The sequence below is a fragment of the Rhizobium sp. Root1220 genome (assembly GCF_001426265.1).
GTDB lineage: Bacteria > Pseudomonadota > Alphaproteobacteria > Rhizobiales > Rhizobiaceae > Rhizobium.
The window spans coordinates 1-55950 of sequence record NZ_LMDG01000008.1; the positions used below are offsets into that span (position 1 = coordinate 1).

The following is a 55950-nucleotide window of genomic DNA, read 5'->3' on the forward strand; positions in this document are numbered from 1 at the left end:
AAAGGCATTACGATATCTCGGCGGGCGGTTCGTGTCACGGACGCTAATTTCTAAGGGGACAGATGAGATTCTCACCACCAATAGTTTTTCAACAGTATCGGCGCGAAGCGATCATATCGGTCGACAGCTACTCGACGCCCGCTCCATACAGAACTCGTTGTTCCATTGCTTTAATGCCGGGCATCTTGTGGCTACCTGCAGCGTCTCGGTGGCCGAAGATATCGCATCATCGATCTTCCGGTCTATTTCGTTTGCTTGTTCGAAGGTATCCTGGCGGCGTAGGTTGACCATTTTCCATCTCGTGACAATCCTCCTTTCCGAGGCTTGGCAAGGCGGCGGGACGAAATGTCCATTGGCCGCCGAACCATCGCCAATCTAGGCAGCGGCCTGTGAGCGCCGTGCAAACCAGGTCTTCATGTCAAGCTTGCCGAGCTTGGCCGCACCGAGTGGAACCAAGGATTGGTCGTCGACGAGCGAGCCGAAATACCGGGCCTGCTTGTCGACCACTACGTTCCGGGCGTCGTGAGTGGCGGCAAGATACTCCTTCACGAAGTCGCTCATCGGCCTCTTGTCAGGACCAGCGATTTCAACCGTTTGATTTGTCACGGGCGCGGTGGCAGCCTCGGCGACGAAGCCTACGACATCGTCGGCCGCGATAGGCTGGAATGCTCCCGATGACGCGTGGACAGTCTTGTCCACCGTTGCGCTGTCGGCGATGCCACTCAGGAACTCCATGAACTGCGTCGACCTGACGATCGTATAGGGAACACCGCCTTTTTTGACGATGCTCTCCTGCACAACTTTTCCTCGGAAGTAGCCGTTGTCAGGCGATCGCTCGATGCCAACGATGGAAAGCGCGACGTGATGGCGAACACTCGCCGCCTTCTCTGCCTTGATCAGATTGGATGTGGATTGCTCGAAGAACGTCAGGACGTCCGCTGGAGCGAATGAAGGAGAGTTGGCCAGGTCAATCACCACTTCTGCACCAGTAAGTGCGTCTGACAATCCTTCGCCCGTCAGGGTATTTACCCCAGTGGAAGGTGATGACTGTAGCACGTCATGCCCCCTGTTTCTCAGGATGGCAGCAACTTTCGTTCCGATGAGGCCAGAGCCTCCGATAATAACGATTTTCATGGTCTTTACCCTTCAGCTTGGAGATCCACATGGATCGCCCCAGGTTTCGACGACGAGACAGCGGCACCCTATTTGTCAGGCGTTACCATCTCCGTTTCGTTCGTGTCGAGAACGAAGACAGCAAGGATCTTCGCGGGTTCGCTGTCACTGGCATTCGCACTGACGCGGTGGTGGTCGCCGGGCACTTCGATCCAGTTCTCACCGGTCTTGTAGACCTTGACTTCTCCGTCATTGATCTGGCTCTTGATGCTGCCTTCGATCACGGTCGCATAGATAAACGCACTCTTGGGGTGCGTGTGGGAGGGGTTGTGCCCTCCTGGGCCGTATTCGACCAATACACCGCGCATGCTTTTCCCGGGAACGTTCGGAAGCACATGGTCGAATACCACCTTGACCTTGGCATTGTACGGTTTATCCGCAGCCGTAGCGGGAAGCGCCATAATCGCAGCGCATAGCAACCCAGTCGCCAGCGTTCGCATGGGATCTCTCCTTTCTTGATGTGATTGGATACGCTCCGTATTGTATGCGATGTGCGCTGAATGGTATAGGTCATCCGAAGGTTAGGGGATGGGGCGGCCGGCTTGCACTACCGCTTTTGGCGCAAAGCAGGCGTGGGCAAAGGCTTCTGACTCGCGCCGACAATATTCATTGGCTCAGATTTCAGAATCTCCGCGGCAACTGTCAGGGATCGAGATCCTCTGACTGGACCAATTCGTAAATCTCGACCGCCTCGGCGCGCCCCTTCACTTTCACTGGACCGATCGCGCGGAAAGCAAAGAGGTCCCGGACCATGCTATGGATTGCGGCGCTCGCAAGGATCGAAGTCCCGAACTCCCTATTTAGTCCTTCCAGCCTGGATGCGACGTTGATCGTATCGCCCATGGCTGTGTACTGCTGGCGCGAGATCGCACCGAAACTCCCGACGACCGCTTGCCCACTGTGCAGACCGAAGCGGGTTATGAGTTCGGGCTGGCCGTTGCTGCGATTTTTGACATTCAATTCGTCGAAGGCAGCCTTCATGGCAAGAGTACAGCGACAGCCGTGTTCGACGTGACTGGCGTCCTGAATGGGAGCGTTCCACATGACGAAAGCGGAATCGCCAAGATACTGGACGACTGTTCCCCCGTGACGTTCGGCAATCTGGTTCAACAACTCGAAGTAGATCGATAGAATGTCTACCACGTCTTCCGGCGTATGCAGTTCCGAGATCGTGGTGAAATCACGTATATCGGTGAACAGGACTGTGACCTCCTGCCTTGTTGCCTTTGTAGGCGAGCCATCCGGATTGACAATACGCCGAACGACCTCCCGAGGAACGTAAAGAGCAAACTGGGCGATGGCCCGCCGCGAGGCAGCCAGTGCGCTCGCCAATGTGTTGATCTCACTGATCCAGGAGTGGGATGTGCGCGTTCCGGCGAAGTCGAGATCGCCGATTCTTCGCGCTTCATCGGCAAGCTGGAACAGGGAGCGACCGATCAGGCGCGAGAGGAGGATAGAGGCACCAATCCCTCCAATCACGAACGTTGCGGCAATCAGGAGGTTGCGAACGAGCTGTCTGTTGGCCTGGCGCACGAGGTCCTCGAGCGGCACAATGACGGCAACGGAGCTGCCTTTGAACAATCCGGAGAAAGTCACTGGTGCTATCTGCGCAAGGTAGGCCTCGCCATCCAGATCGAAACGGGCTACCTCGCCGTTCGCATAGCGTGGACTCTGGCGCAGTCGCATCACCGTCTCCACGCTCCCGTCCAGGCCATTCGTTAGTCGTCCATCCGTCCCGTCTTCCGACCAACTGCCGAGGATTTTGCTCATTATGGCCGGGTCGGAATGTGCGACGAGCTTGTCGTGGTCGTCGATGACATAGCTGCGGGCGCGCGGTGAAATCTCCCGTGCATCGAGCAGGTTGCTGACGGTTTGGAGGTGAATGTTGATGCCAACCACGATCTGACGGTTGCCCTTCATGGGAATGGCCATCGTCAGGGTTGGAACCCCCAGCGTTCCGGTGACGTAGGGGCCGATGGAAATCGGATGGCCATATTGAGCTACCGACCGATACCATGGACGGGCACGCGGATCGAAGGTCGTATATTCGAACGTGTGTTCGTTGATGAGACCCCCATTTGCATCGAGAAACCTGATCGTCGAGATGACATCGGCCTTGTCCCGCCAGGCGATGGTCCTGACCGCAAAAGCGGCCCCATCGGGTGCTGCAAGGGCGGTGCGGACGGTCCGATTTGCCGCGCTTATCACTTGAACGTAGGAGCCGTCCGGATACCCGCCATAGATGCTCGTTGCATTTGGGACGTTTCTGAGGACGTCGACAAAGAACGCCTGCTTCGCACTGAGATCATCCGGTGGCAGCGAGATCAATTGTGGCAGCGAGGACGCGACGGCAATGGCTTCGTATCCGCCTTCCAGGGCATTTCTGTATCCTTCGACGAGACGCAGGCTCATTTGCCTCATCTGCTTTTCGCCTGCTAGAACTGCGGCCGAGCGACCTTGGCTGAAAGCCAGCCAGATGAGAGGCGAGGAGGTGCAAAGGAGCAACAACGCGACCAGAACGCTGAGATGCAATCTTAGGGGTTTCGACCAGCGCACGTGATATCCAGTTATGCCGGTACATCGGCGCGTTGCGGGGCGTTAATCTGGTCGCAAGCTGCGACAACCCATCGCTGATTGTACTCTGTGTACTCCCATTGTGAAGTGCCCTCAAACCGTCATTTCACGGTTGATGGCGACGTTGCAAACTGAGTTCAGAATAGGCGGCCGACAAATCGCTCGTTCTCCCATGTCCTAAGAAAAGTCACCTCCCGTGCTATCCAACCGACACTGTTGCTTCCCCACTCGCACACGCGGCTGGCATACTCACCCATCAGCCAAAAGTGGCGGACGATCACGAACCGAATAGCTGCTTCGAAGTCGTCAGAAGTTATCGGTCGGATTGATTTGTATCCATCAACGAAAGCAGCCCACATAGAGGTCAACGATCGGCCGAAAGAGACTTTTGCCCACAAAAAGACGGCCAAGTCATATGCAAGGTATCCCGGACCTCCGTCATCGAAGTCGAAAAACACCGCTTCTCCAGCCTCGTTGATACGTGAATTGAAGCCGTGGCAGTCCCCGTGGCAATACGTCCATGTCAGGTTTCTGAATGCCTTGATGGCCGTCGCCGTCCGCTCGGCAATTTGTTCAAGGTCGCTGAGGACATGCGTTTCTCCCACAATTCCGCTAGCGCGAATTCGAGCAAGAGGCCGATGCAGTAAATGTTCCAGATCAAGCCGGTACAGTGCACCGTTAGCCGGAAATGTCTCAGCCGCGTTGTGCAGTAGAGCAAGGGTCTTGCCGTTGGCCCATGCATCACCAGCGTCAGTTGCAAGCGGTTCTCGGCCATCGACCGCCTGAAAAAGTACACCATCGCGCCCACCCTCTGGCGCGCGCCCTCTGAGGAAGAACGTGCCATCGCGTGTCGGAATGGGCGCGGCGACCGGAACTCCCAATTTGGAGAGGTGCCTCAAGAATGCAGTTTCGCTCCTGACGTTGGCTGGTCCACGCGCGCGGTGGTGCGAGAGCCGAAACACATATCGCTCGCCGCTGGTCACGCTGGCTAGGTAGACGTCATTAAAGCCGCGTTGAAGCAATTGGCAAGAAACCGACGCCCCTAACGCGTAGTACCTATCGATGAAGCGTTCGATCGCCACAATCTGAGAGGTCGAGTATAGCGGATCAAAATCTAGCATGGCCGGTGTTCCATAGGTAAAAGCAACCTGGCTTTGTAAACTGCTGAGTTCTACAATGATCGTGACGGAGGCGGAAGCTTCCGCACCACCGTCGGCCTTCCGGCAGTCCGCCCAGTCGACTCCCCGCTTCGCGCCAAAAGCAGTCATTGACATCACGTTTGGTGCCACCAACTTTCCTTCGAAAGTATGGAGGAGCTTGTGCCAAGGTTTGTCGCGATAGGATACGGAGACGAAGCGGGTTACGAACGGACGGATAAGCTGATCCGCGCCGATGCTCACGCTCATGATGCAAAACTTCAACAAGCCGGGGTCGAGATGGGAATGGCCGGGCGGGCCGTTCAGGTTAGAAACCATGAGACCAAGGAAGTGACTGTCTCCGAGGGCCCATTCATGAGGTCGGAACTGCCTGTCGCGGGTTTCGCCCTCATCGAGGCGGCTGACCTGGCGGAGGCGATAGAGATCGTTTCGAAGACACCATGTGCTGTGGCCTACGGTGTCGTCGAGGTCTGGCCGCTAGAGCAACGCCTAGGAAGCTAGCGATGGGCTGACTGCCGGAACGTTTCGTCGGCTCGTGCCGAAAGCGGCAATCTTCAATCGAAAGTCGCAATGGCCGCCCGCACAATGCCGTGACTGGGCCATCGGTCTCCGAAATGGTCTATAACGCCACGTAGCATGCCAATTGGAGACATGGATCAGGTGAAAAGCCTCAGTTCGCCCATCGCACGCGCGGCTACCACAGCGCTTGAACGGCGACGATGACAAGAAAAGCGACCATCACAATAGAAGCCATCCGCAAGGCAGTGCGATTGGCCTGAGCGAGTACCCGTGGCTTGGGGTCTCGCTTGGGATTGAATTTCTGGCGAGGCTTCTGAGTTGCTCCTGCCTGGGACGATTTGTTTCCTGCTGCCATGGCTGTTTCGCTCAAGTTGGTGGATATCGAGAATGCCAATTCTATCATAAAAGCTCTGTCACGCTTAGTGCGCGATACTGCCCTTGCGATTGACGAAGGTTCGGGTGCAGTCGACCTATTCATTATTCGCGCGAGCCGTCATCCGCGTATGCCGCCATAAGCAAGACTACCTTCTGCATGACGCGGAGAGCGAACGTTCGGAAGGCTATGCATCCTTTCGGGGCAACCGGCGTTTATCGAAATGGGCACGCGAGGAGAAAATCCATGACGAGGACCAGAACAAAAGGCTTCACCAGTCCAGCACAGCTTCGGGAATATCTGGCTGACGCCGAGATTGACGCTCCCGAGGAGGCGATTGATGAACCAGCCGATCACGATCCCGAAGCGAATGTGAAAGAGTTGGCTTGGCTCCGCAAAGAAGTGGCGGATCTTCGGGAACGGCTTGCCACCGTTCGCGAAGATCCGCTTCATAGTGATGGAGCGGCAAAGTTGGAAATCCATAGCTGGCTGGGACTAGCCGCAGCTGGCGCGGCCGCGTTTATTTTGGGGAGTTTCGCCCAGCATGTCTGGGCGGGAGCCCCACCTGCTGCGATTTCTTTGAAGAGGCGCACAAACAGACGCCTTTTATAGGAGGAACGCCGTGGTGGCCGATGGCCGCCAACGCTGACATTCGTCAGCTTCCGGTACGTCGATACGTTCGATCCTCAGAATGCCGGACCATCCCGCAGGGTGAAAGCTTTGCTTTGACGTGAAGCCTGAAGTTGCTTTGACCGCACCGGAGCCACTGTCTCACCCGTTTCCAATGATCTTGCCCGCCATCTCAATCACGACGCCCTTGTTCCAGTTAGCGGTGCCACATTTGGGTGGTGGATCTCCAATCAGTGCAAGTGCTCGGCATTTCAGCATAGAGGCAATCGAGTGTAGTTGGCCCGGGGTCAACTGCTTCTTCTGCAAGGATGCTCCACCTGTGCCGCCAGAAGGCCACGTGGAAAGTGCGGCAAGCACTGGTGCGGTCGAACTTAGGATCTTCGGGTTAGTCGGGTCAGCGGGCGAGCCATTCCCGATGATTTTGTTCGCGAGAACTACGATATTTCTGGCCGCCGTGGCATCGTCCGCCGTCGGCCTTCCTTGATCCGAGGCTTCAATTGTCACGGGTATGGCCAGGCAAACAATTCCTTGTGCCAGATCCCCGTTCGGACTGACGACGTTGGGGTCCAATATTTCTTTCGTAACGTTGATTTCGCACTCTGCCGCAATTGCAATGTTGCTAGCGACGAAAAAGGGCGCTCCGATGCTGAGCGCTACAATGAGCAAATTTCGCATCTCTATTTCCCCCTCGATAGGATACATTAGTAAGATGACATATAGCGCCTGCAGTGTCACGTATCGAGGTTACGCCGTGCAATGAAATGCTTCGGTTTGATGTTGCGTGAGGGCGTTAGAGAGGAGGGGGCGTAGGATAGCTGGCCCTCTGGCCCTTGCCGGTCTTCTTATTAGGCGTAGAGAACCCGAGTTTCTCGCTTTCTGACGTCGCGACCGGCAGGTGACGAGCAATAGATTCAGAGAGGTGTGGCATGGTCGTCAGCTCGATGAAGGGGAAGGCAAAGCCTTCCCCTCGATTCAATTCGAACTTCATCGGCTGCCTGGAAGCCACTGACCCCGGCGAATGTCATCGATGGACTGTTCCTGTGACATTGGACGCTCGCCTTCTGAAACGTCTCGCTGATGCCCGGTAGGAAGGACATCGTCCAGGACGTCATCGGGAAGTTCTTCGGTCAGCTCGTATGCGCGCACTCGCGCCGAGGTCGCTTCTGTACTGCGCATATAGCGGCCGCCCGTCGCAGCGCCTGCTGCCGCATCAGCCTGGAAGACGTCGTTTTTGGTCTCTGCCGCCTGCTGATCGCGGCCAGCGGTCCAGCCATCCGTCCGCCAGGTGTCCGCACGTTCGTCCATGTCGATCGACCCTTCGTCGTCGAGGATGTCATGGGCCGTGTCGTAGTTGTTCGAGTCGACGGAGACGGAGACAAGAAAGCCGCCACGGCGAAGGCCTTCGGCGTAGACATCGCGGTCTTCGTCAGGAAAGAACCAGTCTCCGAGCTTCGACCAGAAGCCGGATCCTTCGGCGGCCGCAACCGCGCTTTCGCTATCGGCTTCATAGCCAGGCATGAGGCGGACGCCGGTGACACCTGCCGCTTTCAGTTTGTCCACCGCCGCCTCAGCGTCTCCGCGATTGTCGAAGAACGCAGTCAGCGTGCTCGCGCGCCTTCCTGCGATGTTAAACGCGCCGTCGTTAAGATGATTGGTCATGGATTTTTCCTCCGTAAATCGTGTGAACAACGAACGGCCGGAGGAGTTGATTGTTCCTGTTACACCTAAGTCTTCATGTTGAGGCACGGAACCGGGTCCTCACACTGACCGTTGTCTGGACGCGTCATGCGCCGGCACCCCTCGCAACGCCGCGCCTCAGTCTGGCAAAGCTCATTCCCGCCCGAACTGGTCAACGAGCGCCTTTCGAAGTGATCCTGCGTCCGTACGTGGAGGAGGGCGGAACGTAGCTCGCGGAGAGGGCCGTCTTTGCTTCACGAGCGTCACGTTCCGCATTGAAGATCCCGTCGCGATTTCGTAGGTCACAGCGCGTTTCTTTTCGCGTTGGGCACGTGCCCTGGAGTGCCTCATCATGGTTGTGCCTCCGACCATCAAGAGGAGCCGGCTTTCAATCCAACGGATAGCCATGGATTTCGACGATACAGCGCCATCGCACGATCATGCAGGCAGGTGGAAATCCCGAAGAAAGGCCTTATCCCCTAACGCATTGCCGTTACGGTCAAAACTGAGTAAATCGGCTCGGTGAGCGAAAGGCCCATCCAAGGCCGACAAGAGAGATTTGTGCCTATGCCCGATGGTGTTTCATCCGATATCTATGCGATCGCCGACATCCATGGACGTGCCGACCTTTTAGAAGCCTTGCTCGGCCACATAGAAGTCGCATCACAGGAAAGCGCATCGAAGCCGATTGTCGTTTTTCTCGGCGATCTTGTAGATCGAGGACCTCATAGTCCTCGGGTGCTGGATTTAGTCGCGGCAACCCTTGAGCGCTACCCGGGTTCGAGGCTGGTTCTAGGAAACCACGATTTCTATCTGCGCGCCTTGCTTCGTGGTGATCTTGAGTCTCAAGACGCCACGAATTGGATGGATTGGGGAGGGGTAGCAACCGTAACGGCCTATTCCAAAGTTCCGTTGCCAAACTTGACGGAAATAGCCGCGGACATCCGAATCGCTTACCCGAAACATCACGAATTGCTTGAAGGCGCGTTGACCTACCTTGAGATCGGAAGGTTCTGCTTCGTCCATGCTGGAATCCGCCCCGGGATTTCGCTTGCCACGCAGACGGACTACGATCTGAGGTGGATACGAGCGGGCTTCTTGGACCATTTCGATGCGTTCGATCATATCGTCGTGCATGGCCATACGATTACCAACTCGCTCCTGCCGGAAGTCTACGACAATCGCATCGCCCTCGATACCGCAGCATACCGGACGGGACGGTTGAGCGCTGCCGTAATCAAGCAGGATAGCCTTTCTCATTTTGTATACACGCGCGTGTCCGAAACCAGCGATATCGACATCGAACGATGGCAGCCGTGGCATTCTGCTCCGAAGCCGATTTACGTCGGTTGTGATGGATAAGCGATTTACATCCGGCGGTGTACTACGGTCGCGCTGCAAGAGGACGGACTGCTTTCAGGAAGTTCAGGGTTTGGTGCGGATGACCGGAATGAGGGCGCAAAGGGGCTCAATCGAACCGCTAAATCGGAACTTCCCCCAACAACACCGTCCCGCCCATAGCCAAAAAGCTTACCCTTTCCGCCAACGCAGATCGTCACCGTCGGCGAGCAAAGCAGTAAATTCGAACGAAGCTTTCGGAACGAAAGACCGGTTCCGGGCTGTTGATTTTTCGGGCAGAACGGCGGGAATCCTGGCACAAGGCAGTCATTCTCGCCATCACCAAACGGCAGCTTGGGTCGATAGCCGACACCGACGGACCACTGCTTCGCGTTCACAAATGTCACCTTGGGTCGTTTTGAGCTTTGTTGGTAAGCCACACCGTCGGCGCTCCCAGCACGCCTCCTGTGCGCATCGCCGACCTTAGCTCCTCGAGCTTGCCAAACGCTTGGGCTGCCTCAAGCGTGGCAAACTCATGGGTGACGGTAACATCGTTGGGATTATCGGCGGCTTGATACACCGCCTCCGCCATTACCGCGTTTGCCTTTTGAACGGGTGCAAAGGCGTCATAAACCCTGCGCCAAGTCGCGTAGTCAGAAACCTCGTGCCTTACGAACAATGTCGGCATTTCACTCTCCCCTTTGCAATTTTTCGTTGGGACGTTTTGGCTTGCCAGCTTATCACCAAAACGACATTCAAGCTTTGGTAAATGTCCGACATGCGCGCCTGCTCGCAGTTCGGCGGAAAATCGTTCGATTCCGCTTGTCGCCATTTGCGGTCATCGCCGCTACGCGATAGGCAACTTAATTCGACAATTTGGCGGGTGAGGCGGCGGGTCGCTAGAGGATGAAGAGGTGTTGCCCGACCGGGAGATGGAGAGAGTATGGTCGATAAGAGACTGTTGTTTGAGGGCTTCCACGAGCACCGGACGAAGTACATCACCGCGTCCGGCGGCGATGATATGCAGTGCAAGAACGGATGACATGTCTCGTTCCTCAGTTATAGGAGCGACATGGTCGTCCCGGAGGGCTGTATAAGCCACCCGATTCATGCGCGCAGCCTATAGTAGCGACGCGCAGCCAATCGCGGAATTTGGTTAGGGTTAAACTGACGACTGGTTAGGCGAAAGCAGTCATCAGCAAGAGACCGCTTTGCGCCCCAACACCCGCCATTGCAGAACTCGCAAACGTTTCAATTCTGAAAGACGAATCGAGAGGAACGGCATGAGAATTCTTAAGGCTGCAACGTTTTTCGGTCCTTTCGTTCCGAACTCGTGTCTCGAAGGCCTTACACAGAACCGCGTCAAAGACCTCAAGGGCTATCTGTCATGCGAGGAGGGCGACATGAGCTGCCCGGTACCTTCCAAATAAGTAGCGCCGCTATATTCTCGCGTCCTTCCGGTCGGCCGCCGTCATGGCAGGCTTTCGCTAGAAGCGGATATCCACCGATCTATGCGCATTTGATTTGAACATGTCCTAGCCGGAGAGACAACGACGGCTGGCAGACCCGATTTTGTACATGAAGTCGACAGGATTGCTGTTTTCGATATGGACGGTACGCTGGTTCCTGAGCAGCCGGCTCTCGTCATCGTTCCGCTCGATCTGACAATCAAGGAGGCTGTCACCAAAAATCCGACGGTCGCGAGCAAGCCCGCGATTGGGCTTTTCTCAAGGGGGGAAACTGCATGCACTTGGTTCTATTGGCGACCAAGGGATGCAATCGTCGAAGGGAAAAGCTTTCATCAATACGTCGGGTCACAATGTGACCATATTCGAGTAGGGATGGGATTGGTCTCGTCATTAGTAACACCGCGACTAAGCGAACGCAGATAGGACGAGTGTTCCATCCAACAGCGGACGCGGCGAAGCGCGCTGCCCTAGACGGGATCCTTTGGGCGGGCAAGCAGCTCTGAATGGCGCTGCCAAGACCAAGAGTTTGCAGGATTGATTACAAATCTCTGGGAATCAGACTACAATTCCGATTGGCAGCAATACGATTTCTTCGAAGAGATCGTCGTAGAATGCGCACTGGTGTGGTGGCCGGGATAAGGTCGAACCACGCCAAGGCTATTCTCATATTGGCGTTTGGTAAGCCTATGAATAGCCTTGGCTACGAAGCCATCCAGCAGTCAGATTTTGAGGGTACTGAAATTGCGATCTAACTGTCATAGCGGAAAACCCTTCAATGTCGCCTCGGACGCACCGCTGACGATGATGGTGGCGCAGGTGACCGGGCTGAAGCCTGGCGATTTCGTCCATACGCTCGGGGATACGCATATCTACCATAATCATTTCGAGCAGGCGAAGCTCCAGTTGACGCGCAGGCCGAAGCCGCTGCCGTTCATGCGCATCAATGAAGGATATCTTCGGCTTCAAGTTCGAGGGTTTCGAGTTGATCGGCTATGAGGCGGACGCAAGCATCAAGGCGCCGATCGCTGTCTGATCAGGGAAAACCATGTCCGATGTAAGCAAGACGATCGTTGTCGCCGTCGCTGAGAACGGCATCATCGGGCATCACGGCGGCATGCCCTGGCGTCTGTCGACAGATCTCAGGCGGTTCAAGGCACTGACACTGGGCAAGCCCGTCATCATGGGTCGAAAGACCTATGATTCCATCGGCAAGCCGTTGCCCGGACGGCCGAATGTCGTGATCTCCCGTCGCGCGGCGATCGATCATCCAGACGTTCACATGGCCAGGTCGTTGACCGATGCGGTCGCTATCGCCGAGGATTTGGCGGGCCGCCTCGGCCAGTCCGAAATCTGCATTGTCGGCGGCGGGCAGATTTACAAGCAAGCCATCGATATTGCTGATCGTTTGTACATCACTCATGTCGAAACGAGCTTGAACGGCGACACATCATTTCCGTTGATCGATCCATTGCTCTGGCGGCCGGGCGAGGCCGTTGATGTTCCGGCCGGTGAGCGCGACAACTACCCGACGCGCTTCGTGGTATACGAACGGCGCTGAAGGCTGAAAAACTCACTATTTTCCAATAAATATCGCCAACTTCCTGATGCTGCGTTGAAAGCGGATGCGGTGATACCTATAACGGTCACGATCGCAGCATCCACCGCCCCCGTGGGTCGAGCGATCGGGAGTTTAACGAACAACGAGGTTTTGATGCCCTGGAGCAATCAGAATGGCGGCGGCGGCCCTTGGGGCGGCGGCGGCGGTAATAATCAGGGACCATGGGGGCAAGGGCCGAACCGCCCGCGCGGCGGTGGCGGAGGCAAGGGCGGACCGCCTGACCTGGAAGATATCATCCGGCGGGGGCAGGATCGGCTGCGAAGCTTTGTTCCCGGTGGGTTCAACGGCGGCGTGTTCCTTATTCTTGGTGCCGTTCTGCTGGTCTTCTGGCTCTTCCAGTGCATTTACACCATTCAGCCGGACGAGCGCGGTGTGGAGCTTCGCTTCGGCAGACCGCGCGAGCAGGTCTCGATGCCGGGGCTGCATTTCCATTTCTGGCCGATGGACACGGTCGAAATCGTGAAGGTGACCGAGCAGCAGCAGAACATAGGCGGCCGCGCGACGGCGAGTTCGTCGGCGGGCCTCATGCTTTCCGGCGACCAGAACATCGTCAACGTGCAGTTCTCGGTGCTTTTCACCGTCAGCGATCCCAGGGCCTTCCTGTTCAATCTTGAGAACCCGGCCGAAACACTGCAGCAGGTGTCCGAGAGCGCGATGCGCGAAGTCGTCGGACGCCGTCCTGCGCAGGATATTTTCCGCGATGCGCGCGCGCAGATCGGCACTGAGGTTCGGGCCATCATTCAAGGCACGATGGACCGCTATGGTGCGGGCATCTCTATCAATGCACTGACGATCGAGGATGTCGCGCCGCCGCGTGAAGTGGCCGACGCTTTCGAGGAAGTCCAGCGCGCGGATCAGGACAAGCAGCGTCTTGTCGAGGAGGCCAATCAGTACGCCAACCAGAAGCTCGGTGGGGCGCGTGGTGACGCGGCACAGATCCGTGAAGCCGCGGCCGCATACAAGGACCGCGTCGTGAAGGAAGCGGAAGGCGAGGCGCAGCGCTTCGTGTCGGTCTACGACGAATATTCCAAGGCGCCAGATGTGACGCGCAAGCGTCTCTTCCTCGAGACGATGGAGTCGGTCCTGAAGGGATCCAACAAGGTGATCATCGACGAAAAGCAAGGCCAGGGTGTTGTGCCGTATCTGCCGCTCAACGAACTTGCCCGGCCCCCGGCCCAGCCGCAGGTCACCCAGCAGCAGGAGGCCAAGTGATGACGAACAGGATTCCTGCAATACTCATCGGTCTCGCGGTCTTACTGCTGATTGTCTATTCGTCGGTCTTCGTGGTCAACGCGCGTGAGCAGGCGGTCGTTGTCCGTTTCGGTCAGATCCAGGCGGTTCGGACGGAGCCAGGCATATACTTCAAGCTTCCTTTCGCCTTCATGGATGCCGATCGCGTCCAGTATGTCCAGAAGCAGGAACTACGCTTCGATCTCGACAATATCCGCGTGCAGGTTTCCGGCGGTGCGTTCTACGATGTGGATGCGTTCGTGATCTACAAGATCACCGATGCACAGCGTTTCCGCGAAACCGTGTCCGGTGACCGCGAGGCAGCCGAGGCCCGGCTACGCACCCGTCTCGATTCATCACTGCGTCGCGTCTACGGTCTGAGGGGATTCGATGCCGCTCTTTCCAACGAGCGCGCCTCGATGATGACGGAGGTTCGCGACGACCTGCATCGCGATGCCGAAAATCTCGGTATCGATATCGAGGACGTTCGCATTCGCCGGACGGACCTGACGCAGGACGTCTCGCAACAGACTTATAACCGCATGCGAGCCGAACGCCTTGCCGAGGCGGAACTGCTTCGCGCAGAAGGTACCGAGCAGGGGCAGCGGCGCCGGGCGATCGCCGACCGCCAGGTGGTCGAGATCGTTGCCGACGCCCAGCGCGAATCGGAAATCCTGCGTGGTCAGGGCGAAGGGGAACGCAACCGGGTTTTCGCGCAGGCGTTTACACGGGATCCGAGCTTCTTCGAGTTCTATCGCTCTATGGCGGCGTATCAGCAGGCTCTGGGTTCTTCCGGAACAACACTGGTCCTTTCGCCCAATTCGGAGTTCTTCCGTTATTTCGACAGCGCGACAGGCCGGGCGGATGCCGTAACGCCGCCTGCTGCACCGCCTGCGGTGCCTGCCGCGCCTTCGAACTGACAGTGTCTCGTTGTTAAGCCCTTGGAAGGCCGGCCGCTTGGCCGGCCTTTCTTCTTATGGGAGTTCGTCTTTTGGCACCTGCCACCCGCCGCCACAAGGTGCGCAGGACAGCGCATCGGGCAAGGAGGGAGATTGCGCGGGATTTCGCGAAAAGGTGATTTCGCCCTCCATCATTCCGCCGTATGCTGGTGCTCAGAGTGCGCTTTTACCCACATGAGGATGCTTGATGGCCCCGACGAAACGCCCGACCTTCAGACGATCGCTCGCTCTCCTGGCCGGCAGTGCATTCCTGGCGTCCGTCAGTTTCACCGAGGTCGTCCAAGCGCAAGGCGCGGCCCCGACCGCCGGTCCGGCATCTGTTGCCGATCTGGCGGAGGGGCTTCTCGATGCCGTCGTCAATATCTCGACATCGCAGAATGTGAAGAACGATGAAGGGGCTGGTCCGGCGCCGCGCGCACCAGATGGTTCGCCGTTCCAGGAATTCTTCAACGATTTTTTCAACAAGCAGAAGGGCAACAAGGGCGGCAACCACAATGTCAATTCGCTCGGCTCCGGTTTCGTCATCGATCCGCAGGGCTACATCGTCACGAATAACCATGTGATCGAGGGCGCTGACGACATCGAGGTGAACTTCGCCGATGGCAGCAAGCTCAAGGCCAAGCTCATCGGCACCGATACGAAGACCGATCTGTCGGTGCTCAAGGTCGAGCCGAAAGCACCGCTGAAGTTCGTAAAGTTCGGTCAGTCCAGCGGCATGCGCATCGGTGACTGGGTGATGGCAATCGGCAATCCGTTCGGTTTCGGCGGATCCGTGACCGTCGGTATCATTTCCGGCCGCGGCCGCAACATCAATGCCGGCCCTTACGACAATTTCATCCAGACTGACGCCGCGATCAACAAGGGGAATTCCGGCGGGCCGCTCTTCAATATGAAGGGCGAAGTGATCGGGATCAACACGGCGATCATATCGCCAAGCGGTGGCTCGATCGGCATCGGCTTCTCGGTACCTTCGGAACTGGCTTCAGGCGTTGTCGAACAGCTTCGCGAGTTCGGCGAGACGCGGCGCGGCTGGCTCGGTGTGCGTATCCAGCCCGTCACCGACGACGTGGCCGACAGTCTCGGCCTCGCCAACGCCAAAGGTGCACTGGTCGCCGGCGTCATCAAGGGTGGACCGGTGGACGACGGTTCGATCAAGGCCGGTGATGTGATCCTGAAGTTCGACGGCAAGGCCGTCAACGAAATGCGCGATCTGCCGCGCGTCGTGGCGGAAAGCCCCGTCGGCAAGGAGGTCGATGTCGTTGTCCTCCGCGACGGCAAGGAGCAGACCGTCAAGGTCAAGCTCGGGCGTCTGGAAGATAGCGATCAGGCCGCATCGAACGATGCCGCTCCAGACAACTCGCAGGGCGGCGTGATCAATCCCGATCCTGATGAGAACCAGGATATGGACGAGCCGGATAGCGACCAGAGCCAACCGTTACCGGACGGCAAGGGTGCGCCAGCTCCGGTGGCGCCTGACGCTCAGGCTGCCAAGGACGTGCTCGGGCTTTCGCTTTCGGCGCTGAGTGCGGAAACCCGCAAGACCTTCGGTATCGCGGAAAGCGTCGACGGCGTTCTCGTTGCCGAGGTTGCGCCGGGATCGCTCGCAGCCGAGAAGGGATTGAAGCCAGGCGACGTGATCGTCGAGGTGGCTCAGGAGTTCATGAAGTCGCCGGAGGCGGTGGCCGAAAAGGTTCAATCGCTGAAGCAGGAAGGTCGGCGCAATGCGCAGATGATGATCGCCTCGGGGAACGGTGATCTGCGCTTCGTTGCGGTTCCGATGGAATGAGCTGGAGACCGAGCCGAATGGCTCGGCTCATTCTACGGCGTGACAAAATCCGTCTTCCGGTAGCCCTGGATATAGAGCAGGGCGGTCAGGTCGGCGTGGTTGATCTGCATCCTGGCCTCTGCCGCGACCGCGGGCTTTGCGTGGAGAGCCACGCCGGAGCCGGCGACATGCAGCATGCCGAGGTCATTGGCTCCATCGCCCACCGCCATGGCGTCGTCGGGCAATATGCCCAGCTTTTGTGAGATATCGTTCAGCGCATCCACCTTCGCTTGCTTGCCCAGGATAGGCTCGGCGACAAAGCCGGTGAGGATGCCATTTTCCTCCAGCAGGATGTTCGCACGATTCTCGTCGAAGCCAAGTGTCTTCGCGATGCGGCTAGTAAAGACAGTGAAGCCTCCCGAGACAAGCGCGGCATAGTGGCCCTTCGACTTCATGGTAGCGATCAATTGCAGACCGCCTGGCGTCAAGGTGATGCGCTTGGCGATCACCTCGTCGACGACGGCGATCGGCAGACCCTTTAGCAGTGCGACCCGCTCGCGCAGCGCCGGTTCGAACGCGATTTCGCCATTCATTGCTCGCGCGGTAATCGTCGCGACCTTTTCTTTCAGGCCGACTTCGGCAGCGAGTTCGTCGATGCATTCCTGCCCGATCATGGTCGAATCCATGTCGGCGATCAGCAGCTTCTTTCGACGCGTTTCCGCTTCCTGGACGACGAGGTCTATTGCCGCATTGCCAATCACCGCCAGAATGCCTGATTTCGCCACCAGTGCATCGGTGCCGTCACGAAAGGCGATATCGCAAGCAATGCCATCGGCAAGCCAGTAGAGACCCGAGGCATTAACGGCTTTGGCAGCCTGCTCGGCGATCGCCGGCGTTAGAACGGGATTTGACGGACTGGCAACAAGCGTGGCAACGAGGGCCATGATGGAAAACCTTCTGAACGCAGTGAATGCGATCCTGATAACCGGGCCGACCGCAAGCGGCAAGTCCGCACTGGCGGTCGCATTGGCGAAACAACATGACGGCGTTGTCGTCAACGCCGACAGCATGCAGGTGTACGACACGTTGAGGGTGCTCACGGCGCGGCCCTCGCAGGAGGACATGCAGGGTGTGCCTCATCATCTCTACGGTCATGTTCCCGCCGGCAGCCCGTATTCGACAGGTGCCTGGCTGCGCGACGTTTCGGCGCTGCTGTCGCGAATTCGCAGCGATGGGCGAGTGCCCGTCTTCGTCGGTGGGACGGGTCTCTATTTCAAAGCGTTGACAGGCGGTCTCTCGGATATGCCGGCAATTCCGGACGAGGTGCGCAGCGGTCTGCGCGGGAGGCTGGCCGAAGAGGGGCCGGAGCCGCTCCACGCGCTGCTGACGGAAATCGATCCGGTGGTGGCCGCAGGGCTGGGCAGTCAGGACGGGCAGCGTGTCGTGCGAGCTCTAGAGGTGCTGCAAGCGACGGGCCAGTCGATCGCCAGCTTTCAGGGGCAGGCAGGACCGGTCATCGTCAATCCGGATACGGCGCGCAAGATTGTTGTCCTGCCGGAACGTGCGCTGCTGCACGAGCGCATCAATGGTCGGTTCGAGACGATGCTGAAGCAGGGCGCTGAAGATGAGGTAGAGGCGCTGCTTGCGCTGGCGCTGCCGTCCGAGATGCCCGTGATGAAAGCTATCGGCGTCTCGCAGATCGCCGCCATGCTGAAGGGCGAGATGACCCGCGGTGAGGTTATCGAAAAAGGAGCGGCGGCGACGCGACAATATGCAAAGCGGCAGATGACCTGGTTCCGCAACCAGATGGATGACAGCTGGGAGCGGCACTCGCCATACTGATGGTGGCCATCAATCCTTCTTGTAGAGGCTGCTCAGCGGCTTCTTCATGATGCTGTCGCGCAGCGACATTCCGGGTTCGCGGCGGGCGCCTGCGGCGGTGTCTGGCGCTTCGGTCGGTGCATTGCTGCGCATTTCACGTCTCAGTGCCTCAAGGCGGCTATCGATGGAGGCGTCCGATGCCGCAGATTGCTCGCGTGGCACGGTCAATCGGGGCAGCATGTCTTGGCGGTAGGGTTCGACCGGAGCGAGCGGTGGTGTCGCGGATACCGGGATTGGTGCCGATAACGGTATTTCGAAGTCGTTATCGTCTTCGGTTTCGTCGTCGAACGAACCGATGGGCATGGCGGTCGAATAGCTCTGCTGGAAGGCAGAGATATCGGGGCCGCTCACGGCGCGCATTCTGCTCACGATCTTGCGCAGGTCGACATTGTCCGGATCCTCCTCGCTCACCTTCACCGTAGCGCCGTTGGCTTTCGGCAGCAGGCGCTCATCGACCCGCGAGAATCTCATGCGCATCGGTACGCTGATGGCTTCGCCGAATGCGATGGCCTCACCATTGCCGATCGAAGAGATGAAGCTGGTCGTCGAGATGGAAGAGTTGGGAATTGCAGAGCGGATGATTTCCTGGTCGCGGTCGTTGGAGAGCCGCATGGCAAAGAACGTCGAGCACTGCGACAGAATTGTCTGGTCCAGTTCGCCCGGGCGCTGAGTGATGATCCCGAGCGAAACACCGTATTTGCGGCCTTCCTTCGCGATGCGTGCGATCGCTTGCCGGGTCGGGAAAAAGCCCAGGGACGGGTCGGAAGGAATGTAGCGATGTGCTTCCTCGCAAACGACCAGCATGTGAATGGCGCCCTCGCTCCACAAAGCGATTTCGAACGCCATGCGGCAGAGAACGGAGGCGACCGAATTCACGACCTCGGAGGGGATGCCGGACAGCTGGAACGTGCAGATTGGCCTGCTGTCGCCGGGAATACGGAAGATTTCCGCCACAGTCTCCATGATCGTATCGCTGATCGTGTTGTTGGAGAACATGAAATGGTAGCGTGGATCATTTATGGCGGCCATGACCCGCATCTTGAGCGAGCGCAACAGCGGCTTTTCATTGCGACCGTCCAGCCGGCCTATGCGCTCGTCGATCAGGGCGAGCAGGTCCGCCATGCGGTAGGGCACAGGGGTATCCGCGGTGATCGAACTCTTTTCGCTCGTGCGCCGGACGATGGAGTTGTCGCTGCCCCGGAAAGCACGCTTTGCTTCGGGAAGCAGATCGCGAAGGATGTCAACCTCTTCCGGCACAGGTGTTCGGCCCCGGAAAACGACCTCTGCAAACTCCTCCAGCCGCATCAGCCAGAAGGGCAGGTCCAGTGTATCGGTATCGATCACGACCGAGTGCTTCGGGAAGGCGGCGGCAAATTCGTTGTGTGGATCGAGGATGAGAACGCGGAGCTTGGGATCCGCCTCGATCGCTTTATGGAGTAGTAGAGAGACGGCCGTTGATTTGCCCACGCCGGTTGAGCCGACGATCGCGAAATGTTTCGACAGCATCGACGGGATGTGGATCGCGGCGTCGATGCTTTCATCCTGAGTGAGCTTGCCGATGGATGCCGTTGTTCCGCTGCCGGCGTCATAGATCCGCATGAGGTCGGTTGAACGAATGCGATGCGCGATGGCTCCGAGATAGGGGTAGCGCGATATGCCGGTCGAGAATTCCTCGCGGTCGTTGTCATCGACGCGGACCTCACCCAGCAGTTCGGTCTCGATCCTGAAAGAGTTGTCTTCGCCTTCACCCCAGGTGTGGCTGCCGGTGTTCATTGCGTAGACCAGCGCCACCACTCGATTGCGCCCGACGCTGATCGAAATCAGCTTTCCGACCGACCAGAGTTCAGCTGCTTCGGTACCGCCGGCTTCGGCGACAGCAGCTATCGTCGCGCGAGAACCGCTACATGCAACAACGCGACCGAGGAATCGGTTTCCAAGCAACTGGTCATCGCGGCGATCATGCTCGCCTGCCTTGCCTGACGTCTGCAAGTCCTTGTTCAGCAAAGGGCTACTCCCTGCGGTGAAACAAAAGGATACAAGCGAACGCTTAACAAAGCCTTTTGCGTTCAAGCCCGGAAGCGAGCAGGTCCGGCCGGCCATCCGGCGGGAATTTTTATTGCGAACCGCGTTGACGTTGCGAAATTTTCTGTCTATCAATTCGCCCCATGAAACTAGCAGCAGCTCTTATTGTGGTGGGACAGCGCATGGGCAGGATGGTGTAACCATCCGGCGATAGCCACCCATGCGCTAGATGACAGGCTCCAAAGGGGCCTTTTTTTATGCCCGAAATTCGGGCTTCCCCGCTACGGAACTTCAAATCCCAGCAGTCAAAACGGAACAAAAACATGATGGGCACGGACAAGCAAACGGACGATAATCGGATGACAGGCGCGGAGATCGTTCTCCGTGCACTGAAGGACAATGACGTCGAGCACCTCTTCGGCTATCCGGGCGGCGCCGTGTTGCCGATCTACGACGAGATCTTCCAGCAGGACGACATCAAGCACATCCTCGTTCGCCATGAACAGGGTGCCGGCCACGCGGCCGAGGGCTATGCTCGTTCGACCGGCAAAGTCGGCGTCATGCTGGTCACGTCAGGTCCGGGGGCGACGAATGCCGTCACACCGCTGCAAGACGCCTTGATGGATTCGATACCGCTTGTCTGCCTGACCGGCCAGGTTCCTACCTCGCTGATCGGCTCCGACGGCTTCCAGGAAGCCGACACGGTCGGCATCACTCGGCCCTGCACCAAGCACAACTGGTTAGTCAAGGACGTCAACGAACTGGCGGCGATCATTCACGAGGCATTCCGCATTGCCCGGTCTGGCCGTCCGGGGCCGGTGCTGGTCGATATCCCCAAGGATGTCCAGTTCGCCACCGGGACCTACACGCCGCCGGCCGCCCACGCGATCCAGAAGAGTTACCAGCCGAAGGTTCAGGGCGACTTGAACCAGATACACGCGGCGATCGAGCTGATGGCGAATGCCCGCCGTCCCGTGATCTATTCAGGCGGCGGCGTGATCAACTCCGGCCCCGAGGCTTCCCGACTGCTGCGCGAGCTGGTCGAGCTGACGGACTTCCCGATCACTTCGACGCTGATGGGTCTCGGCGCCTATCCGGCATCCGGCAAGAACTGGCTGAAGATGCTCGGCATGCACGGCTCTTACGAAGCCAACATGGCGATGCATGATTGCGACGTCATGGTCTGCATCGGCGCCCGCTTCGACGACCGCATTACCGGACGTCTCAACGCCTTCTCGCCAAACTCGAAGAAGATCCATATCGATATCGATCCGTCTTCGATCAACAAGAACGTGCGCGTCGATGTTCCGATCCGTGGCGATGTCGGCAATGTCCTGGAAGACATGGTTCGTCTGTGGCGGGCTCTGCCGAAAAAGCCGGAGAAGAGCCAGATCGCCGAGTGGTGGTCGGACATCGCTCGCTGGCGGGCGCGCAACTCGTTTGCCTACACCATGAGCAAAGACGTCATCATGCCGCAATACGCGCTGGAGCGTCTCTATGAGCTGACGAAGGATCGCGATACCTACATCACCACTGAAGTCGGGCAGCACCAGATGTGGGCGGCGCAGTTCTACGGCATGGAGCAACCGAACCGCTGGATGACCTCGGGCGGTCTCGGCACCATGGGTTACGGCCTGCCGGCGGCGCTCGGCGTGCAGATCGCCCATCCGGAAAGCCTGGTCATCGACATTGCCGGCGACGCCTCGATCCAGATGTGTATCCAGGAAATGTCGGCGGCGATCCAGCACGACGCCCCGATCAAGATCTTCATCATGAACAACCAGTACATGGGCATGGTGCGCCAATGGCAGCAGTTGTTGCACGGCAACCGCCTGTCGAATTCCTATACGGAAGCGATGCCCGATTTCGTCAAGCTGGCGGAAGCCTATGGCGCCGTTGGCCTGCGTTGCGAAAAGCCAGCCGATCTCGACGCCACCATCCAGGAGATGATCGACGTCAAGAAGCCGGTCATCTTCGATTGCCGCGTCGCCAATCTCGCCAACTGCTTCCCGATGATCCCATCGGGCAAGGCTCATAACGAGATGTTGCTGCCGGATGAAGCAACCGATGAAGCCGTTGCCAACGCGATCGACGCCAAGGGCCGTGCGCTCGTTTGATACCAAGGTAGAGGAACCCAACACATGAACGCACACCTACAGCCAACGGGCTCTGCCTATTTCATTTCGCCGGAAACGGCGGCAGTCGAGAACCACACGCTTTCGGTACTCGTCGACAACGAACCGGGCGTGCTTGCCCGCGTCATCGGCCTGTTTTCCGGTCGCGGCTACAACATCGAAAGCCTGACCGTCTCGGAGACCGAACATCAGGCGCATCTGTCGCGCATCACCATCGTGACGCGCGGCACGCCGCAAGTGCTGGAGCAGATCAAGGCGCAGCTCGAGCGCATCATTCCCGTACATCGCGTCGTCGATCTGACGGTGCGGGCGCGCGAACTCGGGCAGGAGCGGCCGATCGAGCGCGAGGTGGCGCTGATCAAGGTGGTCGGCGAGGGCGAGATGCGCGCCGAGACGCTGCGTTTGGCCGATGCCTTCCACGCCAAGGTCGTGGATGCGACCGTCGAGCATTTCATTCTGGAACTGACCGGAAAGTCCTCGAAGATCGACCAGTTCGTGGCGATCATGAAGCCGCTCGGCCTGGTCGAGGTTTGCCGCACCGGCATCGCTGCGATGAACCGCGGTTCGCAGGGCATGTAAGACTGCCGTTTTGGAGTCTTCGAAGCCGCTGGAGATCAGAGCATCTCCAGCGGCTTTTTTCGTGCTGGCGGCGGAGACCAATCTCACGCAAACGTCAGGGGCGGCCGCAATGCAACTCCGACAGCAGACGCTGTAAGTTGCGAGACTAGAGTCCGGACCTCCCGCCCGGACTCTGTGATGGCCGGTTCAGTCACCTCCACCAGCCCCCCTCAGTGACTCTTCAATCTTGCTCAGGTTGAATGAACCAGGGGATTGGCTTGGCGGATAATCCTTCATCGTCTGCAGGAAATTCGCAGCGAGCGCCTGGATCGGAACGATCACGAAAACGCGGTCTAGGAACCAGTCATTGTACGTGTTGGAGTTGTGCTGCGCTTTCTCGAACGGGTCACGGCGGAGATGAAACAGCAACGGCACGCGCAGTTCGGTAAATGGCTCCCGCCAGACGCCGAAAGCTTCCCGCGATTTTCCAGGAATACGGCCTTACAGTCGTCGTAACGTGCGGCGACAACTTGTCCGTCATCGTTGACATACCAGAATTCGTGACGCGGCGAGTCCGCTACCTTGCCGGAAAGATACTCAAGCTGATTGTAGCCGTCGATATAGTTTCGGTATGAGCGACCGTTCAGCTCGATGGTGTTCGCCAGCTTCGTCTTGATATCCGGCTCCCCGGCGATCGCGGAGAAGGTTGGAAGCCAGTCTTCGTGCGAGACGATGCCGTTGAGCGTCTTGCCCGCCGGGAAGTGGCCCGGCCAGCGGGCGAACGTCGGCACGCGGTAGGCTCCCTCCCAGTTGGAGTTCTTCTCGCTGCGGAACGGCGTCGTTCCAGCGTCCGGCCAGGTGTTGTAATGCGGCCCGTTGTCGGTCGAGTACATGACCACCGTGTCGTTGGCGATGCCGAGGTCATCCAGCAGCTTCAGGAGTTCGCCGACAGCCATGTCGTGCTCGACCATGCCGTCGTGGTATTCGTCGCCGCTCGGGCCGGATATGCCGACATCCTGCGCCTTCACATGTGTCCGAAAGTGCATTCGGGTGCCGTTCCACCAGACAAAGAAAGGCTTGCCCGCCTGATGCTGGCGGGTGATGAAGTCCTTGGCCGCAACGATGGTCTCGTCGTCGATGGTTTCCATGCGCTTCTTCGTCAGCGGCCCGGTGTTTTCTATCTTCTGGGTGCCGTCGGTGTTGGCCCACGTATGAAGTACGCCACGAGGGCCGAACTGCTCAAGGAACGTCTTTCCGTTCGCCAGTACGCGGTCCCTTGGATAATCTCGGTTTTCTGGTTCTTCCTCGGCATTCAGGTGGTAGAGGTTGCCGAAGAATTCGTCGAAACCGTGCATTGTCGGAAGGTGCTCGTCCCTGTCCCCCTGGTGGTTCTTGCCGAACTGACCAGTGGTGTAGCCTTGGCTTTTCAGGACGGTTGCCATCGTGACATCCGTTTTCTGCCAGCCTTGGGGAGCGCCGGGAAGGCCAACCTTCGTCATACCGGTCCGGACAGGTACGTTGCCGCCGATGAAGGCCGCTCGGCCCGCCGTGCAGCTTTGCTGGGCATAGTAGTCCGTGAATGACAGGCCTTCCTGAGCGATGCGATCGATATTGGGCGTCATGTAGCCCATCATGCCCCGGCTGTTGTGGCTGATGTTCCACGTGCCGATGTCATCGCCCCAGATAACCAGAATATTCGGCTTGTTCCCGGAAGGCGCCGCTGCCTGGGCATATGCGGCAGCCGAACTGACGATGTTTGCCACTGTTGCCGCGCCGGCAGCAAGTGCTGTTGACCCAATCAGCAGATTGCGTCGGGTGAGACCCTCTGTGGCAGGTGTTTCCGTTTGGTCAAAGCACGCCATAATGCATTTCTCCCATCAGACATTGTGCGAAGCACTGTTGCTTGGTCATGAGATGCACTGCGAACGGGCAGATAATAGCATAGATTGCAGAAGGCGTCAGACTCTGTTGTAAACTGAGAGGGTACTCATCGCCTCATGACTGGTCTGCTTGAAGCCGAATGCGACCCTTGCGTCGGTAGCGTTTGCTACCCAACTCCGCGACCATCTGTGGACCAGTCGGGCAAGGCCACGATACTCTCGCGCTCCACCCTGCTGGCTCTCTCTTGGATTGCGAATGGAGTTCCGATTTAGATGCGTCTACTTGTGCGAGCGGGATAGGCCATTCTTTGAATTGGTGAGTGGCGCTAGCTTTCGCCCAATCCTGTAATGGTGACAATGATGGCATGGATACCTCAATTTAGGTCAGCTATACTGACTAAATCGCTGCACTCAATCACGCGTTCGGGAGGTCTCATGCCGCTGGATACATTTCTGGCTCTTGTCCTGTTTGCCTTCACGACATCGATCACGCCGGGGCCGAACAACATGATGCTGTTTGCATCTGGTGTGAATTTCGGATTTCGCCGCACCATTCCGCACATGTTCGGGATCGGCGTGGGGTTCCTTTCCCTGCTGCTCGGTGTCGGGCTCGGACTAGGAGCACTTCTGCACGCGGTTCCCGCCGTCTATACCGCGCTGAAGTTCGCGGGCGGCGCGTATCTCGTCTGGATCGCCTACAAAATCGCCACCTCGCGCTCGTTGAGCGAAGGTCAGAGCGGCACGAAGCCGATGTCGTTCCTGTCGGCAGCAGCTTTCCAATGGGTCAACCCCAAAGCCTGGGTCATGGCGGTCACAGCAATGGCGACCTACACCGTTCCGGACATCTATCTGGCGAGCGTTCTCATCGTCGGCTTTGCTTTTGCGGCAGTCAACGTCCCGAGCGTTTCGACCTGGGCAGGCTTTGGCTCCGCGCTGCGCGAATGGCTATCCGATCCGCTGCGCTTGAAGTGGTTCAACATCAGCATGGCAGTACTCTTGGTGCTGAGCCTTTGGCCGATGCTCAAGTAAGGTGGTCGGCATTCATCGGTATTGCCCCGAAGATAGCAGTTGCCGCGAGGAATGCCGGCAATCTAGAGCAAGTAGACGCAGTCAGACGGAAATACGCCGCTATCTTTCCCGGCCGGTCGAGGTCGGTTCGCCGAGCGACGCCTATTCGGCAGCGATCATGATGGCGTCGGGCACAGCGTTAGCCTGAAGTACCTTCGCGCGGACGGGTTCGACTGCGGCAAGAATCTTCTGGCGCAGCCAGACGTGGGCGGCGTTGCGGTCGGACGAGGTGTGCCATGCAAGAGAGATGTCATAAGGCGGGATGTCCACCGGTCCTGGGCTGATCGCCAGGCCGAACACCGGCGCCCAGGCCCGGGCGAAGCTTGCTGGCACGGCAGCGATCACTGGAGTGTCTCGGACCAAAATCGGCAGGGTAAAGAGGTGAGGCGTCGTCACCGCTGCGCGCCGTTTCAATCCACGTTCAGCGAGCACCTCGTCCACAAGGCGGCAGCGGCCGTCCTTGCTGACGATCACGGCCTGCGGGGTGGATAGAAACGTCTCGAGGTCAATGGTGCCCGAACGCCCTGTCGTTTCGGGGTTACTGAGGATGACATAGCGCTCAGACCAAAGCTTGCGGCGCTTATGGAGTTCATTGCCAGTCTCCACCTTGCCGATGGCAAGGTCGATCTCGCCGCCATCCAGCAGATCCGCGGGATAATCCTGATCGAGCGGCCGTATCACGAAGTTGACGCGTGGCGCCTGTTCGTGAATGGCAGCTAGAAGCGGTGGCATCAACAGGCTTTCGAGATAGTCGGTCATCCCGAGCGTGAAGGTTCGCTCATCCGTGGCCGGGTCGAACTGCTCCGGCTCGATCAGGCGGGATTGGATCGTGCACAGGATGCCGCTGACGGTTTCCGCGAGTTCCTGCGCCCGCGGCGTCGGTTCGATCCCGCGCGCCGAGCGGACGAACAGTTCGTCCTGCAGAAGCGCCCGCAGTCGCCCGAGATTATGGCTCAAGGCAGATTGGGAAGTGCCGATGCGCTGCGCCGCCCGCGTGACGTTACGCTCGCTCATCAGTGCATCAAACGCCACCAGCAGATTGAGGTCGAATTTCAAGATATGAGCGTGATCGATCGACATCATGATTTCCATCTGTTGGATTTGTGAATGAGAGAGAGATATCTATTTCGTCGATGATAATCAACTGAATTAAGGAATAACGCTCATGAAGTCTCTCTTTGAAGACTACGACCTGTGGGGTCTGAAACTTCGCAATCGCGTCGTCATGGCTCCGATGACCCGGGCCAGGGCGAAGGACGGTATAGCCGACGAGCAGACCGCCCAATATTACCGCCAGCGCGCCGGTGCCGGCCTGATTGTCTCCGAGGGAACGCCGATTTCGCAGGAGGGGACGGGCTTCGCCTTTATCCCCGGTATCTGGTCGGACGATCAGGTTCGCGGCTGGCAGGGTGTGACGAAGGCCGTGCACGGGGAGGGCGGGAAGATCTTTGCGCAGATCTGGCATGTCGGTCGGATGTCGCATACCTCCCTGCAGCCGGCTGGTGGCCAGCCCGTCAGTTCCAGCGCCAAACCGGCACGTGACGACAAGAGCACGGCCTATGCATTCAACGAGGACGGTATCGCTGGTTTCGTCGAAGCAAGCGTGCCGCGGCCACTTGGGACCGACGAGATCGCCAGGGTCGTAGACGACTTTGCGAACGCTGCGGCCAATGCTGTTGGCGCCGGATTCGACGGCGTCGAAATCCACGGTGCAAACGGCTACTTGCTGGAGCAGTTTCTCAACCCTGAGATTAACGATCGTACCGACCGGTATGGTGCGGGTAGTGTCGAGGACCGGACGCGTTTCGTCCTGGAGATTGTTGATTCCGTGGTCGCGCGAGTTGGTGCCGGGAAGGTCGGCATTCGGCTTTCGCCATTCGGCAAGCTGTTCGACATGCCGCATCATCCGCTGATCGAGGAAACCTACCTGCACCTTGCGACGGCGCTTGCTGAGCGAGACTTGGCATACGTGCATTTGAAGGACCAGGGTCCTGCCAGTGCTCCGGCTATTTCGAGGGAGTTTCTGCGCAGTTTCCGTCAGACTTACTCAGGTACGCTTATTCTTGCCGGTTCGTTGGAAAAGCGCCGTGCCGAAGAGTTCGTGCGGGACGGACTCATCGATCTTGCCGCTTTCGGCCAGCCCTTCATCGCGAATCCCGATCTGGTGGAGCGGTTGCGGCGGGACCTTCCTTTGACGACGCCCAACCGCGACACCTACTACGGCGGTGGCGTGGAGGGCTACACCGATTACCCGGTGTATAGCGTCGGCCCTGAAACAAAGGCTGCGTGATCGCGGCGGCGACCGCCGGGTCGCCGTCGAGCTGCGTCAGATACTGCGGCCCCGGAGACGATCCGAGGCCGCAGATCCCATTTGTGACTGGTCGCGCAAGCGTCGATTGAGGTCTTGGACTTTCGCGTTCAAATGCTTAAAGATAAGGCCACACCGGCGGAGGGTGCTGCCTTGCACGATGACGATGACGATCACGATCACCACCACGACAATCATTACTCCGACATGCAGGCTCGGGTCAGAGCACTTGAAACTGTCTTGACCGAGAAGGGACTGATCGACCCCGCAGCGATCGACGTGATCGTCGAGACCTACGAGACAAAGATCGGGCCTAGAAACGGCGCGCGCGTTGTCGCCAGGGCATGGAGCGATCCCGCGTTCGCGGAATGGCTGAAACGCGATGCGACGGAGGCGATTGCCAGCCTCGGCTATACCGGCAGACAAGGCGAGCACATGCGCGCGGTCTTCAATACGGTCGACACTCACAACCTCGTCGTCTGCACGCTCTGTTCATGTTATCCATGGTCCGTGCTTGGCCTGCCGCCCGTATGGTACAAGGCGCCGGCCTACCGCTCGCGCGCAGTCATCGATCCGCGTGGCGTACTGGCGGAATTCGGCGTGACCTTGCCCGAGGGAAAGAAGGTCCGCGTATGGGATTCGACGGCGGAACTTCGTTATCTGGTCGTTCCTGAGCGACCGGTTGGAACTGAAGGTTGGAACGAGACCGAACTCGCCGATCTTGTAAGCCGTGACGCGATGATTGGTACCGGCGTCGCCGCCATGCCGGGGGCGGCGATATGAATGGCCCTCACGATCTTGGCGGACAGATGGGATTCGGGCCGATTGCGCCTGAGAAAGACGAACCGTATTTTCACGCCGACTGGGAGAAGCGGGCACTCGGGCTTACCTTGTCCAGCGGTGCATTCGGCGCCTGGAACATCGATGAGAGCCGCCATGCCCGCGAGAGCATCGCGCCGGCAGACTATCTTGCCGCCAGCTACTACGAGATCTGGACGCGCGCGCTGGAAGTGCTGCTGCAGCGTCACGGCTTCGTCGCAGCCGATGAGATCGATACCGGGCACAAACGGATCGACGGCACAACTCCCAAACGGGTTCTCAAGTCCGACATGGTGGCGGGCGTGCTTGCAAAGGGCGGTCCCTGCGATCGGCCTGTGGCGACATCGCCGCGGTTTGCTACCGGAGACCGGGTTCGCACGAGGAATTTCAATCCGACGACGCACACGCGATTGCCACGATACGCCCGCGCCAAGGTGGGCGTCATCGAGGCGATACAGGGCTCCTTCGTGTTTCCTGACGACAACGCTCATGGCAATGGCGAGAACCCACAATGGGTGTACACGGTCGTCTTCGACGGAGGCGAGATCTGGGGCGAGGGTGCAGATCCGTCTTTGAGTGTATCGATCGACGCCTGGGAGAGCTATCTTGAGCGGGTGTGAGACACAGTCGCCGTTGGCGCAATCGCCGCAATTGCCGAAATCCACCGACGGCGAACCGGTCTTTCCGGAGCCTTGGGCGGCCGAGGCTTTTGCCATGACCGTGCACCTCCATCAGCGCGGGCTTTTTACGTGGGGCGAGTGGGCCGAGACCCTTTCGCGAGAGCTGCACAAGCCAGGCCGCGCGGAAGATGGTAGCGACTACTTCGATTGCTGGGTGGTCGCGCTCTCCGATATCGTGGTCAGTCACGGCGTTGCCGACGGCGAGGCAATTCTGGCTCTTCAACATGGCTGGCAGCGGGCAGCGGAAGCGACGCCGCATGGCAAGCCGATCGAGCTTGGCAACGATCCGCTTCGCTGAGTGTCACGAGGGAAACTGCTTGTAGCACTCCTCGGCGACCTTCCTCAGCATATCTCGCGAGATTTCGCCGGTGACCGCGTAGCCGAGTTCACCGTCGATCCAGTAGAAGGTCTCGACGCTGTCCGCCGAAGCAAAGCGGAAGCTTGTCGTCCGATTGGCGGCGTTGCGGCCGACAAGAACCGTCAGGCGCTCGCCCCCCTGATCCTCATACATGAACATTGCGCCGGGTTTGCCGTCGACCGGCAGGAGGCGGCCGCCGACAAGATGGAAGCCGAGCGTCTGCAGGTTCGGGACCTTCAGGTCCGGAATGGCCAGACGCTTGCCCAGCCATGTTGCCAGATGGTCTTCTTCGTTGGCGAACACTTCGACAGGGTGGCGGACTTCGCCAGCATATACGAGGAACGCGTTTTGCGCTTCCTTAGGAAAGGTTTCGAACTCCGCCAATTGCAGCTCCGGCTTTTCGAAAAGCGCTAGGCCATACTGCCCGCTGATGACGCCGAACCCAAATGCGGCAATCATCGCTGCGGCGGCGACAGCAGCGCGCCTCGGCCACGCTGCCTTCCTATGCGGCGGGGCGACGAGCGCGATGTCGGTCTTGTTCTGTCTCTCGTAGCCCGCAAAAATGGCTCTGATACCGGCATTCTGCGCTTGCCATTCACTTACTTGCAAAGCGGCATCAGGGTTTTCCTTGAGCCAAGCTTCGATGCGGCTGCGTTCATTCCCTTCCAACTGCCCATCGGCAAAGGCATGCAGGTCCGCTTCGGCTACGGTGGGGTTGATCTCGGTCATTTTGGTCTCCGAAGCGTGATGATGTTGTCGGCCTTCAAGCGTTCCGCGACCTGCTGACGCGCACGCGACAGGCGCGACATGACGGTGCCGATCGGAATGTCCAGGGCTGTCGCGACCTCCTGGTAGCTGTAGCCCTCGATCACGACCAGCATCAGCACTGCGCGGTTGTCTTCGGAAAGGCTGTTCAGCGCGTCTTCCAGCCTCGAACGCTCCAGCGGATCGGCGGGAGATTCGGTCGATGCCACACTCTCGGCGACGTCGAGTTCGACCAGCGGCGCGCGGACGTTCTGGCGAAGGCTGTTGCGATAGATGTTGGTCATGATCGTCAGGGTCCATCCGCGCAGGTTCAGTCCCCGCCATTGCGCGCGACGGGAGAGTACCTTTTCCACGCAGTCCTGAAGCAAATCTTCGCCATCGGAATCCGATCGCGTCAGGCTTCGCGAATAGCGCCTGAGCGAGGGGAGGAGGGCCAGTATCTGGCCCTCGAAGCTGTCTGGCCCCGGTGTCTTCAAGTCGTTGTACTCACGGCTTGGCGAGATCCCAGTTGCCGCCGACGCCGTCGCCGGTGATATCGCCCGTCTTTGTGTCCTTGACCCAGAAGTAGAGCGGCATGCCGTCCTTGGCCCACTGCTTGCTGCCATCCTTCCGGTCGATGATCGAGTATGCACCATCGGCTTTTGCGCCGCTAGCGGCCACGAGGGGCGGCCAGTTCTTGGCGCACTGGTCGTAGCAATTGGACACGCCCATCTTATCCTTCTTGAAGGTGTAGAGCGTCATTCCATTCTCGCCCGCAAGGACCTTGCCCTTGGCTGACTCGACGACTTTGACCGGCTCGGCGGCGAAGGCGGATGTTGCCGCGGCGGACGCGACCGCAAGCGCGATCAAGAATTTCATGGATTTCATGGGCTCGCTCCTCAGTGCTGGCAGGCATTATTGCGTTGCCTGACATGAGACGCCGCAAGCCCCCGTTTTATTCCCATAGGCCCGACTTTTTCTCGCTTGCCTATCTCAAGCGAATCCTGCCAAGTCGAACTACGATGCAGTTTGCCCCGCAACAAGATGAAGCCCTGAAGGCCGTTTCGACATGGCTGAAGGAGGGACGGTCTCCGATTTTTCGTCTGTTCGGCTATGCCGGCACGGGCAAGACGACGCTTGCGCGCTATTTCGCGGAGCATGTGGATGGCGACGTTCTGTTCGCCGCCTTCACCGGCAAGGCCGCGCAGGTGCTGCGTTCGCGTGGTGCCAGCAACGCACGGACGATCCATTCGTTGATCTACCGGCCGCGCGGCGAGGAAGCGGTCGAGGATGAGGAGACGGGGAAGACGTCGATCGCCCCGATGTTCTCGATCAACCGGCAGAGCCCGGTGGCGAAGGCAGCGCTGATCGTTGTCGACGAGTGCTCGATGGTCGATGAGGCGCTCGGCAAGGACCTGATGAGCTTCGGCACGCCGATCCTGGTGCTGGGCGATCCCGGTCAGCTTCCGCCCGTCACCGGCGGTGGCTTCTTCACCAACCAGGAGCCGGACTACCTGCTGACGGACATTCATCGGCAGGCACGCGATAACCCGATCATCCAGCTCGCGATGCAGATCCGCGAGGGCAAGGAGATCATGCATGGTGATTACGGTGCGGCACAAGTGATTTCCAAGAACGAGGTCAACCAGTCGCTGGTTCTCGATGCCGACCAGGTACTGGTCGGCACCAATCGCACGCGCCGACGCTACAATCAGCGCCTGCGCGAGTTGAAAGGCTTTTCCACCGACTATCCGCAGACCGGCGACAAGCTGGTATGCCTGCGCAACGATCCCGCGAAGGGATTGCTCAACGGCTCGCTCTGGCAGGTGATGACGTCGTCGAAGGAGACCACGAAACCGGGCATCAACCTGCTTATCCGGCCGGAAGACGATGACATGGATCGCGGTGCCGCCAAGATAAAGCTGCTGAAGCAGGCATTCGAGGACGTCGATGGCGAGATTCCCTGGAACACGCGCAAGCGCTACGACGAGTTCGACTTTGGTTATGCACTGACGGTCCACAAGGCGCAGGGCTCGCAATGGAACAATGTGGTGTTGTTCGATGAGAGCTGGGCATTTCGAGACACCCGCGAGCGATGGCTCTACACCGCCGTCACGCGCGCGGCAGAAACGCTGACAATCGTGCGATAGGCCACGCCTGGAAATGCTGTGGAGATCGTAGTGCCCGCGAGAATGCGGCTTCAGACCTGAACGACGCCCAGCAGAACGGCTTTGGCTATTGCCTGAAAGCGATTGTTGGCGCTGAACTTTCGAATGATCCCTGCTTCCAGAGATTGTGCATCGTCGTCCTTGAGATCGAGCGTGCGGGCAATGCGGTGGGTCGACAATCCTCCGGCCATCAGCGCAAGACAGCGCGATTCCTGGTCCGTCAGCGCTGTTTCGTTCTGATTGTCGTTGAACTGCGCTTCGTCGCGGTCGCGATTGTCAAGGAGATCGCTTACCTGCTGCAACTGGCGATGCAGCGTCGACATCTCCGCGGTCAGTTCACGCTTGCGCGTCATCAATGCGGCATTGAAGATACCTTCGGCAGCTTCCTGCGAATCCGCGTTGCGGAAGTCTTTCATCAGATCCTGGATGACGGCCACTGCCATCCCGCTTTCGCGGCAGGCATTGATTACCGCCATCCGCATGACATCGCCCTGATCGTAGACGCGCATAAGCCCGATCCGGCTCGCGGAGATCAACCCTTTTTCTTCGTAGAAATGGAGGGTCCTGTGCGTCACGCCAAAGGCGTTCGCCATGTCTGCGATCGGCACTCTCCCGCGAGGAAGGTCGGCTGGGAGTGTGGCAAGCGGGAGGAACAGGTGCTTGGGGAGCGATTGCGGGGACGTGCCTGACGAAAACGTCTGCTTGTAAGTTTCTGCCATGAACCCTCCTGTTGTGCATGCGGTTCTGCGCGTTGCAGAAGCGGTGCGGTCGAGCGGTGTTCCTGTGAGTGTCCTTGTTCAACGTTGAAGTAACGCAAGCGGGATTATTCGATATCCTGCACTTACGTTATGCGCGAATAACATATCTTGTTCGTACTAAAAATAGTGACTTTTAAATAGGAGAGCAATGCACCGGAAAGATTGCAGGAAGTGCCTCCTCACCAAACGGAAGGCGGTCTGAAAACTAACGATTAAGTGTTTGAAAAACGGTCAAGGGAAACTGGAGCTACGTTAATCCTCATGCGCTCTTTAGTTGTATTTAGTTATCAGCGATTCGCATGCATCCATGCACGAATCTGGTTGGCCCTGGCGGCATGATTGGCTTAAAAGCAAATATCCTTTGTTCAGTGGAAATCCGCCATGCCAACTACGCTTTCCGTGAATCTCAATGCCGTGGCAATGCTGCGCAATCGTCGTGATCTGCCTTGGCCCAGCGTCGAAGCACTGGGCCGCATCGCGCTCAACGCGGGTGCGAGTGGCTTGACTGTCCACCCTAGACCAGACCAGCGTCATATCCGTTTTTCTGACCTACCCGTGATCCGCAATCTGATCGACGACGAGTTTCCGCATGCGGAATTCAACATCGAGGGCTATCCGACGGACGACTTCCTCGAACTCTGCGAGCGGGCAGCGCCCGAACAGGTGACGCTGGTTCCGGATGACCCTTCGCAGGCCACCTCCGATCACGGCTGGGATTTTCGCGCACATCGCCAGTTTTTGACCGAGGTGATCGGGCGTTTGAAGGCGACGGGAACGCGTGTGTCACTGTTTGCGGATGGAGACGGCGATGCAGACGCTGTTGCAATCGCGAAGGCAACGGGTGCCGACCGGATCGAACTTTACACCGGTCCTTACGGCGGCTGCTACGATGCGCCGGAACGGGCGGGTCCGATCCTCGAGGCGCTTGGCAAGACGGCGGATGCCGCGCTTGCGCTGGGGCTGGGCGTCAATGCCGGACATGACCTGACCGTGGCGAACCTGCCACCGCTTGTTACACGCATCCCCAAGCTGGCCGAGGTGTCCATCGGACATGGGTTGACGGCGGATGCGCTGGAGTATGGCATGGCTGAAACCGTGCGCCGGTTTTGCCGCGCCTGCGGCCAGAAAGTCTGAGACCCCGCGTTCCGGCAGATCCGCCCGCTGGAGCCGGGCGGATCTTTTGCTACCCGCGTCAGGCGAGGAGGCTTGCCTTGTGTGCCGCGATGAAGGCTTCGAGCTTCTCCGGCTGCTTGCCGGTCAGTGTCTTTACGTCGCCTGTCACTATGTCGAAATTTCCGGCGCGAATGTTCGCGTCGGCAGATACCAGCATGTCGGCGACGAAATCGGGCAGTCCCGCGCTGCGCAGCCCCTGACCCAGCTGCTCATCAGAAACCTTGACTGCCATGAGCGGCTTCCCGACCGCGGTCGCGACAACGGCGGCGATCTCATCGGCTGTCAACGATTCACTGCCGGTCAATGTGTAGGTGGCGTTTTCGCTGGTGCCCGACGCCAGTGCTGCGGCAATCGCTATTGCGCAGTCCTCGCGAGAGACGTTCGAAACCTTTCCGTCACCACTGCCTGTAAACCAGTTGCCGGCCTGCAGATTGTGCGGCATGCCGAGCAGGTAGTTGTCCATGTACCATGCATTACGGAAGATCGTGTAGGGTATGCCGCTGGCCTTCAACGCATTCTCGGTGCCAAGATGATCCGGCGCGAAGGTAACCAGCGAATTGTTCGGCGCAGGCATAGACGTATAGGCGATGTGCTTGACCCCAGCCCTGATGGCAGCCTCAACGGCGGTCGTATGCTGCTTGAGCCGCTGGCCGGGGACAGCAAGCGCGTCGGTGCTGATGATCAGCAGGCGATCCACGCCTTTGAAGGCGACGTCCAGCGTGGCTGCGTCATCGAAATCTGCCTTGCGGGTTGAGACACCTTTGGCAGCGAGATCTGCGAGCTTTGCCGGGTCGCGTGTTGCGGCGACGAGATGCGCCGTGGGAACCTTGTAGGTCTCGAGCAGGTGATGAAGGATGCGCTGGCCGAGTTGGCCGGCGGCGCCGGTGATAAGGATGGTTTCGCTCATGATTCTGCCTCTGGGTGCTGTGTGGTCTCTAAATGAGACTAGCTCTAAAATAGGAATTGACCGAAGGCTGTAAAGAAGGCAGTTTTTGCGCCATACGTTACCAAAAGGGAACCAACGCATGAGCGGTACGGTCGTCAACCTGAAGAGCAAGGCAGCATCCGGCGTACGCCGCGACGTCGACCTCAGCAACCTTGATTTCAACAATTGCCCGGTGCGCGACATGATGCAGCAGATCGGCGGCAAGTGGTCGACGCTGATGCTGGAAGCACTGTCTAAGCGGCCGTATCGATTCGGCGAGTTGCGCCGGATGATCCCCGATATCTCGCAGCGCATGCTGACGCAGACACTGCGTGACCTCCAACGCGACGGTTACATCGAGCGCGAGGTGTTCCCCACCAAGCCGCCAAGCGTCGAATACCGGATGACCGATCTCGGACAGTCTCTTTATGGCACGCTGGCGCTGCTGCTCAACTGGGCAGAGGAGAACCACGATGCGGTCCGCGCTGCCCGGCTGCGTTTTGATTCGGCCCCGACCTGATGCAGGACTACTTCCTGTGCTTTTCGGTCAGGAAGAGCAGGAAGGAGAAGGCGGGGAAGCACAGGCCGATCCAGGCCGTCATTGTCCAGCCGCCCGTGGCATATGCCCAGCCACCGACGGCCGAACCCAGAGCGCCGCCTGCGAAGAAGGTGGCCATGTAAAGACCATTCAGGCGGCTGCGGTGTTCGGCGCTGATCGCATAGATCGCACGCTGACCGCAGACGAGATTGGTCGTCACCCCGAAGTCGAGAAGAATCGCAGCGGCGGTCAGCAACAGCAGGGCGGTCAGCGAACCGTCTGTCGTGAAATGACTGATGAGAAACGCTGACATGCCGAGCAGCATGGCCAGCGCTGAGGCTGCTCGCGTAAGCCCGCGATCGGCCATACGGCCGGCGATCGGCGAGGCGATGGCGCCGGCGGCGCCTGCAAGCGCGAACAGCGCTATGCCGTTCTGCGTCAGGCCGAACCTGGGGCTGGCGAGCAACAGGGGCGTTGTTGTCCAGAAAAGGCTGAAGGCTCCGAACATGCCTGCCTGATAAAGTGCTCGGCGCTGCAGGATGCGGGAATGCAGGGCAAGGTGTGCCATGGAGGCTAGCAATTCGCCGTAGCCCAGCTTGGTGTGAGGAACCCGGACCGGCAAGGTGGCGCGCAGAATGACGACTAGGACGATCATGAATGCAGCGGTCACGAAGTAGACCATGTGCCACGAACTGCCCTCCGCGACGAAGCTGGCGAAGGGGCGAGCGAGCATGATACCGCAAAGCAGGCCGCTCATGACATTGCCGACGACCCGGCCGCGCGTGGCGTCAGGCGCCATGTTGGCGGCGAATGGGACGAGGACTTGTACCGCGACCGACGCTAATCCGATACAGAGCGAGGCCGTGAGAAACATCATCGGCGTCGATGAGAGGGCGGCCCCAACGAGGGCAACGGCGGAGACGACGATCAGCGTCAGCACCAGCTTGCGGTTTTCGAGCAGATCACCAAGCGGCACGATCAACAGCAATCCCAGGCCGTAGCCAATCTGCGTCAGGGTCACGATCAGGCCGGTCGCGGCCGGACTGAAACCAAGCGAGGCACTGATCGGGCCAGCCAGCGGCTGCCCGTAGTAAAGATTGGCAGCCACTAGGCCGCAGGCAGCAGCAAAGAGGAAGGTCATCAAGGGCGAGATCGTCTGGGGAGCGATGGTTTCTCGCGTGGTGGCTGAAAGGCTCATGCTAGACTCCGGAGGGCAGGGAGGCGTTGAGATCGTGTTGCAAAGGCTGTCCGAAACTCCGCTCAGCTTCGTCGAATGCGGCGGTCAGGTGAGCAGCTTCAAGGCTATTTCGGCCACGGAAGCCATATCTTCTTCATTGGGTCCGGTCTTCCCGACGACGCGCATGCCTTTGGTCAGGCAGACTAGCGCGCGCGCCGTGGCCGAAGCGTCAATTTCGCTGGAAATCGAACCGTCTCTCTGACCGAGGCGAATAAGCTCGGCGATCGACGCTTCGTCGGTCGCAAAGGCAGCAGCGACGCGGTTGGCGGCTTCCTCGTCAAATAGTGCGAGCTCGTTTGCGCTTCCGACAACCAGGCAGCCACGCCGCCCGGACTCGCCGTGAGACGAGATGACGTAGGAGGCCAGTACTTCGCGGAGCTTGTCACGGCCTGTCTCGACTTTTGCGAGCCTGGCGTCGAGCAGGCCGAGGCGGACCGCGCGATACCGATCAAAGGCCGCGAGGAAGATTCCCCTCTTGTCCCTGAAGGCTTTGTAGACACTGCCCGCGGCGACTTCCATTGCTTCCGTCAGTTCGCTTATCGAGGCGGCGTGGTAGCCGCGCTCGGAGAAGACGCGCAGCGCCTTGTCGAGCGCCGTATCCATGTCGAACTGCCGCGGTCTGCCGCGTGTCCGTGTTTCTTTCGATACCGTTGCGATCGTCATGGTGATCTAATTAGGAAATGATCGTTTCCAAATCAAGCGAAATTTTTGCGACGCAGCAAATCAGATGTCCAGAACCCACGTTTGCCCATTCTCTTCCGGGCCGAACATCCGATGTCTCTCTTCGGAGACAAGTCGGAAACCTCTCCCGATGTAGATGGCGCGCGCGGCATGGAGGATGTCGTTGGTCCAAAGCGATATCTGGCGATATCCCTTGGCCTCTGCAAAGTGGATACATTCGTCAACCAGTGTCCTGCCGAGGCCGAGACCGCGGGCTGCCTTGTCCACATAGAGGAGGCGGAGCTTCGCGATACCGTCTCCGCCATCGGCAATCAAAACCGAGCCGATATTGATGCCGCCGCTTTCCGCCATCCAGCAGCACTCTTTTGCCGCGTCGAAGTTCGTCAGGAATCTGCCTGCGACCTCGGCAACGAGGCCTTCGAAGCGCATGTCCCAGCCATACTCCTCGGTATAGGCCTTGCTCTGGCTCTGGATGATCCAGCCGATGTCACCTGGTCTATGGGCGCGAATGATGGCTGGCGCCGATTTGACCTCCGGGTCCAGTCGGGCACGAATGGTGTTCATCGCCGACACGACGTGTCGCTGCTCAGCATCGCTGAGGCGTTGGAACCGCTCGGCAAGCTGTGCATTCGAGCGTCTGCCGAGTTCCTCGAATTGTCGACCTCCCTCGTCGGTGACCGTTATAACCTGGCTGCGCAAATCGGTGGGGTCGGCCTTGGTTTCTATCAGGGAGTCGCTGCGAAAACGCTTGAGAATGCGGCTGAGATAGGCAGGGTCGAGCTGCAGGTCTTTCGCGAGCGCAACCGCGCTGACACGACCGCGCGAGCCGACCTCGAAGAGAACGCGCGCATCGGTGAGCGTGAACGGCGTGTTGAGATACGCCTTGTTCAGGACGCCGAGAAAATTCGTGTAGAAGCGATTGAAGTCGCGGGCGGAATTGATCAGCGCAGGATCGGGCATCGGACAAGGTCTCCTAATGAAGACTTTGTCCTGCAATTGATTGACTGAGTCAATTAAATTCAGGCTGCGGCCGTTTCCTTGATGGCCTCTTCGCCGATCGAGAAATCGACTGCCGCCTTGGCGTGGATTGCCGTCGTGTCAAAACCCGGAAGGGGGAGTCGGTTCGGATCGAGGATCAGGCAAATTTCGGTGCAGCCGAGAATGATGCCGTCGGCGCCCTTTGCGTGCGCGCGCTCGATAATCCTCATAAGCTTTTCGCGGGAGCTTTCAACAACCTTGCCGGCGCAAAGCTCGTTGAAGATGATGTCGTGAACCGTGGTGCGATCAGCTGCCTCTGGAACCATGATGTCGACGCCTAGCGTCTTCATGCGGTCGGCATAGAAGCCGTGCTCCATCGTATAGCGGGTGGCGAGCAGCAACGGGCGCTTGCAGCTTGCAGCCTTCAGCGATCTCGCCGTCTCGTCAATGATGTGGATCAGGGGTACGGATATGCGGGACGCGACCTGATCGGCGATGAGATGCATGGTGTTGGTGCAGATGAGAACGCAGTTCGCCCCGCCGGCCTGCAAGTTCAGGGCCACGTCTCCCAATCGATTGGCTGCGGCGGTCCAATCTCCGGCCTTCTGCATCGAGACGATCTCTTCGAAGTTTACGGAATGCATGACAAGCTCAGCGGAAGCCAGGCCGCCCAGACGCTCACGCACCATCTCGTTGATCAGACGATAATAGACTGCGGAACTCTCAAAGCTCATGCCGCCGATCAGGCCTATTGTCTGCATTTTCCTGCTCTCCCGTACTGCATTCTGATTTGACAATCATGCATCGAGCGTCGCGCAAATTGCGTGCATTGTTTGTCGGAATTGCCAGTTTCGCGGTCGTGGGTTGCGCGTTTTTGTTAAGTTGTGCAAAATATCGGCGTAATTGTCGGGGACTACAATGCTGGACGATCGCGATCGACGAATTCTGGAATATCTGCAGGCGGATGCCGGCGTTTCCGTGGCGGAGCTTGCAGAGCGCATTGCGCTGTCGGTCTCGGCCTGTTCGCGTCGCATCCAGCGGCTGGAGGAGAGCGGGCACATCGCCCGACGGATTGTGGTTCTCGACCGTGAAAAGATGGGCGTTCCGACAACCGTATTCGCAATGGTCAAGACTGCGCACCATTCCGACGAGTGGATCGACAAGCTGCGGCGCGTGATTGGCGATATACCGGAGATCGTGGAGGCACATCGGCTGACGGGCAACTACGACTATATCCTGAAGATCGTGCTGCCGCGTGTCGAGCACTACGATGTCATCTACAAACAGATCGTTCGGAAGGTCGAACTCTTCGACGTCTCCGCATCGATCTCGATGGAGTTGCTGAAAGGTGGCATCTCCATTCCCGTTGGCTATGCCGAATAGCAAGCACACAACGGCCGACATTCGAGCTGCGCAGGTAAGCTATGCGAAGGCATAGGTTGAATGCTGTCTCCAATCAACGACATTGGCACCGACGTATTGGCACGGAAGGGTAGCGCATGGGTGATCACCATATTGTCGTTGTCGGAGGCGGTTTTGGCGGGCTGCAGGTCGTCAACGGCTTGAAAGGCGCGGGCGCGAAGATCACGCTTGTCGACCGGCGCAACCATCATCTCTTCCAGCCGCTGCTCTATCAGGTTGCGACGACCATCCTTTCCACCTCGGAAATTGCCTGGCCGATCCGGCATCTCTTCAGTGATCGGCCGGACGTGACTACGCTCCTGGGCGAGGTCGATGCTGTCGACACCAAGGTAAAGCAAGTGACTCTACGGAACGGCACGACTTTACGTTACGATACCCTTGTTCTCGCGACGGGCGCGACTCATGCCTACTTCGGCCATGACGAGTGGGAGCGCGTGGCGCCGGGGCTGAAAACCCTGGAGGATGCCACGACGATCCGCCGCCGCGTGCTTCTGGCCTTCGAACACGCCGAACTCGAAACCGATCCTGCCGTCCGCGATGCCCTGCTGACCTTCACCATCGTCGGTGCGGGGCCGACGGGCGTCGAGCTTGCGGGCATCATCGCCGAACTGGCACATTTTACGCTGCCGTCGGAGTTTAGGAACATAGACACCCATAAGGCGAGGGTTGTGCTGGTCGAGGCCGGGCCGCGCGTGCTGGCGACGTTCGCGGAAGAGTTGTCCGCCTATGCGCAACGGGCGCTGGAGAAGCTCGGCGTCGAGACCCATCTTGGAGAATTCGTCACGGACTGCACGGCCGACGGTGTTCGCATGGGCGAGAAGTTCATTCCAAGCAAGACGATCGTCTGGGCGGCGGGCGTCGAGGCGTCGCCGGCCGCCAAGTGGCTGGGTGTTGCCGAAGACCGCGCCGGCCGGACCATCGTCGAGAAGGATCTGAGAGCGCCGGGCCTGCCCGACGTCTTCGTTATCGGCGACACAGCCTCGGTCATGCGCGAAAACGGTTCACCGGTCCCGGGCATTGCGCCAGCCGCCAAGCAGCAGGGTGAATATGTTGCGAAGGTTATCCGCGCGGGACTGAAGGGAAAGGATGCGCCGCCAGCTTTTCGCTACCGGCATCAGGGCAGCCTCGCGACCATCGGCAAAAGCGCGGCAATCATCGATTTCGGCAGGATCAAGCTGAGGGGATGGATTGCCTGGTGGATATGGGGTCTCGCCCATATCTACTTTCTGATAGGCACCCGCTCGCGTTTCGCCGTCGCCTGGAGTTGGCTGTGGATCTATCTGACCGGCCAGCAAAGCGCTCGCCTGATCACTCAAAGGGAGACGATCCAGGAAAAGAAGTAGGCGGCTCCTGGGAGCCGCCTTTGGTCTCAAGCTGCCAGCGAGGCGATATCGATGACGAAGCGGTAGCGGACGTCGCTCTTCAGGACGCGTTCGTAGGCTTCGTTGACCTGCTGGATGTTGATCTTCTCGATCTCCGAGACAATGTTGTGCTCGCCGCAGAAGTCGAGCATTTCCTGGGTTTCCTTGATCGAGCCGATCATCGAGCCGGAAATACTTTTGCGGCCCGGGATCAGCGAGAAGGCATGAACAGGGATCGGGTTCTCCGGCGCGCCGACGACGACAAAGGCGCCATCGACCTTCACCAGACCGAGGTAGGCGTTCCAGTCGATTTCGGCGCTGACCGTGCAGATCACCAGATCGAACGCGCCGGCGAGCTTCTTGAAGGTCTCTTCGTCGCTTGTGGCGTAGTATTCCTTGGCGCCGAGCTTCAGGCCGTCTTCCTTCTTCGACAGCGACTGCGAAAGCACGGTGATGTCAGCGCCCATGGCAGCGCCCAGCTTGACGCCCATATGGCCGAGGCCGCCCATGCCGACGATCGCGACCTTCTTGCCGGGACCGGCATTCCAGTGGCGGAGCGGCGAGTAGAGCGTGATACCTGCGCAGAGTAGCGGCGCGGAAGCATCGAGCGGAAGGTTGTCCGGAATGGACATGACATAGCCTTCCTTGACGACGATGGAGTCGGAATAGCCGCCCTGGGTGGCCGTCTTTCCGTCGGCTTCGACACTGTTGTAGGTGCCTACGAGGCCCGGCATGTACTGTTCGAGGTCGACGTCGCGCGAGGCGCAGCCGACGCAGCTGTCGACAAAGCAGCCGACGCCGACGCGGTCACCGACCTTGAACTTGGTTACGGCCGAACCGACAGCCGAGACGATGCCGGCGATCTCGTGGCCGGGCACGATCGGATAGACGGCGTTCTTCCACTCGTTGCGGACGGTGTGGATGTCCGAATGGCAGATGCCGGCAAACTTGATGTCGATGACGACGTCGTCCGGGTTGGGATCGCGGCGTTCAAAGGTGAAGGGTGCCAGTGGCTTGGATGCATCGGTTGCGGCGTAGCCTTTTGCTATCGGCATGGAAATGTCCTTCATTTCAGTGGTGGAGAGGATGATCTGTTATGCCTCACGAGCGGCGACTGGTGTTAGAGCGATCCTCCGAGCTTCTTGCATGATCCTGCAAAATTGAACGAGAGGGCTATTTTCGTCGCTTGAAAGGTATCCTAGATAACTTTCCCGCCAGTGCCGCAGAGAAGGGCTCACCCGTATGACCTTGCCGTTCAATCCCTACCAGGAAATCGCTTCGATCGCGGCGCGCCACGCAAGCACCGAAGGCGAGTTCCAGACGGCGGTTGAAAGCGTCCGGATCAGCCGCCGCTCAACGCCGAGCGCTCCCTGCCATGGGAGCTATCGCCCTTGCATTGCTCTGGTCATCCAGGGCGCGAAGAGCTTGCGGCTCGGCAGCGATGTCATCGACTATGGTGCCGGCGACTATCTTCTGACGTCGCTGGACTTGCCGGTGACATGGCGCGTTGTGGAGGCCAGTCCCGAAGTTCCACATTTCTGTCTGACGCTTGCCGTCAACAGCGAGAAGGTCCTTGACCTGATGGGCCGCGCCGATATTCCGCACGCGCCGATGCCGGCGGAAAGCCGCGGGATCATCGCCAACATCGCGACGCCGGAGCTTCTCGATGCAGCGGTGCGCCTGCTGCGCTTGCTCGATCGTCCCAATGATATCGCGGCGATGGCGCCGCTGATCGAACAGGAAATCCTCTACCGGGTGCTGACCGGACCGGATGGCGCGCGGCTGATCAGCATTGCCACCGCCGACAGCCACAGCAACAGGATCTCGCGTGCCGTCGCGTGGCTGAGGGAGAATTTCGCGCGTCCACTGCGCATCGAAGACCTTGCCGACCAAGTCAGCATGAGCGTGTCGTCCTTTCACCATCATTTCAAAGCGGTCACGGCCATGACGCCCGTGCAATATCAGAAGCAGCTTCGCCTGCATGAAGCGCGTCGGCTGATGCTTATGGAGCGGCTCGATGCCGGGACGGCCGGCCACCGCGTCGGTTATCAGAGCCCGTCGCAATTCAGCCGGGAATACAGCCGGCTCTACGGTCTGTCGCCGATGCGTGACATGGAGGGCGAGCGGATGACGGTGGCCGCCGAGTAGCCCGTCACGGCTTCGGAAGCTTCCGGTCCATTTCGCATTTCGCCAGCTTCATTTGCGTGAAAGACCGGATACGCATGATATGCCGGTCGTCGTTCGTCTCCACTCTCATGCAAGCGCAGGCATAGCCGTAGTTGCCGTTCGTGGCGACGTAGTCGTGCTCGGAGATATCCGGGATCATGTCCATGCCTTGGGGCTCATCATTTCCACCCTGGGTCATGATCGTCCACGAGCCGTCGCTGTCCTCCAGCCACCAGTTCGCCGGCGTTGGATTTCGCAGCCAGCCGCATCGCATTTCAGCGGCAGATGCCAGATCGGAACCGCAGAGCAGGGCGACGCAGAGCAGGATTGTCGTCTTCATCTACCGTCTCCGTGGATCCCCATCCGCTTTTGTGCCTCAACAGGGATGCAGCCGCAATCGTTCTCTTGACTGGAGCCTCATGCGGCGGAGCCCAGCCTTCGGCTACTTAGAGTGCGTTCACTCGGAAAAATCGTCTTATACTATCTTGACGCATGGGAGCGCTTGCCGCATAAAGCGCACGAACCGTACCGTACGGTACTTATATGGAGGAAGTCACGTGTCCGTCGAAAACCTGGAGCCGAGCGAGTTTTCGCCGCGCCAGAACGCCGTTCTGGAGCAGGCGTTGCGGCTGCTGGTCGATGGGGGCGAAAAGGCACTGACGACGTCGGGTGTCGCGCGCGCTGCCAACTGCTCCAAGGAGAGCCTCTACAAGTGGTTCGGCGATCGCGACGGACTTTTGTCGGCCATGATCGCCTATCAGGCGAGCAAGGTCCGTACGTTCGAACGCAACGGTGAGCGGCTGACGGCGACGAGCCTTCACGACCACCTTGTCATCTTTTCGCGCGACCTGCTCGAGGTTCTCGCCGGCGACGTGTCGTTGGCGTTGAACAGGCTGGCAATCGGTCAATCACACCGCGACGGTTCCAAGCTCGGCAAGCTGCTGCTCGAGCGCGGCCGGCGGCAGATCGACCGCCGGGCCATGGGCCTTATCGATTCCGGCAAGCGGGCAGGGTTGCTGCGTTTTACGGACGCAGACGAGGCGTATCACACGCTTTATGGCCTGATCGTTTCCGACCTGCATGTGCGCATGCTGCTCGGCGACGCGGGCGTCAAGGATACGGCGCGTCAGGCGGAGAAGGCGGTTGCCGCCTTCCTCCGGCTGTACGGCACGGAAAAAGCTTTGGCGGAGATGCCTGCTATCGGCTGATTTCGCTATATTGACACCCAACAAGACAAGCAAAGGGAAGGAAAATTCAATGCGCGTCTATTACGATCGTGATGCTGATCTCAATCTCATCAAGTCCAAGAACGTCGTCATCGTCGGTTACGGCTCGCAGGGTCGCGCGCATGCGCTGAACCTGAAGGACAGCGGCGCTGCCAACGTCGTCATCGCGCTCAAGGCCGGTTCGCCGACGATCAAGAAGGCCGAAGCCGACGGCTTCAAGGTGATGACTGTCGCCGACGCTGCCAAGTGGGGCGATCTCTTGATGATGGCAACGCCCGACGAACTGCAGGCCGATATCTACAAGGCCGACATCGCCGGCAACATCCGCGACGGCGCTGCAATCGCTTTTGCACACGGCCTCAACATCCATTTCGGCCTGATCGAAGCCAAGGCCGAGCTCGACGTCGTGATGATCGCACCGAAGGGTCCCGGGCACACGGTTCGCGGCGAATATCAGAAGGGCGGCGGCGTTCCTTGCCTCGTTGCCGTTCACCAGAACGCCTCGGGCAACGCGCTTGAACTCGCGCTCTCCTACGCCTGCGGCGTTGGCGGCGGCCGCTCGGGGATCATCGAAACCAACTTCCGCGAAGAGTGCGAAACCGACCTCTTCGGCGAGCAGGTCGTTCTGTGCGGCGGTCTCGTCGAACTGATCCGCGCCGGCTTCGAAACCCTCACGGAAGCTGGTTACGCGCCAGAAATGGCCTATTTCGAGTGCTTGCACGAAGTGAAGCTGATCGTCGACCTGATCTATGAAGGCGGCATCGCCAACATGAATTACTCGATCTCCAACACGGCAGAGTGGGGCGAGTATGTCTCCGGTCCGCGCATCATCACGGCTGAAACCAAGGCTGAAATGAAGCGCGTCCTGACGGATATTCAGACCGGCAAGTTCACGTCCGACTGGATGCAGGAATACAAGGCCGGTGGTGCGCGCTTCAAAGGCATCCGTCGTCTCAACGACAGCCATCAGATCGAGGAAGTCGGTGCCAAGCTGCGCGGCATGATGCCCTGGATTGGCAAGAACAAGCTGGTCGACAAGGCCGTCAACTAAGCGGTTCCGATTGTGTGTTTCAGAGGCCGGTGCGAAAGCGCCGGCCTTTATTTTTGCGCCCGCACGACCAGCCAGCGGGTCGGCATCCGGTCATAGCCGCTGCCGTCTCCCTCGGTGATGACGACATTGTGCCACCCGCCGTCGCTCAGCATCTCGGAGAGCAATTCCGCCGAGGGATAGTTGTAGAATCGGCCAAAGCCGTCGCGCCCTTCCGTCTCGCCAGCCTTGAAGGTTGCGTGAAATGCACCACCCGCCTTGAGTGCTCGTCGAATACGCTCCAGAATGCCGGGCAGCACGGCGAGCGGCACATGCAAAAGGCTTGCTTCCGACCAGACGCCATCGAACAGGCTGTCTTCATCGAGTTCCTCGAAACGCATGACTACGACCGGATGCCCGAGAAGCGATTCGGCCTCTCTGGCGAGTTCCACGGAGCCGTCAGTGGGCGTGACGTCGAACCCCTTGGACAACATATACGCACTGTCCTGGCCGCCTCCGCAGCCGAGCTCGAGAACGGCTGCTCCCGGGGGGAGGAGCGATAGAAAAGCGTCCAGCCGCCTTATCGGCAGAGTGCGTTGGCGCGAGGCGTAAGTAGCCGCGTTCTCGTCATAGAAGGAGGAAGTCTTTTCGTCGCCTGACATGATGGTTCACTTCAGATGCGATGTTGGAACCATGTTAAAACGTCTGGTCGCTGCCGCATGCGGCAGCGACGTTGCGTGTCTCGACCTACGAGTGCGGGGCTATATCGAGCGTCGCCCGCTGACGGCATGATAAAGCCACAACACTACGACGGCGCCGATCACCGCGACGACAAGGCTGTAGATATTGAAGCCCGTAACACCGGCAGCTCCGAAGAAGGTGAAGATCAGACCGCCAACGATCGCGCCGACAATGCCAAGGACAATGTCCATCAGCATGCCCGAACCGGTCTTGTTGACGATCTTGCTGCCGATGAAGCCGGCGATCAGTCCCAGAATAATCCATCCGATAACAGACATATGCCATTTCCCTCCTTGATTGGTCGAATATCTCGACCATCTTCCCATAAAGCTAAATATATGAGTCGGCAGTTTATGGCTAATTGGACTTTGATGGTTTCATTTCGCACATCTGGACAATGTAACTGAAGAAACCGAAGAGGAGAATAGCATGGGAATGTTTGATGACGCCGTTCCTGGCGGCAATATATCGAAGCCGATCATGATCGCGCTCGGCGCGTTGCTTGTCGGTAAACTTCTGGGCGGAGGCAGTAGCCAGGATGATCCAGCCACCCAGCAGGCGAAACCACAGGTCGGCGACGGCGGCCTGATGGGCGGGTTGGGCGGACTTCTCGGCAAGCTGACCGAGGCCGGCCAAGGTGACACGGTTGATTCCTGGGTTAAGCCCGGCCAGAACAAGCCGATCGCTCCGGGTAATCTGGAAAGTGCTCTTGGCTCGCAGACTATCAGCGATCTCGCCCGCCGAGCTGGCATCAGCGAGCAGGAGTTGCTGCGGCAGTTGTCGACGGTTCTGCCCGGTGTCGTCGACAAGCTGACACCTCAGGGGCAGATCCCCAATCAGGATCAGATTGCCTCGCTTTTCCGGCACTGACGTCGGATTCGTCTCCCGATCAATGCCCTGCTGCCTGTATAGGGAGCAGGGCATGAGCCACTATTTTTCCCATCGCCGTCCTCGCTCTTTTGGAATAGAAGGCGTGAAATCTGTCATCGCTGCAAACAAATAGGTCAGCAATGTTGACTTATCATTTGTTGCGTGGTTCTCTCGCCTAAAGACAAAAAATTACGAGGAAATGCCCATGTTGAATTGGGAGAATATGTTCGCGACGCGCTCGTCGCGCATGCGTGCTTCAGAGATTCGCGAGCTTCTCAAGCTGCTCGACCGTCCCGATATCATTTCGTTTGCCGGCGGCATTCCTGATCCAGCACTGTTTCCCGATAAGGAATTCAAGGCGGCTTATGCCGATATCTTCGACAGCGCAGCGGTGGGCTCGGCGCTGCAATACTCGGTCAGCGAAGGCTACAAGCCTTTGCGCGAGTGGCTGATTGGACAATTGGCAGCGCTCGGGATTCCTTGCGAGCTAGACAACGTCTTCATCGTTTCCGGTTCGCAGCAGGGGCTCGACTACCTCGGCAAGCTATTCCTTTCGCCGAACGATACGGCCCTCGTCACGTGGCCGACATACCTCGGCGCGCTGCAGGCATTCAATGCGTATGAGCCAAGCTATGACCAACTGACGCCCAGTGGCAACCGGACGCCCGATTCCTATCGCGTGCAGGCGGCGGCGGCCGGCGGCAAGGTAAAGTTCGCTTATCTCTCAGCCGACTTCTCCAATCCAACCGGTGAGACCGTCGATCTGGCGGGTCGCGAGAAAGTTCTGGCGCTCGCCGAGGAACTGGACATCGCCCTCATCGAGGATGCGGCGTATCAGTCATTGCGCTTTGATGGTGACCCCATTCCGCCGATCCTGGCACTCGAAATCGCCAAGAAGGGCAACATCAACAATACACGTACGATCTATTGCGGCAGCTTTTCGAAGACGCTGGCGCCGGGACTTCGCGTCGGCTTCATCGTCGGGAATGCTCCTGTCATTCGCAAGCTGGTATTGATGAAGCAGGCCGCCGACCTGCATTCCTCGACGATCAACCAGATGGCAATCGCCCATGTGGCGGAACGCGGCTTCGATGCGCAGGTCGCCAAGATCAAATCGGTCTACAGTCACCGTCGCAACGTCATGCTGGCCGCGCTCGAAAAATACATGCCGGCCGGCATCAGCTGGACGAAGCCGGAAGGCGGCATGTTCATCTGGATCACGCTTCCTAAAGGCATGGATGGCGCACAGCTGCTGGCCAAGTCGCTGGAAACGGCCAAGGTTGCCTTCGTTCCGGGCAAAGCCTTTTTTGCCGATGGCTCCGGCGCGAACACCTTCCGTGTCAGCTTCTCCTCTTCAAACGACCAGATGATCGAAGAGGGTATCAGCCGGCTCGGCAAGCTGATCGCTAGCGAAATCGGCGGCTGATCGGCCGCCGACCACATGCGAGCGCTTATTTATCGAGGTGAGGGCCGAGCAACTCCAGATCGGCCTCGCCAAGGCGGTCCTTCGCCGTGTTTAGCTGGTGCCAATATGGATAGATCACCGGCGGCTGGCTGACAGCGTCAAGGCGCTTACGCTCCTCGTCCGTGAGCTTCAGTTCGGCGGATGCAAGGTTGTCCTTGAACTGCGCCTTGGTGCGTCCGCCGATGATTACCGAGGTAATGGCCTTGCGGCCGATCAGCCAGGCGAGTGCGACCTGCGCTGCGGAGACGCCGCGCGCTTCGCCGATCGAAACCAGTGTCTCGACGATGTTCCAGAGGCGGTTTTCGTCGCGGATCGGCGGTTCGGTCCAGCCGGCAAACTGGCGCGTGCCTTCTGGCGCTGCCTGGTTGCGGCGATGCTTACCGGACAGGAGACCGGCGGCGAGCGGGCTCCAGACAAGAACACCAAGCCCCTGATCGACGCTGATCGGCAGCAGTTCGTATTCGGCCTCGCGCGCTTCGAGCGTATAGTGGATCTGCTGGCTGACGAAGCGTTCGCGCTTTTCCTGCGCGCTTACCCCGAGCGCCTTCATGATGTGCCAGCCGGAAAAGTTCGAGCAGCCCACATAGCGCACCTTGCCCTGGCGAACGAGGGTATCCAGCGCCTCCATCGTTTCCTCCAGCGGCGTCTGTCCGTCCCATTCGTGCAGTTGGTAGAGATCGATGACATCGGTCTTGAGCCGCTTGAGGCTGGCCTCGCAGGCGTTGATGAGGTGGTAGCGCGAAGATCCAGAATCGTTCGGCCCACTGCCCATCGGGAAACGCGCCTTCGTGGCGAGGAGGACGTCACTCTTGCGACGGCCCCCCATGATTTCCCCGATGATCTCTTCCGACACGCCAGCGGAGTAGACATCGGCGGTGTCGATCAGGTTGACGCCTGTATCAATGCACAGGTCGATCAGCTTGCGCGCCTCGTTGACACCGAGGTCACCAACAGTCTTCGCCCAGCCTTTGCCACCGAAGGTCATCGTGCCCACGGTCAGTGTCGAAATCTTCAGGCCGGAACGGCCGAGCAGGCGGTATTCCATATACCTTCCTCCAATCCCAAAATGAAAAGTGAAACGTGCGCTAGAAGATAGGGGTGGCCATGATGGGTCAAGAGCATGCTGCAAGGCATTCCGTCGCGCGGGGCAGGCGTGTGTCACAATCATGTTATTCGCATTGGCTAAGGAACGGCCACCAGTCACCGAGGGTTACCCACCATGAAGACGATCGTTTCCGCTGCGGCTCTTCTCGCCGCCAGCCTGTTGGCCATTCCAGCATCTGCTGCCAATCTTGTGTTGTACACCAGCCAGCCGAACGAGGACGCACAGGCGACCGTCGACGGCTTCATGGCAGCCAATCCCGACGTCAAGGTCGACTGGGTCCGCGACGGCACGCCGAAGATCATGGCCAAGCTGCAGGCCGAAATCGCTGCCGGCAACCCGGTCGCCGACGTGCTGCTCATCGCCGACACCGTGACGCTCGAGCGCCTCAAGGAAGAGGGCAAGCTGCTTGCCTACAAGTCGCCGGAAGCCGCCAACTACGATGCCGCGCTCTACGACGCTGACGGTTACTACTATTCCACGAAGCTGATCACCACCGGCATCATCTACAACACGTCGGCATCGCTGAAGCCGACGAGCTGGAAGGACCTCACCAAGCCGGAGGCCAAAGGCCTCGTCACCATGCCGAGCCCGCTGACTTCGGGTGCAGCCCTGATCCACGCACAGACGCTGGCCGGCGTCGACGGCCTCGGCTGGAACTTCTACAAAGCGCTGGCCGAGAACGGCGCGACGGCGGCTGGCGGCAACGGCGCTGTCCTCAAGTCTGTGGCCTCGGGCGAGAAGGCTTACGGCATGATCGTCGACTACATGCCGATTCGCGAGAAGGCCAAGGGTGCTCCGGTCGAGTTCGTCTTCCCGGCTGAAGGCGTTTCCGCCGTTACAGAGCCGGTCGGTATCCTTGCCAGCACGAAGAGTGGCGATGCCGCCAAGAAGTTCGTCGACTATGTCCTGTCGGAAAAGGGTCAGGAGGGCTTCCTGAAGCTCGGCTACATCCCGGCCCGCAACGGCATGAAGCTGCCGGAAGGCTTCCCGGCCCGCGACAGCATCAAGGTGTTGCCGATCAATGCGGCCGCAGCCTTGAAGAGCACCGATCAGGACCTGAAGACCTTCTCCGGCATTTACGGCTCGAACTGATCACAGCCGGAAAGCAAATGTACGGATACATCCGTCCCGGAAGCAGCCAGCCCGTCTGGCTGTTTCCTTTAGTCGTTGCCGTCGTCCTGATCCTCAGCGTGCTGCCTCTGGCGCGGCTGGCGGTGACCGGTATTGCCGCGCTCGCAAACGGCGGCGTCTGGGCCGTGCTCGGCGATCCGGCGCTCTGGTCGGCGACTTACTATACATTGGTGACTGCCATCCTCGGCACGCTGATCTCGCTCGTCATCGGCTGCGCCTTCGCCTTCCTGTTGACGCTGACGGATATCCGTGGCAAGGGGGCCCTGAGCTTCCTCTTCGTGCTGCCGATGATGATCCCGCCGCAGGTGACCGCACTTGCCTGGGTACAGATGACGGGCCCGTCGAGCCCGCTTCTGAAGGCACTGCACATCGCCCCGCCGATGGGATCGCCGCAGCCGCTCTATTCGCTCAGTGGCATCGCGCTGCTTTATGGCGTCCAGCATGCGCCGCTCGTCTATCTCGCCCTTCGTTCCGGGCTGATGAGCCTGCCGCGCGACGGCGTCGAGGCGGCGCGGCTTTCCGGCGCGACCAACCTGCGAGTCTTCCGCGACATCATCCTGCCGCTGTCGCTGCCGGGCATCATCGCCGGGGCGGCGATCTCCTTCGTCTCCTGCACCGGCAATTTCGGCATTCCGGCGATCCTCGGCATCCCGGCCTCGATCTATACGCTGCCGACGCTGATCTTCACCAAGTTCGCGGCCTTCACCAGCCGCACCTTCGGCGATGTCGCGCTGCTTTCGGCGATCATCGCGATCATCGCGGTGGCCGGCCTTGCCGTTCAGGACCGCGCGCTGCGCGGCCGCGACTATCGCGTGCTCGGGCTTTCGGGCGCTACAGCCGCCTTCGAGATCGGCGGATGGAAATTCCTGTTGACGCCGCTTCTTTGGCTCGTCCTGTTCTTCATGCTGGCAGCGCCCTTCTTCGCACTGGTCGCGGGTGCGCTGGTGCCGGCCTATGGCGTACCGTTCACTTTCAAGACCGTGACCTTCAACGCCTTCTACGAGATTCTCTTCCGGCAGGCGGTGACGCGCACGGCCTTTGCCAATTCGCTGTCGCTTGCGGCCGGAACGGCGGTATGTCTCCTTGCGGTGACAGTGCTTGCCGCCTATGCGCTATCGCGGCGCCGAGATGCCCTCGGCCGCATCGTATCGAGCCTGATCGAGATACCCTATTCGATGCCGGGCATCGTCATGGCGGTCTCCTTCATCCTCGTTTTTGCGGCACCCATCCCGATCCTTAATGTGACGCTCTACGGCACGATCTGGATCATCCTGATCGCCTATTTCTCGAGCTTCTTCGCCGTCAGCCTCAAGCCGGTCGTCTCCGCCTTCCACCAGCTCGATCCGGCGCTGGAGGAGGCGGCCAGGCTTTCCGGCGCAGGCTTTTTCCGGCGGCTGAAGGACATCATCGTGCCGCTGATCGCTCCGGCGGCCGGTGCGTCGGTGATCCTCGTCTTCCTGATCGCCTGCAACGAGCTGACGATCTCGGCGCTGCTCTGGTCGGCGGGCACGCAGACGCTCGGCGTCGCCATCTACAATCTCGACGACAGCGGCAGTTCCGACCTTGCCTCGGCGCTTTCCGTGCTCGTCGTCCTCATGGTCGTGTTCATGATGCTGCTTCTCGAACTGATGGCAAAGCGGCTGCCGAAGGGAGTGGTGCCGTGGCGAAGCTGATCCTCAACCGCGTCGCCAAGGACTTCGGCACCGGCCGCGCCGCCGTCAGCGATCTTTCGCTCGACGTGCGGGAAGGTGGCTTCCTGGCGCTGCTCGGCCCTTCCGGCTGCGGCAAGACGACGGTGCTGCGCATGATCGCCGGTTTCGAGACGCCGACGGATGGCTCCATCCATCTCGGTGAACGGCTGCTGGCCGACGCGTCGCAATCGCTGCCGCCGGAGAGGCGCAACATGGCGATGGTGTTCCAGTCCTATGCGCTTTGGCCGCATATGAGCGTTGCCAACAATGTCGGCTATCCGCTGAAGGTGCGCGGCATTTCCGGCGAACTGTACCGGCAGAAGGTGCGCGAGGCGCTGGCGACGGTGCGGCTTGTCGACTACGCCGAGCGGCGTCCGGCCGATCTCTCCGGCGGCCAGCGGCAGCGCGTGGCGCTGGCGCGCTGCCTGGTGACCTCGCCCGACGTGGTGCTGCTCGACGAGCCGCTCGCCAACCTTGACCGCCATCTGAAACAGGAGATGGAAGAGACGTTTCGCGAATTCCACCAGCGCTCGGGCGCGACGATGATCTATGTCACGCACGACCAGAGCGAGGCGATGGCGCTGGCGACGGATGTCGCGGTTATGTCCGAGGGCCGGCTGTTGCAGGTGGCGCCGCCGTCGGAGATCTATGCGCGGCCGGAAGGCCGGCTGGTCGGCGGGCTGATCGGGCGCGGCGCCATACTGACGCTTGCGTCTCCGGATGGTGACCAGCGGCAGCTTGACTGGGCGATCCTGCGGACTCTCCTTTCCGGGGCGGCGGCAGACCGGGCGAGCGCGGAGATTCTCGTTCGTCAGGAGGACGTCGTCATCGGCAGTGACGGCATTCCCGCCAATGTCGAATCCGTCCTCTATGAGGGCGAACGTTACGCCGTGAAACTGACGCTTGCGGATGGCCAGACGCTGCGGTGTTTCAGCCGCACACCGGTCCACGCCGGTGAAAGCGTGCATGTCATCGTCAGGACCTCATGGCGGCTTTGATTGTGCAGGGCGTCTTTCCGAAACGGCGTTTCGCCTCTACTAATGGCACGATGCCAACCGGAAATGCCTGATGTCGCTTCGCCTTGCCACGTTCAACGTCGAAAACCTGATGACGCGTTTCGATTTCACCGGGTTCCGCAACCAGTTGCGCCAGGATCGCGTCATCAAGCTGTTCGAGGTTCGAAGCGAAGGGGTCTACCAACAGCTCGAACAGGCGCGTGTCATTTCCTCCACCGACGATACACTGCAGATGACGGCGCTGGCGATCGCCGATGCCGATGCTGACATTCTCTGCCTGCAAGAGATCGACAACATGGAGGCGCTGCAGGCATTTGAATACGGCTATCTCTTCCGAATGGTCGGAAACGGCTATCGCCAGAAGTATCTGGTCGAGGGAAACGACAGCCGCGGGATCGATGTTGCCGTGCTGATGCGCGAAGAGACGCGCGACGGCCAGAGGATAGAGCTCAAGGATATCAAGAGCCACGCGATGACAACCTATCGCGATCTCGATCTCTTCGACGACGAACTGGCCCAGACGAATCGCATTGATGACAAGGTTTTCAAGCGAGACTGTCTGGAGCTTGACCTTCTGATCGGCGGTGTTCCGATGACGCTATACGTTGTCCATTTTAAATCCATGGGCAGCCCGCGCGAAGGGCTGGATGGCCGTCACTACACAATGCCCATCCGCCGTGCCGAGGCGCGGGCAGTTCGCCGCCTCATCGAGGATCGCTTCGGCGCGGGGCAGACGGCCAACAAGCGATTCGTCATCTGCGGTGACATGAACGACTATCAGGAACGGGTCGACGTGATCGGCAGCCGCCGCAGCGGTTATCGCTTCGAGCACCGGGACGAGACTGTCAGCGCGCTTGACGTCTTCAGCCACGACGGCTTTGCCGAGAACGTCGTTCGGCGCCGTGATCTGACGGATCGCTGGACGCTCTACCACGCGCGTGGACCTGAAGAGCAGTGGCTCTGCCAGCTCGACTACCTCTGGCTCTCGCCGGCACTCGCCAGAACGAATGCCGGGCGGCTGCCGGAGATCATCCGGCATGGCCAGCCCTATCGCACGGTCTTTCCGCCCGGGCAGGAGGTTGACCGATACCCCCGCACGGGCTGGGACCGGCCGAAGGCCTCGGATCATTGCCCCGTTGTTATGACATTGGACCTGATATGAACGCACATTTTTCCGAGGACTTCACCGGTTGGCCACCTGAGCGCACCGTGTTTCCGATTGCCGGGGTAGACCTCAAGGTCCTGCCGGGGGATCATCCCTTCCATGTCGCCGAAGGCAATGCCATTCGCGAGAACTGGGCGCGAGAAACCGCCGCCAATCCAGCGCTTTTCGACG

The 55950-nt window shown here is 59.4% G+C and carries 55 protein-coding genes and 2 pseudogenes (1 of these 57 only partly in view); 32 read left to right on the plus strand and 25 right to left on the minus strand.

Features of this window, described 5'->3' with window-relative positions; all coding sequences use genetic code 11:
- Nucleotides 1-379: hypothetical protein (locus tag ASC90_RS29530; RefSeq protein ID WP_210172037.1), on the plus strand; the 379-nt coding region annotated here is incomplete at its 5' end.
- Here the strand turns inward: ASC90_RS29530 and ASC90_RS07745 are convergent.
- The 4 genes from ASC90_RS07745 to ASC90_RS07760 all read right to left on the minus strand — a co-directional run bounded on the left by ASC90_RS07745 (nt 376) and on the right by ASC90_RS07760 (nt 4868).
- On the minus strand, nt 376-1134 hold the full coding sequence (locus tag ASC90_RS07745) for an SDR family oxidoreductase (RefSeq protein ID WP_056537840.1): 759 nt from the start codon (nt 1132-1134) through the stop codon (nt 376-378). The genes ASC90_RS29530 and ASC90_RS07745 overlap by 4 nt on opposite strands.
- Before the next feature lie 68 nt (nt 1135-1202).
- Nucleotides 1203-1613 carry a cupin domain-containing protein gene (locus ASC90_RS07750; RefSeq protein ID WP_056537843.1) on the minus strand — a complete coding sequence of 137 codons (411 nt, stop codon included), beginning with the start codon at nt 1611-1613 and terminating at the stop codon, nt 1203-1205.
- A 202-nt stretch (nt 1614-1815) separates the two neighbouring features.
- The gene (locus ASC90_RS07755; protein WP_056537845.1) at nt 1816-3729 is read right to left on the minus strand and encodes an adenylate/guanylate cyclase domain-containing protein; all 1914 of its coding nucleotides are present in this window, start codon (nt 3727-3729) and stop codon (nt 1816-1818) included.
- 155 nt (nt 3730-3884) lie between these two features.
- Nucleotides 3885-4868 (minus strand): phosphotransferase, encoded by a 984-nt coding sequence (locus tag ASC90_RS07760; protein ID WP_056538130.1) that lies wholly within the window; start codon nt 4866-4868, stop codon nt 3885-3887.
- 186 nt (nt 4869-5054) lie between these two features.
- Between ASC90_RS07760 and ASC90_RS07765 the strand changes: the two genes are divergently transcribed.
- Together ASC90_RS07765 and ASC90_RS07775 are read left to right on the plus strand one after the other, a co-directional pair.
- Entirely contained in the window at nt 5055-5405 is a 351-nt protein-coding gene (locus ASC90_RS07765) for a YciI family protein (protein ID WP_244480341.1), read from the plus strand.
- 637 nt (nt 5406-6042) lie between these two features.
- Nucleotides 6043-6408, plus strand: a complete 366-nt coding sequence (locus tag ASC90_RS07775) for a hypothetical protein (RefSeq protein ID WP_056537848.1) — start codon at nt 6043-6045, stop codon at nt 6406-6408.
- Between the two features lie 159 nt (nt 6409-6567).
- Here the strand turns inward: ASC90_RS07775 and ASC90_RS07780 are convergent, their stop codons facing one another.
- Both ASC90_RS07780 and ASC90_RS07790 read right to left on the minus strand, forming a co-directional pair.
- On the minus strand, nt 6568-7101 hold the full coding sequence (locus ASC90_RS07780) for a hypothetical protein (protein ID WP_056537850.1): 534 nt from the start codon (nt 7099-7101) through the stop codon (nt 6568-6570).
- A gap of 309 nt (nt 7102-7410) precedes the next feature.
- Entirely contained in the window at nt 7411-8085 is a 675-nt protein-coding gene (locus ASC90_RS07790) for a hypothetical protein (protein WP_056537856.1), read from the minus strand.
- A 585-nt stretch (nt 8086-8670) separates the two neighbouring features.
- Here ASC90_RS07790 and ASC90_RS07795 point away from each other — a divergent pair.
- On the plus strand, nt 8671-9465 hold the full coding sequence (locus ASC90_RS07795; RefSeq protein WP_056537859.1) for a metallophosphoesterase: 795 nt from the start codon (nt 8671-8673) through the stop codon (nt 9463-9465).
- A 379-nt stretch (nt 9466-9844) separates the two neighbouring features.
- Here ASC90_RS07795 and ASC90_RS07800 read toward each other — a convergent pair whose 3' ends face one another.
- Nucleotides 9845-10129, minus strand: coding sequence for a hypothetical protein (locus ASC90_RS07800; protein ID WP_056537863.1), 285 nt, complete (start codon nt 10127-10129; stop codon nt 9845-9847).
- Between the two features lie 1543 nt (nt 10130-11672).
- On the opposite strand from ASC90_RS07800, the pseudogene thyA reads away from it, so the two are divergent.
- The 5 genes and pseudogenes from thyA to ASC90_RS07820 form a co-directional block, all read left to right on the plus strand.
- Nucleotides 11673-11943 (plus strand): annotated as a pseudogene (thyA, locus tag ASC90_RS27875) (thymidylate synthase); the annotation flags it as partial.
- Between the two features lie 12 nt (nt 11944-11955).
- Nucleotides 11956-12468: a dihydrofolate reductase gene (locus tag ASC90_RS07805; protein ID WP_056537866.1), complete on the plus strand. Its 513-nt coding sequence runs from the start codon at nt 11956-11958 to the stop codon at nt 12466-12468.
- A gap of 153 nt (nt 12469-12621) precedes the next feature.
- The gene (hflK, locus tag ASC90_RS07810; RefSeq protein ID WP_056537869.1) at nt 12622-13740 is read left to right on the plus strand and encodes an FtsH protease activity modulator HflK; all 1119 of its coding nucleotides are present in this window, start codon (nt 12622-12624) and stop codon (nt 13738-13740) included.
- Nucleotides 13737-14678 (plus strand): protease modulator HflC, encoded by a 942-nt coding sequence (locus ASC90_RS07815; RefSeq protein WP_056537871.1) that lies wholly within the window; start codon nt 13737-13739, stop codon nt 14676-14678. The genes hflK and ASC90_RS07815 overlap by 4 nt, the downstream gene beginning before the upstream one ends.
- A gap of 226 nt (nt 14679-14904) precedes the next feature.
- Entirely contained in the window at nt 14905-16503 is a 1599-nt protein-coding gene (locus ASC90_RS07820) for a DegQ family serine endoprotease (RefSeq protein WP_056537875.1), read from the plus strand.
- Between the two features lie 32 nt (nt 16504-16535).
- Here the strand turns inward: ASC90_RS07820 and serB are convergent, their stop codons facing one another.
- The gene (serB, locus tag ASC90_RS07825; protein WP_056537878.1) at nt 16536-17426 is read right to left on the minus strand and encodes a phosphoserine phosphatase SerB; all 891 of its coding nucleotides are present in this window, start codon (nt 17424-17426) and stop codon (nt 16536-16538) included.
- Between serB and miaA the strand changes: the two genes are divergently transcribed.
- Nucleotides 17425-18324, plus strand: coding sequence for a tRNA (adenosine(37)-N6)-dimethylallyltransferase MiaA (miaA, locus tag ASC90_RS07830; protein WP_056537881.1), 900 nt, complete (start codon nt 17425-17427; stop codon nt 18322-18324). The genes serB and miaA overlap by 2 nt on opposite strands.
- Nucleotides 18325-18333: 9 nt before the next feature.
- Here the strand turns inward: miaA and ASC90_RS07835 are convergent, their stop codons facing one another.
- Nucleotides 18334-20367: an ATP-binding protein gene (locus ASC90_RS07835; RefSeq protein WP_056537885.1), complete on the minus strand. Its 2034-nt coding sequence runs from the start codon at nt 20365-20367 to the stop codon at nt 18334-18336.
- A 341-nt stretch (nt 20368-20708) separates the two neighbouring features.
- Between ASC90_RS07835 and ASC90_RS07840 the strand changes: the two genes are divergently transcribed.
- Entirely contained in the window at nt 20709-22502 is a 1794-nt protein-coding gene (locus ASC90_RS07840) for an acetolactate synthase 3 large subunit (RefSeq protein WP_056537886.1), read from the plus strand.
- A 24-nt stretch (nt 22503-22526) separates the two neighbouring features.
- Complete coding sequence (ilvN, locus tag ASC90_RS07845) at nt 22527-23099, plus strand: acetolactate synthase small subunit (protein ID WP_056537889.1); 573 nt, start codon at nt 22527-22529, stop codon at nt 23097-23099.
- Nucleotides 23100-23285: 186 nt separating this feature from the next.
- Here ilvN and ASC90_RS07850 read toward each other — a convergent pair.
- Nucleotides 23286-24940 (minus strand): annotated as a pseudogene (locus ASC90_RS07850) (arylsulfatase).
- Nucleotides 24941-25393: 453 nt separating this feature from the next.
- Between ASC90_RS07850 and ASC90_RS07855 the strand changes: the two are divergent.
- A complete protein-coding gene (locus ASC90_RS07855) occupies nt 25394-25987 on the plus strand; it encodes a LysE family translocator (protein ID WP_056537892.1) in 594 nt (197 codons plus the stop codon).
- A gap of 141 nt (nt 25988-26128) precedes the next feature.
- On the opposite strand, the gene ASC90_RS07860 is transcribed toward ASC90_RS07855, so the two are convergent.
- Nucleotides 26129-27109: a LysR family transcriptional regulator gene (locus ASC90_RS07860; RefSeq protein WP_244480342.1), complete on the minus strand. Its 981-nt coding sequence runs from the start codon at nt 27107-27109 to the stop codon at nt 26129-26131.
- Nucleotides 27110-27191: 82 nt separating this feature from the next.
- Between ASC90_RS07860 and ASC90_RS07865 the strand changes: the two genes are divergently transcribed.
- The 4 genes from ASC90_RS07865 to ASC90_RS07880 all read left to right on the plus strand — a co-directional run bounded on the left by ASC90_RS07865 (nt 27192) and on the right by ASC90_RS07880 (nt 30131).
- Nucleotides 27192-28316: an alkene reductase gene (locus ASC90_RS07865; RefSeq protein WP_056537895.1), complete on the plus strand. Its 1125-nt coding sequence runs from the start codon at nt 27192-27194 to the stop codon at nt 28314-28316.
- Between the two features lie 171 nt (nt 28317-28487).
- Nucleotides 28488-29117 carry a nitrile hydratase subunit alpha gene (gene nthA / locus ASC90_RS07870; protein WP_056538138.1) on the plus strand — a complete coding sequence of 210 codons (630 nt, stop codon included), beginning with the start codon at nt 28488-28490 and terminating at the stop codon, nt 29115-29117.
- Nucleotides 29114-29773, plus strand: a complete 660-nt coding sequence (gene nthB, locus ASC90_RS07875) for a nitrile hydratase subunit beta (RefSeq protein ID WP_056537898.1) — start codon at nt 29114-29116, stop codon at nt 29771-29773. The genes nthA and nthB overlap by 4 nt, the downstream gene beginning before the upstream one ends.
- Nucleotides 29760-30131, plus strand: a complete 372-nt coding sequence (locus tag ASC90_RS07880; protein WP_056537901.1) for a nitrile hydratase accessory protein — start codon at nt 29760-29762, stop codon at nt 30129-30131. The genes nthB and ASC90_RS07880 overlap by 14 nt, the downstream gene beginning before the upstream one ends.
- Before the next feature lie 3 nt (nt 30132-30134).
- Here ASC90_RS07880 and ASC90_RS07885 read toward each other — a convergent pair whose 3' ends face one another.
- Genes ASC90_RS07885 through ASC90_RS07895 form a run of 3 tightly spaced genes read right to left on the minus strand, consistent with a single transcriptional unit; the run spans nt 30135 to nt 31823 of the window.
- Complete coding sequence (locus tag ASC90_RS07885) at nt 30135-30920, minus strand: anti-sigma factor (RefSeq protein ID WP_056537904.1); 786 nt, start codon at nt 30918-30920, stop codon at nt 30135-30137.
- Entirely contained in the window at nt 30917-31432 is a 516-nt protein-coding gene (locus ASC90_RS07890) for an RNA polymerase sigma factor (protein ID WP_056537907.1), read from the minus strand. Before ASC90_RS07890 ends, ASC90_RS07885 begins: the two co-directional genes overlap by 4 nt.
- A 10-nt stretch (nt 31433-31442) precedes the next feature.
- Nucleotides 31443-31823: a hypothetical protein gene (locus ASC90_RS07895; protein WP_056537910.1), complete on the minus strand. Its 381-nt coding sequence runs from the start codon at nt 31821-31823 to the stop codon at nt 31443-31445.
- A 134-nt stretch (nt 31824-31957) separates the two neighbouring features.
- Here ASC90_RS07895 and ASC90_RS07900 point away from each other — a divergent pair, with 134 nt between their 5' ends.
- Complete coding sequence (locus ASC90_RS07900; RefSeq protein WP_056537913.1) at nt 31958-33085, plus strand: ATP-dependent RecD-like DNA helicase; 1128 nt, start codon at nt 31958-31960, stop codon at nt 33083-33085.
- 50 nt (nt 33086-33135) lie between these two features.
- On the opposite strand, the gene ASC90_RS07905 is transcribed toward ASC90_RS07900, so the two are convergent.
- Nucleotides 33136-33822, minus strand: a complete 687-nt coding sequence (locus ASC90_RS07905; protein ID WP_056537917.1) for a MerR family transcriptional regulator — start codon at nt 33820-33822, stop codon at nt 33136-33138.
- A gap of 420 nt (nt 33823-34242) precedes the next feature.
- Between ASC90_RS07905 and ASC90_RS07910 the strand changes: the two genes are divergently transcribed.
- Complete coding sequence (locus ASC90_RS07910) at nt 34243-34995, plus strand: pyridoxine 5'-phosphate synthase (protein WP_056537920.1); 753 nt, start codon at nt 34243-34245, stop codon at nt 34993-34995.
- Between the two features lie 58 nt (nt 34996-35053).
- Here the strand turns inward: ASC90_RS07910 and ASC90_RS07915 are convergent, their stop codons facing one another.
- Nucleotides 35054-35941: an SDR family oxidoreductase gene (locus tag ASC90_RS07915; RefSeq protein WP_056537923.1), complete on the minus strand. Its 888-nt coding sequence runs from the start codon at nt 35939-35941 to the stop codon at nt 35054-35056.
- A 118-nt stretch (nt 35942-36059) separates the two neighbouring features.
- On the opposite strand from ASC90_RS07915, the gene ASC90_RS07920 reads away from it, so the two are divergent.
- Nucleotides 36060-36479 carry a helix-turn-helix domain-containing protein gene (locus tag ASC90_RS07920; protein WP_056537926.1) on the plus strand — a complete coding sequence of 140 codons (420 nt, stop codon included), beginning with the start codon at nt 36060-36062 and terminating at the stop codon, nt 36477-36479.
- 7 nt (nt 36480-36486) lie between these two features.
- Here the strand turns inward: ASC90_RS07920 and ASC90_RS07925 are convergent, their stop codons facing one another.
- The 4 genes from ASC90_RS07925 to ASC90_RS07940 all read right to left on the minus strand — a co-directional run bounded on the left by ASC90_RS07925 (nt 36487) and on the right by ASC90_RS07940 (nt 40154).
- Nucleotides 36487-37695 carry an MFS transporter gene (locus ASC90_RS07925; protein ID WP_056537929.1) on the minus strand — a complete coding sequence of 403 codons (1209 nt, stop codon included), beginning with the start codon at nt 37693-37695 and terminating at the stop codon, nt 36487-36489.
- 84 nt (nt 37696-37779) lie between these two features.
- Complete coding sequence (locus ASC90_RS07930; protein WP_056537931.1) at nt 37780-38397, minus strand: TetR/AcrR family transcriptional regulator; 618 nt, start codon at nt 38395-38397, stop codon at nt 37780-37782.
- 60 nt (nt 38398-38457) lie between these two features.
- Entirely contained in the window at nt 38458-39375 is a 918-nt protein-coding gene (locus tag ASC90_RS07935; RefSeq protein WP_056537933.1) for a helix-turn-helix domain-containing GNAT family N-acetyltransferase, read from the minus strand.
- 59 nt (nt 39376-39434) lie between these two features.
- Nucleotides 39435-40154 (minus strand): aspartate/glutamate racemase family protein, encoded by a 720-nt coding sequence (locus tag ASC90_RS07940; RefSeq protein ID WP_056537936.1) that lies wholly within the window; start codon nt 40152-40154, stop codon nt 39435-39437.
- A 157-nt stretch (nt 40155-40311) separates the two neighbouring features.
- On the opposite strand from ASC90_RS07940, the gene ASC90_RS07945 reads away from it, so the two are divergent.
- Together ASC90_RS07945 and ASC90_RS07950 are read left to right on the plus strand one after the other, a co-directional pair.
- Nucleotides 40312-40776, plus strand: coding sequence for an Lrp/AsnC family transcriptional regulator (locus ASC90_RS07945; protein WP_056537939.1), 465 nt, complete (start codon nt 40312-40314; stop codon nt 40774-40776).
- Nucleotides 40777-40892: 116 nt separating this feature from the next.
- Nucleotides 40893-42158 (plus strand): NAD(P)/FAD-dependent oxidoreductase, encoded by a 1266-nt coding sequence (locus ASC90_RS07950; RefSeq protein WP_056537942.1) that lies wholly within the window; start codon nt 40893-40895, stop codon nt 42156-42158.
- 26 nt (nt 42159-42184) lie between these two features.
- On the opposite strand, the gene ASC90_RS07955 is transcribed toward ASC90_RS07950, so the two are convergent.
- A complete protein-coding gene (locus tag ASC90_RS07955) occupies nt 42185-43231 on the minus strand; it encodes an NAD(P)-dependent alcohol dehydrogenase (protein ID WP_056538142.1) in 1047 nt (348 codons plus the stop codon).
- Between the two features lie 187 nt (nt 43232-43418).
- On the opposite strand from ASC90_RS07955, the gene ASC90_RS07960 reads away from it, so the two are divergent.
- Nucleotides 43419-44324, plus strand: a complete 906-nt coding sequence (locus tag ASC90_RS07960) for an AraC family transcriptional regulator (protein ID WP_056537945.1) — start codon at nt 43419-43421, stop codon at nt 44322-44324.
- A 4-nt stretch (nt 44325-44328) separates the two neighbouring features.
- On the opposite strand, the gene ASC90_RS07965 is transcribed toward ASC90_RS07960, so the two are convergent.
- Nucleotides 44329-44682 (minus strand): DUF4087 domain-containing protein, encoded by a 354-nt coding sequence (locus ASC90_RS07965; protein ID WP_056537947.1) that lies wholly within the window; start codon nt 44680-44682, stop codon nt 44329-44331.
- Nucleotides 44683-44899: 217 nt separating this feature from the next.
- Between ASC90_RS07965 and ASC90_RS07970 the strand changes: the two genes are divergently transcribed.
- Together ASC90_RS07970 and ilvC are read left to right on the plus strand one after the other, a co-directional pair.
- Entirely contained in the window at nt 44900-45550 is a 651-nt protein-coding gene (locus ASC90_RS07970) for a TetR/AcrR family transcriptional regulator (RefSeq protein WP_056537950.1), read from the plus strand.
- Nucleotides 45551-45599: 49 nt separating this feature from the next.
- A complete protein-coding gene (gene ilvC, locus ASC90_RS07975; RefSeq protein WP_056537953.1) occupies nt 45600-46619 on the plus strand; it encodes a ketol-acid reductoisomerase in 1020 nt (339 codons plus the stop codon).
- A gap of 47 nt (nt 46620-46666) precedes the next feature.
- Here the strand turns inward: ilvC and ASC90_RS07980 are convergent, their stop codons facing one another.
- Together ASC90_RS07980 and ASC90_RS07985 are read right to left on the minus strand one after the other, a co-directional pair.
- The gene (locus ASC90_RS07980) at nt 46667-47257 is read right to left on the minus strand and encodes a class I SAM-dependent methyltransferase (RefSeq protein ID WP_056537955.1); all 591 of its coding nucleotides are present in this window, start codon (nt 47255-47257) and stop codon (nt 46667-46669) included.
- A 99-nt stretch (nt 47258-47356) separates the two neighbouring features.
- A complete protein-coding gene (locus ASC90_RS07985) occupies nt 47357-47614 on the minus strand; it encodes a GlsB/YeaQ/YmgE family stress response membrane protein (protein WP_056537957.1) in 258 nt (85 codons plus the stop codon).
- Between the two features lie 151 nt (nt 47615-47765).
- On the opposite strand from ASC90_RS07985, the gene ASC90_RS07990 reads away from it, so the two are divergent.
- Both ASC90_RS07990 and ASC90_RS07995 read left to right on the plus strand, forming a co-directional pair.
- A complete protein-coding gene (locus ASC90_RS07990; protein ID WP_056537959.1) occupies nt 47766-48206 on the plus strand; it encodes a YidB family protein in 441 nt (146 codons plus the stop codon).
- A gap of 205 nt (nt 48207-48411) precedes the next feature.
- On the plus strand, nt 48412-49632 hold the full coding sequence (locus tag ASC90_RS07995) for a PLP-dependent aminotransferase family protein (protein WP_056537962.1): 1221 nt from the start codon (nt 48412-48414) through the stop codon (nt 49630-49632).
- A 25-nt stretch (nt 49633-49657) separates the two neighbouring features.
- Here ASC90_RS07995 and ASC90_RS08000 read toward each other — a convergent pair whose 3' ends face one another.
- Complete coding sequence (locus ASC90_RS08000) at nt 49658-50716, minus strand: aldo/keto reductase (protein WP_056537965.1); 1059 nt, start codon at nt 50714-50716, stop codon at nt 49658-49660.
- Between the two features lie 174 nt (nt 50717-50890).
- On the opposite strand from ASC90_RS08000, the gene ASC90_RS08005 reads away from it, so the two are divergent.
- From ASC90_RS08005 to ASC90_RS08025, 5 genes are all read left to right on the plus strand, one after another.
- On the plus strand, nt 50891-51868 hold the full coding sequence (locus ASC90_RS08005; protein ID WP_056537969.1) for an ABC transporter substrate-binding protein: 978 nt from the start codon (nt 50891-50893) through the stop codon (nt 51866-51868).
- 17 nt (nt 51869-51885) lie between these two features.
- Nucleotides 51886-53580, plus strand: coding sequence for an iron ABC transporter permease (locus ASC90_RS08010; protein ID WP_056537972.1), 1695 nt, complete (start codon nt 51886-51888; stop codon nt 53578-53580).
- Nucleotides 53568-54596 carry an ABC transporter ATP-binding protein gene (locus ASC90_RS08015; RefSeq protein WP_056537988.1) on the plus strand — a complete coding sequence of 343 codons (1029 nt, stop codon included), beginning with the start codon at nt 53568-53570 and terminating at the stop codon, nt 54594-54596. The genes ASC90_RS08010 and ASC90_RS08015 overlap by 13 nt, the downstream gene beginning before the upstream one ends.
- A 70-nt stretch (nt 54597-54666) precedes the next feature.
- Nucleotides 54667-55776: an endonuclease/exonuclease/phosphatase family protein gene (locus tag ASC90_RS08020; protein ID WP_056537991.1), complete on the plus strand. Its 1110-nt coding sequence runs from the start codon at nt 54667-54669 to the stop codon at nt 55774-55776.
- Nucleotides 55773-55950, plus strand: partial view of an NUDIX domain-containing protein gene (locus ASC90_RS08025; protein ID WP_056537994.1) — the 5' end (the start) only. It continues 569 nt past the right edge of the window; 178 of the gene's 747 nt are visible here — the first part of the coding sequence; its start codon is at nt 55773-55775; its stop codon lies off the right edge, out of view. The genes ASC90_RS08020 and ASC90_RS08025 overlap by 4 nt, the downstream gene beginning before the upstream one ends.

Excerpts from the sequence above, each read along its gene's own strand:
- ASC90_RS07745 (WP_056537840.1), bottom strand. The coding sequence starts at position 1,134 with ATGAAAATCGTTATTATCGGAGGCTCTGGCCTCATCGGAACGAAAGTT.
- ASC90_RS07750 (WP_056537843.1), bottom strand. The coding sequence starts at position 1,613 with ATGCGAACGCTGGCGACTGGGTTGCTATGCGCTGCGATTATGGCGCTT.
- ASC90_RS07760 (WP_056538130.1), bottom strand. The coding sequence starts at position 4,868 with ATGCTAGATTTTGATCCGCTATACTCGACCTCTCAGATTGTGGCGATC.
- ASC90_RS07765 (WP_244480341.1), top strand. The coding sequence starts at position 5,055 with ATGGAGGAGCTTGTGCCAAGGTTTGTCGCGATAGGATACGGAGACGAA.
- ASC90_RS07775 (WP_056537848.1), top strand. The coding sequence starts at position 6,043 with ATGACGAGGACCAGAACAAAAGGCTTCACCAGTCCAGCACAGCTTCGG.
- ASC90_RS07780 (WP_056537850.1), bottom strand. The coding sequence starts at position 7,101 with ATGCGAAATTTGCTCATTGTAGCGCTCAGCATCGGAGCGCCCTTTTTC.
- ASC90_RS07790 (WP_056537856.1), bottom strand. The coding sequence starts at position 8,085 with ATGACCAATCATCTTAACGACGGCGCGTTTAACATCGCAGGAAGGCGC.
- ASC90_RS07795 (WP_056537859.1), top strand. The coding sequence starts at position 8,671 with ATGCCCGATGGTGTTTCATCCGATATCTATGCGATCGCCGACATCCAT.
- ASC90_RS07800 (WP_056537863.1), bottom strand. The coding sequence starts at position 10,129 with ATGCCGACATTGTTCGTAAGGCACGAGGTTTCTGACTACGCGACTTGG.
- ASC90_RS07805 (WP_056537866.1), top strand. The coding sequence starts at position 11,956 with ATGTCCGATGTAAGCAAGACGATCGTTGTCGCCGTCGCTGAGAACGGC.
- hflK (WP_056537869.1), top strand. The coding sequence starts at position 12,622 with ATGCCCTGGAGCAATCAGAATGGCGGCGGCGGCCCTTGGGGCGGCGGC.
- ASC90_RS07820 (WP_056537875.1), top strand. The coding sequence starts at position 14,905 with ATGGCCCCGACGAAACGCCCGACCTTCAGACGATCGCTCGCTCTCCTG.
- miaA (WP_056537881.1), top strand. The coding sequence starts at position 17,425 with ATGATGGAAAACCTTCTGAACGCAGTGAATGCGATCCTGATAACCGGG.
- serB (WP_056537878.1), bottom strand. The coding sequence starts at position 17,426 with ATGGCCCTCGTTGCCACGCTTGTTGCCAGTCCGTCAAATCCCGTTCTA.
- ASC90_RS07840 (WP_056537886.1), top strand. The coding sequence starts at position 20,709 with ATGATGGGCACGGACAAGCAAACGGACGATAATCGGATGACAGGCGCG.
- ilvN (WP_056537889.1), top strand. The coding sequence starts at position 22,527 with ATGAACGCACACCTACAGCCAACGGGCTCTGCCTATTTCATTTCGCCG.
- ASC90_RS07855 (WP_056537892.1), top strand. The coding sequence starts at position 25,394 with ATGCCGCTGGATACATTTCTGGCTCTTGTCCTGTTTGCCTTCACGACA.
- ASC90_RS07860 (WP_244480342.1), bottom strand. The coding sequence starts at position 27,109 with ATGATGTCGATCGATCACGCTCATATCTTGAAATTCGACCTCAATCTG.
- ASC90_RS07865 (WP_056537895.1), top strand. The coding sequence starts at position 27,192 with ATGAAGTCTCTCTTTGAAGACTACGACCTGTGGGGTCTGAAACTTCGC.
- nthB (WP_056537898.1), top strand. The coding sequence starts at position 29,114 with ATGAATGGCCCTCACGATCTTGGCGGACAGATGGGATTCGGGCCGATT.
- ASC90_RS07885 (WP_056537904.1), bottom strand. The coding sequence starts at position 30,920 with ATGACCGAGATCAACCCCACCGTAGCCGAAGCGGACCTGCATGCCTTT.
- ASC90_RS07895 (WP_056537910.1), bottom strand. The coding sequence starts at position 31,823 with ATGAAATCCATGAAATTCTTGATCGCGCTTGCGGTCGCGTCCGCCGCG.
- ASC90_RS07900 (WP_056537913.1), top strand. The coding sequence starts at position 31,958 with ATGCAGTTTGCCCCGCAACAAGATGAAGCCCTGAAGGCCGTTTCGACA.
- ASC90_RS07905 (WP_056537917.1), bottom strand. The coding sequence starts at position 33,822 with ATGGCAGAAACTTACAAGCAGACGTTTTCGTCAGGCACGTCCCCGCAA.
- ASC90_RS07910 (WP_056537920.1), top strand. The coding sequence starts at position 34,243 with ATGCCAACTACGCTTTCCGTGAATCTCAATGCCGTGGCAATGCTGCGC.
- ASC90_RS07915 (WP_056537923.1), bottom strand. The coding sequence starts at position 35,941 with ATGAGCGAAACCATCCTTATCACCGGCGCCGCCGGCCAACTCGGCCAG.
- ASC90_RS07920 (WP_056537926.1), top strand. The coding sequence starts at position 36,060 with ATGAGCGGTACGGTCGTCAACCTGAAGAGCAAGGCAGCATCCGGCGTA.
- ASC90_RS07925 (WP_056537929.1), bottom strand. The coding sequence starts at position 37,695 with ATGAGCCTTTCAGCCACCACGCGAGAAACCATCGCTCCCCAGACGATC.
- ASC90_RS07930 (WP_056537931.1), bottom strand. The coding sequence starts at position 38,397 with ATGACGATCGCAACGGTATCGAAAGAAACACGGACACGCGGCAGACCG.
- ASC90_RS07935 (WP_056537933.1), bottom strand. The coding sequence starts at position 39,375 with ATGCCCGATCCTGCGCTGATCAATTCCGCCCGCGACTTCAATCGCTTC.
- ASC90_RS07940 (WP_056537936.1), bottom strand. The coding sequence starts at position 40,154 with ATGCAGACAATAGGCCTGATCGGCGGCATGAGCTTTGAGAGTTCCGCA.
- ASC90_RS07945 (WP_056537939.1), top strand. The coding sequence starts at position 40,312 with ATGCTGGACGATCGCGATCGACGAATTCTGGAATATCTGCAGGCGGAT.
- ASC90_RS07950 (WP_056537942.1), top strand. The coding sequence starts at position 40,893 with ATGGGTGATCACCATATTGTCGTTGTCGGAGGCGGTTTTGGCGGGCTG.
- ASC90_RS07955 (WP_056538142.1), bottom strand. The coding sequence starts at position 43,231 with ATGCCGATAGCAAAAGGCTACGCCGCAACCGATGCATCCAAGCCACTG.
- ASC90_RS07960 (WP_056537945.1), top strand. The coding sequence starts at position 43,419 with ATGACCTTGCCGTTCAATCCCTACCAGGAAATCGCTTCGATCGCGGCG.
- ASC90_RS07965 (WP_056537947.1), bottom strand. The coding sequence starts at position 44,682 with ATGAAGACGACAATCCTGCTCTGCGTCGCCCTGCTCTGCGGTTCCGAT.
- ilvC (WP_056537953.1), top strand. The coding sequence starts at position 45,600 with ATGCGCGTCTATTACGATCGTGATGCTGATCTCAATCTCATCAAGTCC.
- ASC90_RS07980 (WP_056537955.1), bottom strand. The coding sequence starts at position 47,257 with ATGTCAGGCGACGAAAAGACTTCCTCCTTCTATGACGAGAACGCGGCT.
- ASC90_RS07985 (WP_056537957.1), bottom strand. The coding sequence starts at position 47,614 with ATGTCTGTTATCGGATGGATTATTCTGGGACTGATCGCCGGCTTCATC.
- ASC90_RS07990 (WP_056537959.1), top strand. The coding sequence starts at position 47,766 with ATGGGAATGTTTGATGACGCCGTTCCTGGCGGCAATATATCGAAGCCG.
- ASC90_RS07995 (WP_056537962.1), top strand. The coding sequence starts at position 48,412 with ATGTTGAATTGGGAGAATATGTTCGCGACGCGCTCGTCGCGCATGCGT.
- ASC90_RS08000 (WP_056537965.1), bottom strand. The coding sequence starts at position 50,716 with ATGGAATACCGCCTGCTCGGCCGTTCCGGCCTGAAGATTTCGACACTG.
- ASC90_RS08005 (WP_056537969.1), top strand. The coding sequence starts at position 50,891 with ATGAAGACGATCGTTTCCGCTGCGGCTCTTCTCGCCGCCAGCCTGTTG.
- ASC90_RS08010 (WP_056537972.1), top strand. The coding sequence starts at position 51,886 with ATGTACGGATACATCCGTCCCGGAAGCAGCCAGCCCGTCTGGCTGTTT.
- ASC90_RS08020 (WP_056537991.1), top strand. The coding sequence starts at position 54,667 with ATGTCGCTTCGCCTTGCCACGTTCAACGTCGAAAACCTGATGACGCGT.